The sequence below is a fragment of the Mycobacterium simiae genome (genome assembly GCF_010727605.1).
In the GTDB taxonomy this organism is placed as follows: Bacteria; Actinomycetota; Actinomycetes; order Mycobacteriales; family Mycobacteriaceae; genus Mycobacterium; species Mycobacterium simiae.
This window is the reverse complement of record NZ_AP022568.1, coordinates 685263-742079: the sequence shown is the minus strand read 5'-3', so window position 1 is coordinate 742079 and position 56817 is coordinate 685263. Positions and strand designations below refer to the sequence as shown.

60 protein-coding genes (2 of these 60 running past the window's edge) are annotated in these 56817 nt (G+C 67.8%); 30 read left to right on the top strand and 30 right to left on the bottom strand.

Features of this window, described 5'->3' with window-relative positions; translation table 11 throughout:
• Both tsf and G6N33_RS03405 read left to right on the top strand, forming a co-directional pair.
• Nucleotides 1–113, top strand: partial view of a translation elongation factor Ts gene (gene tsf, locus G6N33_RS03410; RefSeq protein ID WP_044510794.1) — the end only. 712 nt of this gene lie to the left of the window's left edge; 113 of the gene's 825 nt are visible here — the last part of the coding sequence; its start codon lies off the left edge, out of view; its stop codon occupies nt 111–113.
• Nucleotides 114–161: 48 nt separating this feature from the next.
• Nucleotides 162–1580 (top strand): amidase, encoded by a 1419-nt coding sequence (locus G6N33_RS03405; protein ID WP_044510795.1) that lies wholly within the window; start codon nt 162–164, stop codon nt 1578–1580.
• Nucleotides 1581–1586: 6 nt separating this feature from the next.
• On the opposite strand, the gene G6N33_RS03400 is transcribed toward G6N33_RS03405, so the two are convergent.
• Entirely contained in the window at nt 1587–2006 is a 420-nt protein-coding gene (locus G6N33_RS03400) for a MarR family winged helix-turn-helix transcriptional regulator (RefSeq protein ID WP_044510797.1), read from the bottom strand.
• Nucleotides 2007–2146: 140 nt separating this feature from the next.
• Here G6N33_RS03400 and G6N33_RS03395 point away from each other — a divergent pair, with 140 nt between their 5' ends.
• Nucleotides 2147–2560: a ChaB family protein gene (locus G6N33_RS03395; RefSeq protein WP_044510798.1), complete on the top strand. Its 414-nt coding sequence runs from the start codon at nt 2147–2149 to the stop codon at nt 2558–2560.
• Between the two features lie 55 nt (nt 2561–2615).
• Here G6N33_RS03395 and G6N33_RS03390 read toward each other — a convergent pair whose 3' ends face one another.
• Nucleotides 2616–3455 carry an SDR family oxidoreductase gene (locus tag G6N33_RS03390; RefSeq protein ID WP_044510800.1) on the bottom strand — a complete coding sequence of 280 codons (840 nt, stop codon included), beginning with the start codon at nt 3453–3455 and terminating at the stop codon, nt 2616–2618.
• Between the two features lie 349 nt (nt 3456–3804).
• Here G6N33_RS03390 and G6N33_RS03385 point away from each other — a divergent pair, with 349 nt between their 5' ends.
• Together G6N33_RS03385 and G6N33_RS03380 are read left to right on the top strand one after the other, a co-directional pair.
• A complete protein-coding gene (locus G6N33_RS03385; protein WP_044510801.1) occupies nt 3805–4407 on the top strand; it encodes an MPT63 family protein in 603 nt (200 codons plus the stop codon).
• 133 nt (nt 4408–4540) lie between these two features.
• A complete protein-coding gene (locus G6N33_RS03380; protein ID WP_044510803.1) occupies nt 4541–5476 on the top strand; it encodes a lysophospholipid acyltransferase family protein in 936 nt (311 codons plus the stop codon).
• 40 nt (nt 5477–5516) lie between these two features.
• On the opposite strand, the gene G6N33_RS03375 is transcribed toward G6N33_RS03380, so the two are convergent.
• Both G6N33_RS03375 and mbp1 read right to left on the bottom strand, forming a co-directional pair.
• On the bottom strand, nt 5517–6242 hold the full coding sequence (locus G6N33_RS03375) for a winged helix-turn-helix domain-containing protein (protein WP_044510804.1): 726 nt from the start codon (nt 6240–6242) through the stop codon (nt 5517–5519).
• Between the two features lie 235 nt (nt 6243–6477).
• Nucleotides 6478–6717 (bottom strand): microaggregate-binding protein 1, encoded by a 240-nt coding sequence (gene mbp1 / locus G6N33_RS03370; protein WP_044510806.1) that lies wholly within the window; start codon nt 6715–6717, stop codon nt 6478–6480.
• A gap of 357 nt (nt 6718–7074) precedes the next feature.
• Here mbp1 and pyrH point away from each other — a divergent pair, with 357 nt between their 5' ends.
• From pyrH to G6N33_RS03340, 6 genes are all read left to right on the top strand, one after another.
• A complete protein-coding gene (pyrH, locus tag G6N33_RS03365) occupies nt 7075–7848 on the top strand; it encodes a UMP kinase (protein WP_044510808.1) in 774 nt (257 codons plus the stop codon).
• Nucleotides 7849–7925: 77 nt separating this feature from the next.
• Complete coding sequence (frr, locus tag G6N33_RS03360; RefSeq protein WP_044510809.1) at nt 7926–8483, top strand: ribosome recycling factor; 558 nt, start codon at nt 7926–7928, stop codon at nt 8481–8483.
• Nucleotides 8484–8505: 22 nt separating this feature from the next.
• The gene (locus G6N33_RS03355; protein ID WP_044510811.1) at nt 8506–9432 is read left to right on the top strand and encodes a phosphatidate cytidylyltransferase; all 927 of its coding nucleotides are present in this window, start codon (nt 8506–8508) and stop codon (nt 9430–9432) included.
• A 37-nt stretch (nt 9433–9469) separates the two neighbouring features.
• Nucleotides 9470–10579, top strand: coding sequence for a 23S rRNA (adenine(2503)-C(2))-methyltransferase RlmN (gene rlmN / locus G6N33_RS03350; RefSeq protein ID WP_044510815.1), 1110 nt, complete (start codon nt 9470–9472; stop codon nt 10577–10579).
• 84 nt (nt 10580–10663) lie between these two features.
• Entirely contained in the window at nt 10664–11164 is a 501-nt protein-coding gene (locus G6N33_RS03345) for a protein disulfide oxidoreductase (protein WP_044510816.1), read from the top strand.
• A gap of 3 nt (nt 11165–11167) precedes the next feature.
• Nucleotides 11168–12034, top strand: a complete 867-nt coding sequence (locus tag G6N33_RS03340) for a cytochrome c biogenesis CcdA family protein (protein ID WP_044510818.1) — start codon at nt 11168–11170, stop codon at nt 12032–12034.
• On the opposite strand, the gene G6N33_RS03335 is transcribed toward G6N33_RS03340, so the two are convergent.
• On the bottom strand, nt 12035–12289 hold the full coding sequence (locus G6N33_RS03335) for a DUF2631 domain-containing protein (RefSeq protein WP_044513148.1): 255 nt from the start codon (nt 12287–12289) through the stop codon (nt 12035–12037). It abuts the gene before it with no gap.
• A 116-nt stretch (nt 12290–12405) separates the two neighbouring features.
• On the opposite strand from G6N33_RS03335, the gene dxr reads away from it, so the two are divergent.
• The 10 genes from dxr to G6N33_RS03285 all read left to right on the top strand — a co-directional run bounded on the left by dxr (nt 12406) and on the right by G6N33_RS03285 (nt 23500).
• On the top strand, nt 12406–13626 hold the full coding sequence (gene dxr / locus G6N33_RS03330; RefSeq protein ID WP_101528320.1) for a 1-deoxy-D-xylulose-5-phosphate reductoisomerase: 1221 nt from the start codon (nt 12406–12408) through the stop codon (nt 13624–13626).
• Between the two features lie 6 nt (nt 13627–13632).
• Nucleotides 13633–14856, top strand: coding sequence for a M50 family metallopeptidase (locus G6N33_RS03325; RefSeq protein ID WP_044510821.1), 1224 nt, complete (start codon nt 13633–13635; stop codon nt 14854–14856).
• A 22-nt stretch (nt 14857–14878) separates the two neighbouring features.
• Complete coding sequence (gene ispG / locus G6N33_RS03320; RefSeq protein ID WP_044510822.1) at nt 14879–16045, top strand: flavodoxin-dependent (E)-4-hydroxy-3-methylbut-2-enyl-diphosphate synthase; 1167 nt, start codon at nt 14879–14881, stop codon at nt 16043–16045.
• Nucleotides 16046–16101: 56 nt separating this feature from the next.
• Nucleotides 16102–16956 (top strand): GNAT family N-acetyltransferase, encoded by an 855-nt coding sequence (locus G6N33_RS03315; protein ID WP_101528319.1) that lies wholly within the window; start codon nt 16102–16104, stop codon nt 16954–16956.
• Nucleotides 16957–17118: 162 nt separating this feature from the next.
• Complete coding sequence (locus G6N33_RS03310; RefSeq protein WP_044510827.1) at nt 17119–18948, top strand: penicillin-binding transpeptidase domain-containing protein; 1830 nt, start codon at nt 17119–17121, stop codon at nt 18946–18948.
• Between the two features lie 43 nt (nt 18949–18991).
• A complete protein-coding gene (locus tag G6N33_RS03305) occupies nt 18992–19576 on the top strand; it encodes a DUF1707 SHOCT-like domain-containing protein (RefSeq protein WP_044510828.1) in 585 nt (194 codons plus the stop codon).
• Nucleotides 19577–19647: 71 nt separating this feature from the next.
• The gene (gene map / locus G6N33_RS03300; RefSeq protein WP_101528318.1) at nt 19648–20505 is read left to right on the top strand and encodes a type I methionyl aminopeptidase; all 858 of its coding nucleotides are present in this window, start codon (nt 19648–19650) and stop codon (nt 20503–20505) included.
• An 8-nt stretch (nt 20506–20513) separates the two neighbouring features.
• A complete protein-coding gene (locus G6N33_RS03295) occupies nt 20514–22016 on the top strand; it encodes a cobyric acid synthase (protein WP_101528317.1) in 1503 nt (500 codons plus the stop codon).
• Between the two features lie 73 nt (nt 22017–22089).
• Nucleotides 22090–22644, top strand: coding sequence for an alpha/beta hydrolase (locus tag G6N33_RS03290; RefSeq protein WP_044510832.1), 555 nt, complete (start codon nt 22090–22092; stop codon nt 22642–22644).
• A gap of 94 nt (nt 22645–22738) precedes the next feature.
• Complete coding sequence (locus G6N33_RS03285) at nt 22739–23500, top strand: gamma-glutamyl-gamma-aminobutyrate hydrolase family protein (RefSeq protein ID WP_044510833.1); 762 nt, start codon at nt 22739–22741, stop codon at nt 23498–23500.
• Here the strand turns inward: G6N33_RS03285 and G6N33_RS03280 are convergent.
• From G6N33_RS03280 to nicT, 22 genes are all read right to left on the bottom strand, one after another.
• Complete coding sequence (locus G6N33_RS03280) at nt 23430–24383, bottom strand: PPE family protein (protein WP_081662414.1); 954 nt, start codon at nt 24381–24383, stop codon at nt 23430–23432. The two genes, G6N33_RS03285 and G6N33_RS03280, sit on opposite strands and share 71 nt — an antisense overlap.
• 155 nt (nt 24384–24538) lie before the next feature.
• The gene (locus G6N33_RS03275) at nt 24539–24991 is read right to left on the bottom strand and encodes a hypothetical protein (protein ID WP_044510835.1); all 453 of its coding nucleotides are present in this window, start codon (nt 24989–24991) and stop codon (nt 24539–24541) included.
• Between the two features lie 170 nt (nt 24992–25161).
• Nucleotides 25162–26304, bottom strand: coding sequence for an alkaline phosphatase family protein (locus tag G6N33_RS03270; RefSeq protein WP_044510837.1), 1143 nt, complete (start codon nt 26302–26304; stop codon nt 25162–25164).
• A 19-nt stretch (nt 26305–26323) separates the two neighbouring features.
• Complete coding sequence (locus tag G6N33_RS03265) at nt 26324–27034, bottom strand: DUF6390 family protein (protein WP_179962697.1); 711 nt, start codon at nt 27032–27034, stop codon at nt 26324–26326.
• Between the two features lie 29 nt (nt 27035–27063).
• The gene (gene hypD / locus G6N33_RS03260; protein ID WP_044510840.1) at nt 27064–28194 is read right to left on the bottom strand and encodes a hydrogenase formation protein HypD; all 1131 of its coding nucleotides are present in this window, start codon (nt 28192–28194) and stop codon (nt 27064–27066) included.
• 11 nt (nt 28195–28205) lie between these two features.
• Nucleotides 28206–28478 (bottom strand): HypC/HybG/HupF family hydrogenase formation chaperone, encoded by a 273-nt coding sequence (locus G6N33_RS03255; protein WP_044510842.1) that lies wholly within the window; start codon nt 28476–28478, stop codon nt 28206–28208.
• A gap of 28 nt (nt 28479–28506) precedes the next feature.
• A complete protein-coding gene (gene hypE / locus G6N33_RS03250) occupies nt 28507–29607 on the bottom strand; it encodes a hydrogenase expression/formation protein HypE (RefSeq protein WP_081662243.1) in 1101 nt (366 codons plus the stop codon).
• Nucleotides 29604–30269 (bottom strand): D-sedoheptulose-7-phosphate isomerase, encoded by a 666-nt coding sequence (locus G6N33_RS03245; RefSeq protein WP_044510844.1) that lies wholly within the window; start codon nt 30267–30269, stop codon nt 29604–29606. Before G6N33_RS03245 ends, hypE begins: the two co-directional genes overlap by 4 nt.
• Nucleotides 30269–30997, bottom strand: coding sequence for a HypC/HybG/HupF family hydrogenase formation chaperone (locus G6N33_RS03240; protein ID WP_044510845.1), 729 nt, complete (start codon nt 30995–30997; stop codon nt 30269–30271). Before G6N33_RS03240 ends, G6N33_RS03245 begins: the two co-directional genes overlap by 1 nt.
• Complete coding sequence (gene hypF, locus G6N33_RS03235) at nt 30994–33381, bottom strand: carbamoyltransferase HypF (protein WP_101528315.1); 2388 nt, start codon at nt 33379–33381, stop codon at nt 30994–30996. Before hypF ends, G6N33_RS03240 begins: the two co-directional genes overlap by 4 nt.
• Nucleotide 33382: 1 nt before the next feature.
• Nucleotides 33383–33637 (bottom strand): HypC/HybG/HupF family hydrogenase formation chaperone, encoded by a 255-nt coding sequence (locus G6N33_RS03230; RefSeq protein WP_044510850.1) that lies wholly within the window; start codon nt 33635–33637, stop codon nt 33383–33385.
• A 1-nt stretch (nt 33638) separates the two neighbouring features.
• A complete protein-coding gene (locus G6N33_RS03225) occupies nt 33639–34133 on the bottom strand; it encodes a hydrogenase maturation protease (protein ID WP_044510851.1) in 495 nt (164 codons plus the stop codon).
• Between the two features lie 17 nt (nt 34134–34150).
• Complete coding sequence (locus G6N33_RS27945; protein WP_372513418.1) at nt 34151–34270, bottom strand: DUF6893 family small protein; 120 nt, start codon at nt 34268–34270, stop codon at nt 34151–34153.
• Nucleotides 34258–35619, bottom strand: coding sequence for a hypothetical protein (locus G6N33_RS03220; protein ID WP_044510853.1), 1362 nt, complete (start codon nt 35617–35619; stop codon nt 34258–34260). Before G6N33_RS03220 ends, G6N33_RS27945 begins: the two co-directional genes overlap by 13 nt.
• Nucleotides 35616–36254 (bottom strand): DUF6084 family protein, encoded by a 639-nt coding sequence (locus G6N33_RS03215; RefSeq protein ID WP_044510854.1) that lies wholly within the window; start codon nt 36252–36254, stop codon nt 35616–35618. Before G6N33_RS03215 ends, G6N33_RS03220 begins: the two co-directional genes overlap by 4 nt.
• Entirely contained in the window at nt 36251–36886 is a 636-nt protein-coding gene (locus G6N33_RS03210; RefSeq protein WP_044510856.1) for a DUF5947 family protein, read from the bottom strand. The genes G6N33_RS03215 and G6N33_RS03210 overlap by 4 nt, the downstream gene beginning before the upstream one ends.
• Entirely contained in the window at nt 36883–37776 is an 894-nt protein-coding gene (locus G6N33_RS03205; protein ID WP_101528314.1) for a NifU family protein, read from the bottom strand. Before G6N33_RS03205 ends, G6N33_RS03210 begins: the two co-directional genes overlap by 4 nt.
• Nucleotides 37777–37782: 6 nt before the next feature.
• Nucleotides 37783–39582, bottom strand: coding sequence for a nickel-dependent hydrogenase large subunit (locus G6N33_RS03200; protein ID WP_044510857.1), 1800 nt, complete (start codon nt 39580–39582; stop codon nt 37783–37785).
• 72 nt (nt 39583–39654) lie between these two features.
• Nucleotides 39655–40710 (bottom strand): NADH-quinone oxidoreductase subunit B family protein, encoded by a 1056-nt coding sequence (locus tag G6N33_RS03195; RefSeq protein WP_044510859.1) that lies wholly within the window; start codon nt 40708–40710, stop codon nt 39655–39657.
• Nucleotides 40711–40793: 83 nt separating this feature from the next.
• The gene (locus G6N33_RS27710; protein WP_269210877.1) at nt 40794–40919 is read right to left on the bottom strand and encodes a hypothetical protein; all 126 of its coding nucleotides are present in this window, start codon (nt 40917–40919) and stop codon (nt 40794–40796) included.
• Between the two features lie 49 nt (nt 40920–40968).
• A complete protein-coding gene (locus G6N33_RS03190) occupies nt 40969–41304 on the bottom strand; it encodes a hydrogenase maturation nickel metallochaperone HypA (protein WP_044510861.1) in 336 nt (111 codons plus the stop codon).
• An 89-nt stretch (nt 41305–41393) separates the two neighbouring features.
• Entirely contained in the window at nt 41394–42512 is a 1119-nt protein-coding gene (gene nicT / locus G6N33_RS03185) for a Nickel transporter NicT (RefSeq protein ID WP_044510863.1), read from the bottom strand.
• Nucleotides 42513–42676: 164 nt separating this feature from the next.
• Between nicT and G6N33_RS03180 the strand changes: the two genes are divergently transcribed.
• Nucleotides 42677–43159: a Fur family transcriptional regulator gene (locus tag G6N33_RS03180; RefSeq protein WP_044510864.1), complete on the top strand. Its 483-nt coding sequence runs from the start codon at nt 42677–42679 to the stop codon at nt 43157–43159.
• A gap of 4 nt (nt 43160–43163) precedes the next feature.
• On the opposite strand, the gene mtr is transcribed toward G6N33_RS03180, so the two are convergent.
• Nucleotides 43164–44543, bottom strand: a complete 1380-nt coding sequence (gene mtr, locus G6N33_RS03175) for a mycothione reductase (protein WP_101528313.1) — start codon at nt 44541–44543, stop codon at nt 43164–43166.
• A 4-nt stretch (nt 44544–44547) separates the two neighbouring features.
• Nucleotides 44548–45576, bottom strand: coding sequence for an alpha/beta hydrolase (locus G6N33_RS03170; protein ID WP_231382608.1), 1029 nt, complete (start codon nt 45574–45576; stop codon nt 44548–44550).
• Nucleotides 45577–45744: 168 nt separating this feature from the next.
• On the opposite strand from G6N33_RS03170, the gene mqo reads away from it, so the two are divergent.
• The 8 genes from mqo (at nt 45745) to G6N33_RS03130 (ending at nt 56462) form a co-directional block, all read left to right on the top strand.
• Nucleotides 45745–47172, top strand: a complete 1428-nt coding sequence (mqo, locus tag G6N33_RS03165; RefSeq protein WP_044513157.1) for a malate dehydrogenase (quinone) — start codon at nt 45745–45747, stop codon at nt 47170–47172.
• Nucleotides 47173–47274: 102 nt separating this feature from the next.
• Nucleotides 47275–47745, top strand: a complete 471-nt coding sequence (locus G6N33_RS03160; protein WP_044510870.1) for a GNAT family N-acetyltransferase — start codon at nt 47275–47277, stop codon at nt 47743–47745.
• Entirely contained in the window at nt 47742–49580 is a 1839-nt protein-coding gene (locus G6N33_RS03155; RefSeq protein WP_044510872.1) for a magnesium chelatase subunit D family protein, read from the top strand. The genes G6N33_RS03160 and G6N33_RS03155 overlap by 4 nt, the downstream gene beginning before the upstream one ends.
• Nucleotides 49581–49612: 32 nt before the next feature.
• Complete coding sequence (gene cobO, locus G6N33_RS03150; RefSeq protein WP_044510874.1) at nt 49613–50227, top strand: cob(I)yrinic acid a,c-diamide adenosyltransferase; 615 nt, start codon at nt 49613–49615, stop codon at nt 50225–50227.
• Entirely contained in the window at nt 50224–51633 is a 1410-nt protein-coding gene (locus tag G6N33_RS03145; RefSeq protein WP_101528739.1) for a cobyrinate a,c-diamide synthase, read from the top strand. The genes cobO and G6N33_RS03145 overlap by 4 nt, the downstream gene beginning before the upstream one ends.
• A 103-nt stretch (nt 51634–51736) precedes the next feature.
• The gene (gene cobA, locus G6N33_RS03140; RefSeq protein ID WP_044510877.1) at nt 51737–52954 is read left to right on the top strand and encodes a uroporphyrinogen-III C-methyltransferase; all 1218 of its coding nucleotides are present in this window, start codon (nt 51737–51739) and stop codon (nt 52952–52954) included.
• Nucleotides 52955–52976: 22 nt separating this feature from the next.
• Complete coding sequence (locus tag G6N33_RS03135; protein ID WP_044510878.1) at nt 52977–54581, top strand: MFS transporter; 1605 nt, start codon at nt 52977–52979, stop codon at nt 54579–54581.
• 132 nt (nt 54582–54713) lie between these two features.
• A complete protein-coding gene (locus G6N33_RS03130; RefSeq protein WP_044510880.1) occupies nt 54714–56462 on the top strand; it encodes a proline--tRNA ligase in 1749 nt (582 codons plus the stop codon).
• On the opposite strand, the gene G6N33_RS03125 is transcribed toward G6N33_RS03130, so the two are convergent.
• A protein-coding gene (locus G6N33_RS03125) for a ferritin-like domain-containing protein (RefSeq protein WP_044510881.1) crosses the window boundary here: on the bottom strand, nt 56463–56817 show its 3' portion. 92 nt of this gene lie beyond the right edge of the window; only the last 355 of its 447 coding nucleotides appear in the window; its start codon lies off the right edge, out of view; it ends in the stop codon at nt 56463–56465.

Here is a 56817-nt window from a genome sequence, read left to right as displayed (position 1 = left end):
TGCTGCTCGAGCAGCCGTCGGTGTCCGACAACAAGAAGACGGTCAAGGCCCTGCTCGACGAGGCCGGTGTCACGGTGACCCGGTTCGTCCGCTTCGAGGTCGGCCAGGCCTAGCCTGGGGCGTTCGCCGCGCGCATGACGGCAACGGCTAGCGTCGACGTCATGCGACGCGTGCACGCTTTCGGCGACGATGCCCTCGGCGATCTCGATGCGACCGGCCTCAGCGAGGCCATCCGAGCGGGTTGGGTATCCAGATCCGAGGTCGTCGAGGCCGCGATCGCCCGGGCCGAGGCCGTCAACCCCATGCTGAATGGCTTGGCGTACAAGGCATTCGAGCAGGCGCGCGCGGCCGCGGCGGCCAAGCCGGCGAGCGGGGCCGCCCGGTTCTTCGAGGGCGTACCGACGTTCGTCAAGGACAACGTCGACGTCGCCGGCCAGCCCACCATGCGGGGTGCCGACGCCTGGGCGCCGAGCAACGCCATCAGTGACGGCGAGTTCACCCGGCTGTACCTGGCCACCGGTCCGATTTCGCTGGGCAAGACCCAGATGTCGGAGTTCGGCTTCAGCGCGGCCGCCGAGCATCCCCGGCTGGGCCCGGTGCGCAACCCGTGGAACACGGATTACACCGCCGGCGCGTCGTCGTCGGGTTCGGGTGCGTTCGTCGCCGCCGGAGTGGTGCCCATCGCCCACGCCAACGATGGCGGCGGCTCGATCCGAATTCCGGCCGCCTGCAACGGCATCGTCGGCCTCAAGCCGTCGCGCGGCAGGCTGCCGTTGGACGCGGAGCTGCGTCGGATGCCGGTGGGCATAGTCGCCAATGGTGTGCTGACCCGCTCGGTGCGCGACACCGCGGCCTTCTACCGTGAGGCCGAACGGCTTTGGCGGAACCCCAAACTCGCGCCCGTCGGCGACGTCACCGGGCCGGGCCGGCAGCGGCTGCGCATCGCCGTCGCGACGAGTTCGCTCCGCCGCGATTGCGCGCCGGAATTGCGGGAGCTGACCCTCAAGACCGCCGGGGTGCTCGAGGAGTTGGGACACCGCGTCGAACACCTCGAACAACACCCGGTGCCGGACAGCTTCGTCGACGACTTCGTCCTGTATTGGGGATTTCTGGCGCTGATGCAGGTGCGCGCGGGGCGGCGGCTGTTCGGCAACACATTCGACCGCACCCGTCTGGACGCGCTCACCCTGGGCTTGGAACACCACACCGGCCGCAACCTGCACCGGTTACCGGGCGTGATCGTGCGGCTGCGCAAAATGCGCAAGCGCAGCGCCGAGTTCTACCGCAGCTACGACGCCCTACTCACCCCGACCCTCGCCGACCCGACCGTGCGGGTCGGTCACCTAGCGCCGACCGACTACCAGCAGGTCATGGACCGACTGATCGATTGGGTGGCGTTCACGCCGCTGCAGAACGTCACCGGCGATCCGGCGATCTCGTTGCCGCTTGCCCAATCCGCCGACGGGATGCCCGTCGGCATGATGCTCGCCGCCGACTTGGGCCAAGAAGCCCTGCTGCTGGAATTGGCCTACGAACTCGAAGAAGCCAGGCCGTGGGCCAAGATCCAGGCGGCCGGGTAACCGCGGTCAGTCGCTGCCCAGCTTTTCCAGCATTCGCTTGAACTCGCGCTGCTGCGTCGCGGTGAGCTTGCTCAGTATGCGCGAATCCGCGTCCCGCACAGCGGTTTCCGCGCGTTTCAACAGTGTGCGGCCCTGGCTGGTCAGGGTGGCCGGCAGCGCACGCCCCGACGACACCGATGTCGGCCGTTCCACCGCCCCCACCTCTTCCAGCCGGCGCAGTACGGTGTTCATCGCCTGCGGTGTCACGTTGGTGCTGCGTGACAACTCGGCGCTCGACAGCCCCGGCGACATCGAAAGCAAGCGTAGGCAAACGAATTCGGGCAGGGTCAGGCCGAGTCGACCCAACACGGCGGAGACCTCGGGCCGTAGCACGGCGCCCACCCGGTAGAGCAGATAGCCAAGCGGAGCATCGTCGGTGTGACCCATGTCAATGATATTGACATATCGGCGCGGCGCGCGGACGGCACACCGGGCGCGTCGGCCTGATTAAACGCGGCGATGCCGGGTAGTCGACCTCGCAGGTCGACAGCAATGAGGTCGCAGGTCGACAGCAATGAGGAGGTGTGATGCCGAAGACGACAAAAAGCGGTGCCGCCAAGAAAGACGAACTTCCCAGCACGCTGCGGCGTTCGAGCCCCAAGGCGCAGCGGACGTTTGCCAAGGCCCACGATTCGGCGGCGCAGGAGTACGGAAGCGAGGAACGGGCCCATCGGGTCGCCTACGCCGCCGTCAAGCACAGCTTCGAAAAGGTGGGCGATCACTGGGAGGCCAAGGCGCAGCGCGGGCCCTCCGACCAACGCGCCGAACGCGGCGGCCCGCGCAACACCGCGCCGTCCGCCGAGGGCGTCGACGCCAATGCCAGCAAGAAGCATCTGCTGGACGTCGCGCGCCGGCTCGACGTGCGCGGCCGCTCCACGATGAACAAAGCGGAGCTGGTCGACGCCATCAAAAAGGCGAACCGCCGGATCCGCGGCCGCTGAGGGCCGCGCCGGCCACAGAAGCCGGCCACAGAAGCCCCGGCTACAGAAGCCCCGGCTACAGAATCGGCCGGCCCCCGGTGACAGCGACTCGGGCGCCCGAAACGTAGCTCGCCTCGTCCGAGGCCAACAGCACATAGACCGGCGCCAACTCGGCCGGTTGCCCCGCCCGCCCGAGCGGGGTGTTGTCCCCGAAGGATGCCACGCTGTCGGCAGGCATCGTCGACGGGATCAGCGGGGTCCAGATCGGACCGGGTGCCACGCTGTTGACTCGAATCCCCTTGTCGCCGAGCAACTGTGCGAGGCTCGCGGACAGGTTCGCGATCGCGGCCTTGGTGGCGGCGTACGGCGCCAGGGTGGGGTTGGGCGAATCCGAATTCACCGACGAACTGCCGATGATCGACGAGCCGGGGCCCAGGTGTGGCAGGGCGGCCTTGACCAGATAAAAGTAAGCGCCGACGTTCAACCGGAACGTGTAGTCCCATTCCTCGTCGCTGATGTCTTCCAGGTTCTGGCGCATCATCTGGTAGGCGGCGTTGTTGACCAGAATGTCGATCCCGCCGAACTCCTGAACCGCCCGGTCGATGACCGCGCGGCAGTGCGCGGGCTCGGAGAGGTCGCCAGGCACCAGCACGCAGGTACGGCCGGCCTCTTCGACGTAGCGGGCGACGTCCTTCGCGTCGTCGTGCTCGTTGAGGTAGGAGATCAGGACGTCGGCGCCCTCGCGCGCGAAGGCGATGGCGACCGCGCGTCCGATGCCGCTGTCGCCGCCGGTGATGACGGCCCGCTTGCCGGTCAGTCTGCCCGAACCGCGGTAGCTGGTCTCACCGCAATCGGGGACGGGGTCCATCTGTGCCTGCACGCCGGGCGGTTCCTGGTGTTGCGGTGCGAAGCTCATCGGCATCCTTCCTGTCGGGTCTCCGGCTGCCCGGGGTGGTCTGTGCGCTACCGCTAGGCGCTACCCGCGCGGCCGGCGGCTAATCAGGTCGCTCGCGCTGCGCTGTTTACCGCGGACGCCGATTTGTGAAGAAAAAGAGTTCGCAAAACCTTCGATGGGGGGCTGTGGCATTTGAGGTCCATGCGAATCCTGGGGCGAAATGGATTTGCGTAGAAATGGATATCCCGCAGTTATACCCGGCCGGTGTTTGAACCCATTGATCAATGGCTATGTGGCCAAGGTGCCGTGATAACCCAGGCCGGGGGTCAATGTTCGCGGCGAAACAATCATCGGACGGAGAGGATTTAGCATGAAGGTCACTTCTAATGCTATGAAATCGGCGATCGGAGCCGCGGCTATTGCTGCGGCCGGTCTTTTCACCGCGGCGACCGCCACCGCGGCGCCCAACATTCAGGGCTTCGGCACCAGCCAGCAACTCGTGCAGGGGCCGCTGGTCACCAGCTACACGGTGAGCAATTTGCAGCCCAGCAACGCGTCGATCCCGGGCTACACACCCAAGGGCACGCTGTACCAGGCGGACGTCACCGTGCGGTCCGAGGGCGGCCTGGTGACCCCGATGGTCAACGACTTCATCGCCCGCGGGCCCAACGGTCAGAACTACCGGGTGATCGACCATGTGCAGGCTCCCGGCAGCCTGAACCCGGCACCCATCCCGCAGGGCAGCGAATCGACCGGCACGCTGTACTTCGACGTGACCGGCGCACCGCCGAACGGCGTGGTCTACAACGAAGGCACCCAGGACATCCTGATCTGGACGTCGAACATTCCGGGCGGGACTGAGCCCGGCGCGGCGCCCGGCTTAGCTCCTGGTGCTGCCCCTGGCGCGGCCCCGAACTCGAGCCCGGCCCCGGCGCCCGGTACGCCGCCGGGACCTGCGCCCGCGCACACCTAAGCCGCTGGGCCCGCACGGGCCGAGGGCTGCAAACTCCCCGCGTCGCAGCCGTGGCGCGGGGAGTTCTGCGTCCCAAGGATTTTGGCGGCAAAACGTGCGAATTGGATGCGACCGGCCTGGGTACCCGACAGGAATGAGTTACGCGGATCACAGACCCTCGGACGTGCGAGACCAGGCACAGCGGCAGGCCGAAGAGGCCCGCGACACGATGGCCGAACGCCGTCGCGAGCAGGACGGTGGCATCAGCGGCTGGGTGGCCGAGCGCGCCGGGCAGTGGGATTTACGCGGCCAGGACGAGACCACCCTGCAGCGGCAGAAATTCTTTTGGAACCTGTTGGTCGACTACTGGTTTCGCATGGAGATCGACGGGTGGGAGCACATCCCGAGTCCGCCGACCCTGTTGGTCGGCATCCACTCGGGCGCACCGTTCGTGTGGGACGCGTGGACCGTGGGGTTGCAATGGTGGCGGCGCTTCGGTCCGGAACGCACCCTGCACGGCACCGCCCACGACGCCTTGATGGCCATTCCGCTTTTCGGCCGCTATTTCCGTGCTATGGGTGTGCTGCCCGCCGCGCCCGACGCCATTGCCACGGCGCTGGCCGAAGGGCGCGACGTCGCGTTGTGGCCCGGCGGAGAAGTGGATTCGTTGCGCCCCTGGGTGGAACGGGACCGCGCCAACCTTGCCGGCCGCACCGGATTCGTGAAGATGGCGATTCGGGCGGGGGTGCCGATCGTGCCGATCGCGACGGTCGGCGGTGCGGATGCCATGCCGGTGCTGTTTCGCGGTGATCGCCTGTCCAAGGCGTTACGACTCGATCGAGTGTTACGGCTCAAGGTTTTTCCGCTGGCCGTATCGTTGCCGTGGGGCATCGCGCCCGCGGCTCTTCCGCAGCTGCCGCTGCCGGCCAAGATCAGGACCCGCTTCATGCCCGCCGTCGAGCTGGATCACGACCCCGCGCGCGCGGAGGACGACGACTACGTGGACCGCAAGTATCGGGAAGTGCAGGACAGCATCCAGCGCGGAATGGATGCCCTGGCCCGCAAGCGGGCACTGCCGCTTTTCGCTTGACCCGGTGAAAAGCCAAGGGGGACAGGTTGTTACCGGTGCGTCAGCGATGTGCGGCGCCGTTGTGCTGGGCGGCGCTACCCGGCTCGTCGAAGATCCACTCCGGGTGCGGCGGCGTCACCGCCATGTAGCCCACTCCGCGCACCGTGTCCACCATCGATTCGTGCTCGCGGCCGAGCTTCGCGCGGAGCCGTCGCACGTGTACATCGACGGTGCGCACGCGCCCGTTGGAGTCATACCCCCACACTTCGTGCATCAGCCGGGTCCGGCTGAAAGCCCGGCCGGCATGTTGGACAAGGAAACTCAGCAACTTGAATTCGGTCACCGTGAGGTTGAGATCTTTGCCGCACAGTGACGCGGCGAAACTCGACGGGTGCAGGACCAGGTCGCCGAACTTCAGCGACCCCTCCACGGCGTTGCGGCGGCGCTTGATCGCAAGACGTAACCGCGCCTCGAGCTCGGCCGCACCGGCGGCGGGCAACATCACGTCGTCCAGCCGCCAGTCGATGTCGACCGACGGGAAGTTCGCCGCGGCGACGACCGCGACCACCGCTAGGGTCGGGGCGCTGGCGGTCAGGCCGCGGGAGGCGCTGCGGGCTGCTGCCAGGTCGCTGCGGGCATCGATGATCGCCACGTCGGCGCCGGCGCATTGACCGTCGAGATTTTCCGAAAGCGGAACGCGCCGAATTGTGCGCGTCAGCGACTGCAGAGTCGGCAGCGCGGCGGCGAAGTCGTCCGCATTGGAAAGCAGTAGAACGTCCAAATACATCTCCAAACCTCATGGGGGTCAGCGCCGCCTGCGGCCGCTCGGCCACCTCACCGGAGGGGGCTGTTAGCGCAGCGCTGGATACCCATTAGGGCTACAACTATGCCAAGTTTGTAGCCCGGATTCGGCAGAATGCGCACCTGACGGGACGGTATATGGAGATGGTTTTGCCTGGCTGACGCCTAAAAGTCGACGGGTCCGGCCCGTTGATCCGGGCCGGACCCATCCTTCCATCAAGTTATTGGTTGGCCTTCTGGCGCTCCTCAGCCGCCTTCGCGCTGCCGCGCGCGGCTTCGGCTTCGGCCTCTTTCTTCGCGGCGTCGCGCTGAGCTTCCGCCTTGTCCTGCTGGGCCTGTCCCTCGCGGGTCAGGTCGTCGCGACCGGCCAGCGCGCCGGCGGCCTCCTTGGCCTTGCCCTTGACGTCCTCGACGACGCCCTTGACGGCTTCCGCGGGTCCGGAGTTTTCGTTGTCCGCCATGATCTGATCCCCTCCGTGGCGTACGTAGTGGGAGCGAATGGATGCTCCTGTCGATCGGTTCGCGATCGAATTCGGTATCGGGCAGGTAATGGCCCTTCTTCTCAAGGCCATGCTGTACCGCCGTGCTGGTGCTAATTCCCAAGCGATCGAATGCTCAAACATTTGACGCCGGAGCCGAACTGGTGGCCGGGGCGGCGTCGCGGGTCGGTGGCGACAGCGCGGCCGGCGCGGCGCCTGGCTGGCCAACCGGTCGGATAATGCACCCCGCCGACCCTAGATTGTGCTGCGATGGGGCAGGATATGAACTGCCGTTCCGGGCGGACTCGCTCGGGATGGCACTGTCATGCGAGGAGTCTGATGACGCAGCCCGAGCCCACCAGCGCTAACGGCGTGCCGGCATCGTCGACCGACCGCCAACAGCGGCCGACCACGTATTCGAGGGTCTTACTCAAGTTGGGTGGCGAGATGTTCGGCGGCGGCCAGGTCGGCCTGGATCCCGACGTCGTGGCGCAGGTAGCCCGCCAGATCGCCGAAGTGGTCCGCGACGGTGTACAGGTCGCGGTGGTGATCGGTGGCGGCAATTTCTTCCGCGGTGCGCAACTGCAGCAGCGCGGGATGGAGCGCACCCGGTCGGACTACATGGGCATGCTCGGCACCGTGATGAACAGCCTTGCGCTGCAGGACTTCCTGCAAAAGGAAGGCATCGACACCCGAGTCCAGACCGCGATCACCATGGGTCAGGTTGCCGAGCCCTACATCCCGTTGCGGGCCGTCCGCCACCTGGAGAAGGGGCGCGTCGTCATCTTCGGCGCCGGCATGGGGCTGCCGTATTTCTCCACCGACACCACCGCTGCGCAGCGTGCCCTGGAAATCGGCGCCGACGTGGTCCTGATGGCCAAGGCGGTCGACGGCGTGTTCACCGCGGATCCCCGACAGGATCCCGATGCGCAGCTGCTCACCGTAATCAGCCATCGCGAAGTCATCGACCGGGGGCTGCGGGTGGCCGATGCCACCGCATTCAGCCTCTGTATGGACAATGGCATGCCGATCTTGGTGTTCAACCTCCTGACTGACGGCAATATCGCTCGAGCGGTCGCTGGTGAGAAGATCGGAACGCTGGTTACCACTTGATGAAAAGACACGAATGATCGGCGCTGGCCCAAACCGGTCACCGGATGCGGAGCGTGCTATGAGAAGGAGCGGCGCACATGATTGACGAGGCTCTCTTCGACGCCGAAGAGAAAATGGAGAAGGCCGTGGCGGTGGCCCGTGACGACCTGTCGACCATCCGGACCGGCCGCGCCAACCCGGGCATGTTCTCCCGGATCGTCATCGACTACTACGGGACGAACACCCCGATCACCCAGTTGGCCAGCATCAACGTGCCGGAGGCCCGGCTTGTCGTGATCAAACCGTACGAGGCCGGCCAACTGCACGCCATCGAGACGGCGATTCGCAACTCCGATCTGGGTGTGAACCCGACCAACGACGGCACCCTGATCCGGGTGGCCGTCCCCCAGCTGACCGAGGAGCGCCGCCGAGAACTGGTCAAACAGGCCAAGGGCAAAGGGGAAGACGCCAAGGTCTCGGTGCGCAACATCCGCCGCAAGGCGATGGAGGAGCTGCACCGCATTCGGAAGGACGGGGAGGCCGGTGAGGATGAGGTCGGCCGCGCCGAAAAGGACCTGGACAAAACCACCCAGCAGTACGTCAACCAGATCGACGAGTTGGTCAAGCACAAAGAAGGCGAGCTGCTGGAGGTCTAGGGGCCGCTCAGCAACCAAGTCTGTGGCAACCTCTGACGCCGGCCCAGGCACCCCGCCGGACGAGTCGGCGCGGGGCGCCGGTAAAACCCCGAACCCACCCGCCCGGAAAGCTTCCCGGGCCGGCCGCGACCTGCCCGCCGCGATCGCGGTCGGCGCGGCGATCGGGGGGCTGCTGATCGCGACGCTGGTGTTCGCTCCGCGGTTCTGGGTTTTGATCGTCGCCATCGCGATATTCGTCGCCAGCCATGAAGTGGTGCGCCGGCTGCGCGAGGCAGGGTATGTCATTCCGGTCATCCCGCTGCTGGCCGGAGGCCAGCTCACCATCTGGCTGACCTGGCCCTACCGCGCGGCCGGGGCGCTGGCCGGTTTCGGTGCGATGGTGGTGCTCTGCATGATCTGGCGGTTGTTCATGACGGACCCCGGTCGGCGGGCCTCGGGCGCCGGATCGGCGTCGAACTATCTGCGCGACGCGTCGGCCACCATTTTCCTGGCGGCCTGGGTGCCGCTGTTCGCCTCCTTCGGCGCCATGCTCGTCTACGCGCACGACGGCGCGGGACGGGTGTTCTGCCTGATGATTGCCGTCGTCGCCTCCGATGTCGCCGGCTACACGGTCGGGGTGTTGTGGGGCAAGCACCCGATGGTCCCGGCGATCAGCCCGAAGAAGTCCTGGGAGGGCTTCGTGGGCTCGCTGGTTTTCGGCGTCACCGCGACCACCGTGACCGCGACGTTTCTGGCCGGTAAGGCGCCCTGGGTGGGCGCGCTGCTGGGTGTGGTGCTGGTGCTCACCTGCACGCTCGGCGACCTGGTGGAGTCGCAGGTGAAGCGGGATCTCGGCATCAAGGACATGGGCCGCCTGCTGCCCGGCCACGGCGGCCTGATGGACCGGCTGGACGGCGTGCTGCCCGCGGCGGTGGCGGCGTGGATCGTGCTGACGCTGCTGCCCGGTTAGGCCGCCCAGTCAAGTCGAGGCCGATACTGGATAGATCATGGCCCAACAACTGGTGTTCGAAGCGCCGCGTGCGAAACGGCCGCCGCGGCATCTCGCCGACCTGGACGCGCAGGCCGCTGCCGCGGCCGTCGCCGAGCTGGGTCTGCCGGCGTTTCGGGCCAAGCAGCTCGCCGCGCAGTATTACGGTCGGCTGATCGCCGACCCGCGCGCGATGACCGACCTGCCGGCGGCCGTGCGCGAGGTGATCGCCGACGCCCTGTTCCCGGATCTGCTCACCGTCGCCAAGGATATCAGCTGCGACGCAGGTCAGACGCGAAAGACGTTGTGGCGGGCCGTCAACGACCCGGGCACCACCTTCGAATCGGTGTTGATGCGCTACCCACAGCGCAACACCGTCTGCATCTCGTCGCAGGCCGGCTGCGGCATGGCGTGTCCGTTCTGCGCGACCGGGCAGGGCGGGTTGACGCGCAATTTGTCGACCGCCGAAATCCTGGAACAGGTGCGGGCCGGTGCCGTCGCACTCCGCGACGAGTTCGGTCCCACCCAGCATCGGCTGTCCAACGTCGTGTTCATGGGCATGGGGGAGCCGCTGGCAAACTACGCCCGGGTGCTGGCCGCGGTGCGGCGGATCACCGCGGCGCCGCCACACGGGTTCGGCATCTCGGCCCGCTCGGTGACGGTGTCGACGGTCGGTCTGGCTCCGGCCATTCGCAGGCTGGCCGACGAACGACTGGGTGTCACGCTGGCGTTGTCGCTGCACGCGCCGGACGACGAGCTACGCGACACGCTTGTTCCGGTGAACAACCGGTGGCAGATCAGTGAGGTGCTCGACGCCGCGCGGGACTACGGCGACCGCACCGGACGGCGGGTGTCCATCGAGTATGCGCTGATTCGCGACGTCAACGACCAGCCGTGGCGTGCCGATCTGCTCGGCAAGCGGCTGCATGGTGCGCTCGGCCCGCTGGCCCACGTCAACCTGATCCCGCTCAACCCCACTCCCGGCAGTGATTGGGACGCCAGCCCCAAGGACGCCGAGCGCGAGTTCGTCCGGCGGGTGCGGGCCAAGGGGGTGTCGTGCACGGTGCGCGACACCCGGGGCCGCGAGATCAACGCCGCATGCGGACAGCTGGCCGCCGAAAACGTCTAGCGGGCGGGTCTGCTCGGGGTTGCTGAACCCGTTGCCTGGTTACTCCGTCTTTCGAGATAGAGGTCCAGTACAAGGGAGTCGGGAATGATCGTTCGTCTGCTGTCGCTCGCGAAGCTGTTTGCCGTGGCCTGTGTGGCGGTGGTGGTGATGTCGGTTGCCGCGCCATCCGCGGTGGCCGCCGACGATCGGCTGCAATTCAGCGGGACGACGCTGAGCGGCGCGCCGTTCAACGGCGCGAGTCTGCAGGGCAAGCCGGCGGTGCTGTGGTTCTGGGCGCCGTTCTGTCCGTTCTGTAACGCCGAAGCACCCGGCGTGGCTCAGGTGGCGGCCGCCAATCCCGGGGTGAGCTTCGTCGGCATTGCCGGACACTCCGACGTCGGGGCGGAGCAGGCGTTCGTGTCGAAGTATGGCCTGAACTTCACCAACCTCAACGACGCCGACGGCTCGATCTGGGCCCGCTATAACGTGCCTTGGCAGCCGGCCTACGTGTTCTACCGGGCGGACGGCAGCTCGACGTTCGTCAACAACCCGACCGCGGCGATGTCCCAGCAGGAACTCGCTGGCCGGGTCGCCGCGCTGCACTAGGCCGTGGACCAAGGTCTGGTCGGGCTGGCCTTCGCCGCGGGGCTGGTGGCGGCCTTGAACCCGTGCGGCTTCGCGATGCTGCCGGCCTACCTGCTGCTGGTGGTGGGCGGCCAGGACGACGAACGTTCCCATTCGCCGGCCGGGGTGGGCCGCGCGCTGGCCGCCACCGCGGGAATGGCGCTGGGCTTCTCGACGGTGTTCGGGCTGTTCGGCGTTCTCACCGTGTCGGCGGCCACGACGGTGCAGCGGTATGTGCCGTACGCGACGGTGGTGATCGGCATCGTGCTTGCGGCACTGGGGATTTGGTTGCTGTCCGGGCGGGAGCTGACGGCCCTGACACCAAGGCCGCTGGGGCCTCGTTGGGCGCCGAGGGCGCAGGGGCCGCGGATGCTCGGCATGTATGGCTACGGGATCAGCTACGCGATCGCCTCGCTGTCGTGCACCGTCGGACCGTTTCTGGCGGTCACCGGCGCCGGATTGCGCGGCGGGTCGGTGGTCACCGGCGTGTCGATTTATCTCGCCTACGTCGCGGGCCTGACCCTAGTCGTCGGGGTGCTCGCGGTCGCTGCCGCGACCGCGAGTTCGGCGCTGGCCGATCGATTGCGGCGGGTGCTGCCGTTCGTCAACCGGATCGGCGGCGCGCTGCTGGTGCTGGTCGGGCTCTACGTGGGCTACTACGGCCTCTACGAGGTACGGCTGCTGAGCGCGACGGGCGATCCTCGCGACGCGGTGGTTGCCGCGGCGGGCCGGCTACAAGGGGTGCTGGCGGGCTGGGTGCACCAGCACGGCATGTGGCCCTGGATCGCGGCGCTGGTGACGCTGCTGGCCGCGGCGGCGCTGCTGCGCGCCCGGCATCGACGCGCGCGCTAGCTACCGGATCCAGCCGCGCCGGCGACCCCACCAGTCGCGGACCAGGACGAACAGCGCCAGGACGGCGAACCCGACCAGGAAGTTGTCCTCGACGTGACCGACATGGTTGCCGTGCAGCATTGCCAGCAAAAACAGGATCGCGAACACGCCGACGGCGTGCCAGGTGCGGACGTTGATCTTGCTCCATCCCCAGGCGGCGGAGGGCACTTCCGCGGGGTCGACGCCGTTGTACTGCTCCACCTCGGTACTGGCCACGGCGATTCCCTTTCGCATCGGATCGGCTGCTGCCCCCAGATTCTGGCACACGCCGAAACCGGCCGGCACGGCTCGGGCCATGGCCCGCACCGGCAACCGAGCGGCACAATGAGGGAGTGACCGACCCAACCACCACGCAGGCCGAACGCCCCCTTCGCGTGCTCGTGTTGGGCAGCACCGGCTCCATCGGCACCCAGGCTTTGGAGGTCATCGCCGCAAACCCGGATCGGTTCGAGGTGGTCGGGCTGGCCGCCGGCGGGTCGAACCCGGACACCTTGCGGCGTCAGCGCACCGCAACCGGGGTGCGCAACATCGCCGTCACCGATGAGCAAGCGGCCGCCGCTCTCGGTGACGTCCCCTTCTGCGGGCCTGACGCGGCGACCCGGCTGGTCGAGGAGACCGAGGCCGACGTCGTACTCAATGCCCTGGTCGGAGCGCTGGGCCTGCGGCCGACGCTGGCAGCATTGCAGTCCGGTGCCCGGCTGGCCCTGGCCAACAAGGAATCGCTGATCGCGGGCGGTCCGCTGGTGCTCGAGGCGGCGCGGCCCGGGCAGATCGTGCCGGTCGACTCGGAGCACTCGGCGCTGGCCCAATGTCTGCGCGGTGGCGACCCCGACGAAGTCGCCAAGCTGGTGCTCACCGCCTCGGGTGGGCCGTTCCGCGGCTGGGCCGCCGCCGACCTGGAGGCCGTCACGCCGGAGCAGGCCGGCGCCCATCCGACCTGGTCGATGGGCCCGATGAACACGCTGAACTCGGCGTCGCTGGTCAACAAGGGGCTGGAACTCATCGAGACCCACCTGCTGTTCGGCATCCCCTACGACCGCATCGAGGTCGTGGTGCACCCCCAATCCATCGTTCACTCGATGGTCACCTTCATCGACGGCTCGACGATCGCCCAGGCCAGCCCGCCCGACATGAAACTGCCCATTTCGCTGGCGCTGGGCTGGCCGCGCCGGGTGGGCGGTGCCGCGTCCGCCTGCGACTTCACCACCGCCTCTAGCTGGGAATTCGAGCCGCTGGACGGCACCGTTTTCCCCGCCGTCGAGCTTGCCAGGCAGGCCGGAGAGACGGGCGGCTGCCTGACCGCGGTGTACAACGCCGCCAACGAGGAGGCCGCCGCGGCCTTCCTGGCCGGCCGTATCAGCTTTCCGACCATTGTCAGAACAATCGCCGACGTGCTGAGCGCCGCCGACCAGTGGGCCGTTTCACCCGCTAACGTGGATGAGGTACTGGACGCGCAGCGCTGGGCGCGGGAACGAGCGCAGCGCGCGGTGGCAGCCGCAGCCCCGCGGGAGTCCCCTGACAGGGTCTCGGGAATGGTCTTAGAAAGGTCCTAGCGCCTGATGATGTTCGCAATCGGCATTGTGCTGTTCGCGCTGGCCATCCTGATCTCGGTGGCGCTGCACGAATGCGGCCACATGTGGGTCGCGCGCGCCACCGGCATGAAGGTGCGCCGCTACTTCGTCGGCTTCGGCCCCACGCTGTGGTCCACCCGCCGCGGGGAGACCGAATACGGCGTCAAGGCCGTGCCGTTGGGCGGCTTCTGCGATATCGCCGGCATGACCCCGGTCGAGGACTTGACGCCCGATGAAACCGAGCGAGCGATGTACAAGCAGAAGACCTGGAAGCGGGTCGCGGTGCTGTTCGCCGGTCCGGGCATGAACTTCGTCATCTGCGTGGCCCTGATCTACGTGATCGCACTGATCTGGGGCCTGCCCAACTTGCATCCGCCCACCCAGGCGATCGTCGGCGAAACCGCTTGCATCGCCCCGGAAGTGGCGCCGGGCAAGGTGGGCGACTGCACCGGTCCCGGTCCGGCCGCGCTGGCCGGCATCCGCGCCGGTGACGTCGTGGTCAAGGTCGGCAACACGCCGGTGAACACGTTTGACGAGATGGCCGCCGCGGTTCGTAAGCTGCACGGTACGGTGCCGATCGTCGTCGAGCGCAACGGTAAGCCGATCACCACCTACGTGGACATCACCCAGACCCAGCGCTTCGTGAACGCCGGCGGTAACGGCCAGGACGGCAAGCCGGTCGCGTCGACCGTCGGGGCCATGGGCGTCGGGGCGGTCAAGGTGGAACCGACGCGATACGGCGTCTTGGCCGCCATCCCCGCCACGTTCGCTTTCACCGGTGACCTCACGGTCGAGGTCGGCCGGGCGCTGATCACCATCCCGACCAAGGTGGGCGCCCTGGTGCACGCCATCGGCGGCGGGCAGCGCGACCCGGAGACACCGATGAGCGTGGTGGGAGCCAGCATCATCGGCGGCGATACCGTCGACCACGGGTTGTGGGTGGCGTTCTGGTTCTTCCTGGCCCAGCTGAACCTGATCCTGGGCGCGATCAACCTGCTGCCGTTGCTGCCGTTCGACGGCGGTCACATCGCGGTCGCGGTGTTCGAAAAGATCCGCAACCTGGTCCGCTCGGCCCGGGGCATGGTCGCGGCCGCGCCGGTGAACTACCTGAAACTGATGCCGGCGACCTATGTGGTGCTGGTGTTCGTGGTCGGCTACATGCTGCTGACGGTGACCGCCGACCTGGTCAACCCGATCCGGCTTTTCCAGTGACAATCCAGCGAGAGGGGGAACGGTGACGATTGGTTTGGGCATGCCGGAGGCTCCGGCGCCCACGCTGGCCCCCCGGCGCAGCACGCGACAGTTGATGGTCCGCGACGTCGGGGTCGGCAGTGACTATCCGATCTCGGTGCAGTCGATGTGCACCACCAAAACCCATGACGTCAACTCGACGTTGCAGCAGATCGCCGAGCTGACCGCCGCGGGTTGTGACATCGTGCGGGTGGCCTGCCCGCGTCAGGAGGATGCCGACGCGCTGGCCGAAATCGCCCGTCACAGTCAGATTCCGGTGATCGCCGACATCCACTTCCAGCCGAAGTACATTTTCGCGGCGATCGACGCCGGATGTGCTGCGGTACGGGTAAATCCGGGCAACATCAAGGAGTTCGACGGCCGCGTCGGTGAGGTCGCGAAGGCGGCGGCCGCCGCCGGCATCCCGATCCGCATCGGCGTCAACGCCGGCTCGCTGGACAAGCGGTTCATGGAGAAGTACGGCAAGGCCACTCCCGAAGCGCTGGTCGAGTCGGCGCTGTGGGAGGCGTCGCTGTTCGAGGAGCACGGCTTCGGCAACATCAAGATCAGCGTCAAGCACAACGACCCGGTGGTGATGGTCGCCGCCTACGAGCAACTCGCCGCGCAGTGTGACTACCCGCTGCACCTCGGTGTCACCGAGGCCGGTCCCGCGTTCCAGGGCACGATCAAGTCGGCGGTCGCCTTCGGCGCACTGCTGTCGCGGGGGATCGGGGACACCATCCGGGTGTCGCTGTCGGCGCCGCCGGTCGAGGAGGTCAAGGTCGGCATCCAGATCCTCGAGTCGCTGAACCTGCGGCCGCGCGGGCTGGAGATCGTGTCGTGCCCGTCGTGCGGTCGGGCGCAGGTCGACGTCTACACGTTGGCCAACGCGGTGTCGGCCGGCCTGGATGGGTTGGACGTGCCGCTGCGGGTCGCCGTGATGGGCTGCGTGGTCAACGGGCCGGGGGAGGCGCGGGAGGCCGATCTGGGCGTCGCATCCGGAAATGGCAAGGGCCAGATATTCGTTCGCGGCGAGGTCATCAAGACCGTCCCCGAGGCGCAAATAGTGGAGACCCTGATCGAAGAGGCCATGCGGTTGGCGTCGGATAGGGAAACTGATAACGGTCCTAGCTCAACAGCAAGCGGTACGCCGATTGTGACCGTAAGCTGAGAAGGACCTCTTTCACTTTTACTGACCGTCGGTTCGCACCACAGAGAGTTCGCCAGATGTCGGCTCCGCCGCTTTTCCGCCTGGTCGGCGATAGACGGGTGTCCGTGGTGCGCGACGCCGCCGCGGTGTGGCGGGTATTGGACGAAGACCCGATCGGGTCCTGCATGGTGGCTTCTCGCGTCGCGGACTACGGGATCGACCCGGGCGCGATCGGCGGCGAGCTGTGGACCCGTCGCGGCGCCGACGAGTCGCTGTGCTTCGCCGGGGCCAATCTGATTCCGCTGCGCGGGCTGCCCGCGGACCTCAATGCGTTTGCCGACGAGGCGATGAGCGGCACCCGACGTTGCTCGTCCCTGGTCGGCCGAGCCAGCCTGGTCCTGCCGATGTGGGAGCGCTTGGAAACCGCGTGGGGGCCGGCGCGCGACGTCCGTGAACGCCAGCCGCTGATGGCGCTGGACAAGCACCCGATGTGTGAGCTCGACCCCGAGGTGCGCCAGGTGCGACCCGAGGAGCTGGACGCCTATCTGGTGGCCGCGGTGGACATGTTCATCGGCGAGGTCGGCATCGACCCGCGACTCGGCGACGGCGGCCGCGGCTATCGCCGCCGGGTGGCCAGCCTGATCGCCGCTGGGCGGGCCTGGGCCCGTTTCGAGCAGGGCCGGGTCGTCTTCAAGGCCGAGGTGGGTTCGCAATCGCCCGGCGTCGGACAGATCCAGGGCGTGTGGGTGCATCCGGAGTGGCGCGGCATGGGCTTGGGCGCCCGTGGGACCGCGATGCTGGCCGCGGTGATCATCGGCAGCGGGCGCATCGCCAGCCTGTACGTGAACGACTTCAACACCGTGGCCCGTGCCGCTTACGCGCGGGTGGGTTTCGCCGAGGTCGGGACGTTCGCCACGGTGCTGCTCGACTAACTGCCCGTCTCCGGTGCCAGTGCCCGCCTCGCCGGGCACTCACCGGCCGGCGCCCGGCGGGCCGGGCAATGCGGTCACAACTGGTGTCGGACGCGTTACATCACGGTTCGGTCTCGGTGTGTCGGCGCCGCGGCGTACGCCTCGGTTCTAACATCAGCACCGATGGTCACAAAAACCTCAGCAGCATCAGCTGCATCGGTTGTCGTCGGAGTGCTGCTCGTCGCCTCGGTCGCGTTGTCCGGCTGCACGCCGCGGCCCGACGGCCCCGGTCCGGCCGCGGAGAAGTTCTTCCGCGCGCTGGGCGTCGGCGATACCGCGACGGCCGCCCAGCTCAGCGACAGCCCCAACGAGGCGCGCGAGGCGCTCAATGCGGCGTGGGCCGGGTTGCAGGCCACGCATCTGGACGCCCAGGTCCTCAGCTCCAAATACGCCGAGGACACCGGCATGATCAGCTACCGCTTCACCTGGCACCTGCCGAAGAACCGCACCTGGAGCTATGACGGCCAGCTGCGAATGGCCCGCGACGAGGGGCGCTGGGAGGTCCGTTGGGCGCCCAACGACCTGCATCCCCGGCTCGGCGAGCATCAGACATTCGCGCTGCGGGCCGACCGCCCGCGGCGGGCCTCGGTGAATGAGCTCGGCGGCAGCGACGTGCTGACGCCCGGCTTCCGTTACCACTACACGCTCGACGCCAGCAAGGCCGGACCGCCGCAGTCGCTGAGCTTCACCACCCACTCGATCGTCGACGTATTGCGGCCGTTCAACGACGCGCTGACCGACCCGCAGCTGCTGGCCGAGGAAGCTAGCTCGACACCGCACCAAGTGGATCTGGGCGTCACCCTGCTGCCGGCGGACAACGACAAGGTCTTCCCGGTGATCGGGCGGCTGCCCGGGATCGTCGTCACACCGCAAGCCGACATGTTGGCCACCGACCCGCGTTTCGCGCCGGCCGTGGTCAACGAGGTCAAGAAGGCCGTGATCGACGAACTCGACGGCCAGGCGGGCTGGCGGGTGGTCAGCGTCAATCAGAACAACGTCGACGTCGCGGTGCTGCACGAGGTCGAGGGATCGCCGGCACCTTCGGTGACGATCACGCTGGACCGGGTGGTGCAGAACGCTGCCCAACGCGCGGTGGACAACAAGGGCGGCAAGGCGATGATCGTCGCGATCAAGCCGTCGACGGGGCAGATCCTGGCCGTCGCCCAGAACGGTGCGGCCGACGCGGACGGCCTGCCCGCGACCAACGGCCTGTTCCCGCCCGGGTCGACGTTCAAGATGATCACCGCCGGGGCGGCCGTCGACCGGGACATGGCCACCCCCAACTCGATGGTCGGCTGCCCGGGCCACCTCGACATCGGGCACCGCACCATTCCCAACTACGGCGGATTCGACCTCGGCGTGGTGTCCATGTCGCGCGCGTTCGCCAGCTCATGCAACACCACGTTCGCCGAGCTGAGCAGCAAGATGCCGCCGCGCGGCCTGACCCAGACGGCCTCCCAGTACGGCATCGGGCTGGACTACACGGTGGACGGAATCACCACGGTCACCGGATCCGTTCCGCCGACGGTCGACCTCGCCGAACGCACCGAGGACGGCTTCGGCCAGGGCCGCGTGCTGGCCAGCCCGTTCGGCATGGCCCTGGTGGCCGCCACCGTCGCCGCCGGGAAAACCCCGGTGCCGCAATTGATTGCGGGCCGGCCGACCTCGGTCGAGGGGGACACCACCCCGGTGAGTCCGAAGGTCATCGACGCGCTGCGGCCGATGATGCGGCTGGTGGTGACGAACGGGACGGCCAAGGAGATCAATGGCTGCGGCGAGATCTACGGGAAAACCGGTGAGGCCGAGTTCCCGGGCGGATCGCACTCGTGGTTCGCCGGCTACCGCGGCGACCTGGCCTTCGCGGCGCTGATCGTCGGGGGCGGCAGCTCGGAATGGGCGGTCCGGATGACCAAATTCATGTTCGAGTCGATGCCGCCCGGCTACCTGACCTGAAACGCCCGATCGCGGTGTCCGCAACAGCGGTAAATTTGCGAACATGACGGATTCCGGCGGCGACATGGTGACATTGCGCGTCTCCGATGCGGACCGTAACGGCACGATGCGGCGACTGCACAATGCGGTTGCGCTCGGGCTGATCGATATCGACGAGTTCGAACAGCGATCCTCGCAAGTGTCCTACGCGCGCACCCAAGGCGAGCTGGCCGGTCTGGTCGGCGACCTGCCCGGGCCGGGCGCGATCGTCACCTCGGCGGCCGACCGGGTCGAGTTGCGGGGCTGGGCCGGCTCGTTGCGGCGGCACGGCGAATGGACGGTACCGACCCGGTTGGCGCTGGTCCGCCGGCTGGGATCGGTCAAACTCGAGCTCACCAAGGCCCGTTTCGCCGGGCCGGTGGTGGTGGTGGAACTCGACGTGCGCTTCGGTTCGGTCGACATCTGGCTGCCCGACGGCGCCAGTGCCTCGATCGACGACGTCGAGGTGTATGGCGGCAGCGCCCGCGATCGCCGCAAGGATGCGCCCGGCGAAGGCAGGCCGCACGTCGTGCTGACTGGGCGGGTGATCTGCGGCTCGGTGACCATCCGGGGCCCGCGGCGCTCGATTCTGCCCCGCCGCGGCGCCTGATCCGGTCCGGCTTGGCTGGGTCGCCGGCCCGAGCGTGTTCAGGGCCGAGCTGCGGCGATTAAGCTGGCGCCATGCCTGTTCGCACCGCGCTATCGCCCGGGGTGGTGTCGCCGACTCTGCCGGTGCCCAGCCGCATCCCACGTCCGGAGTATGTCGGCAAGCCGACTGCCAAGGAAGGCACCGAGCCGTGGGTGCAGACGCCGGAGGTCATCGAGAAGATGCGCATTGCCGGCCGGATCGCGGCCGGTGCGTTGCACGAGGCGGGCAAGGCGGTCGCGCCGGGCGTGACCACCGACGAGCTCGACCGGATCGCGCACGAGTACATGATCGATCACGGCGCCTACCCGTCGACGCTGGGCTACAAGGGGTATCCGAAGTCCTGCTGCACATCGCTGAACGAGGTCATCTGCCACGGTATCCCCGACTCGACGGTGATCGAGAACGGCGACATCGTCAACATCGACGTCACCGCCTACATCGACGGGGTGCACGGCGACACCAACGCGACCTTCTTGGCCGGCGACGTCTCCGAAGAACATCGCCTGCTGGTGGAGCGCACCCGCGAAGCCACCATGCGGGCGATCAACGCCGTCAAACCCGGCCGCGCCCTGTCGGTCGTCGGCCGCGTCATCGAGGCATACGCAAACCGGTTCGGGTACAACGTAGTTCGTGATTTCACCGGCCACGGCATCGGCACCACGTTCCACAACGGGCTGGTGGTGCTGCACTACGACCAGCCGTCGGTCACCACCGAGATTCAGCCCGGCATGACGTTCACCATCGAGCCGATGATCAACCTCGGCGGCCTGGACTACGAAATCTGGGACGACGGCTGGACGGTGGTCACCAAGGATCGCAAGTGGACCGCCCAGTTCGAGCACACCCTGCTGGTCACCGACACCGGCGTCGAGATCCTCACCTCCATCTAAGTGAACCGTTGACCGGGGCGCTGCTGGTCGCGGGCACCAGCTCCGACGCCGGCAAATCCATGGTGGTCGCGGGGCTATGTCGGTTGTTGGCGCACAAGGGTATTCGGGTAGCGCCGTTCAAAGCGCAGAACATGTCGAACAATTCCGCGGTCACCGTCGAGGGTGGCGAAATCGGCCGGGCTCAGGCAATTCAGGCCAGGGCGGCGGGCCTCGAGCCCAGTATCCGGTTCAACCCGATCCTGCTCAAACCCGGCAGTGACCGCACCTCGCAGCTGGTCGTCCGGGGGCGCGTCGCCAATTCCGTGAGCGCGACAAGCTATTTCGAGCATCGTGATCGGCTGGCCAATATCGTCGCGGACGATTTAGCGGCGCTGCGTACAGAATTCGACGTGGTGATCTGTGAAGGGGCCGGCTCTCCGGCCGAAATCAACCTGCGGGCAACCGATCTAGCCAACATGGGTCTGGCCAGGCCGGCAAACCTGCCGGTGATCCTGGTGGGCGACATCGATCGCGGCGGCCTGTTGGCCCACCTGTTCGGGACGGTCGCGGTGCTCGAACCCGACGACCAGGCGCTGATCGCGGGTTTTGTCGTCAACAAGTTCCGCGGCGACCCCGCGCTGCTGGAGCCGGGCCTGCGGCAGCTCGCCGATTTGACCGGCCGACCCACCTACGGGGTGCTGCCCTATGCCGACGACCTGTGGTTGGACGCCGAGGACTCGCTGTCGGTGGTCGCCCACCGCGTGGTGGGACGGCCGGCGCCGCCGCGGGGCAGCGAGTGGCTCACGGTGGCCGCCATCCGGCTACCGCGAATCTCCAACTCAACCGACATCGAGGCGCTGGCATGCGAGCCGGGCGTGCTGGTGCGCTGGATCACCGACCCGGCCGACCTGCATGACAGCGACCTGGTCGTGCTCCCGGGCAGCAAGGCGACCGTCGCCGATCTGCACTGGTTGCGCGAGCGCGGCCTGGCCAATGCGATCGCCGACCACGCCCGGGCGGGCAAGCCGGTGCTCGGGATTTGCGGAGGCTTGCAGATGCTGTGCCGGCGCATCGAGGACACGGTGGAATCCAGGTGCGGGGAAGTGGATGGCCTGGGGCTGCTGGACGCCGACGTCGCGTTTTCCGAGCAGAAAACCGTGCGGCGCTGGCAGCAGCCGCTGAGCGGATACGAGATCCACCACGGTCGGCTGATCCGCTGCGACGAGGCGGCCTGGTTCGCGGTTGAGGGCCAACCGCACGGCATCGAGCGGGACGCGGTCTTCGGCACGCACTGGCATGGCCTGCTGGACAACGACGCCTTCCGCCGCGGCTGGCTCGGCGTCGTCGCCGCGGCGGCCGGACGGCCGGGATTCGTTGTGGCCGAGGACATCGACGTCGCGGCGCGACGGGACGCTCAGCTGGATCTGGTGGCCGAGCTGCTGGCGGCTCACCTCGACCTCGACGGCGTGCTCGGGCTGCTCGACGGGCCGCCGCCCCCGCGACCGTGTATCGCGAGCCGGCTGCGGCCCTGACCGCTTCGGCGGTAAAGAGCCAGGAGACCTCGCGCGGTCTCAGTATTGGCTGTAGCGTGCGTAAGTGCCCTCGATGATGACCACGCTCGACGGGTTTCCCGTCCCCGTCGGCGTGTCCGGTCCCGAGAACGGCGTCGTCGTCGTCATTCTCGGAGACGAGCGGCGGGAGCTATCGGCATACGACGCGGTGTGCGAGCGGCTGCACACCGCGTCCATTCGCACCGTCGTCATCGGCCTCGACCCCCGGCTGACCCCCAAATCTGTGATCGGCATTCTCGACGGCCTCGGCATCGGCTGGGCGGTGGTGGTGGGTGACCGGGCGGGCGGCGACCTCGCCTGGGAGCTGGCAGCGACCAAGTTGGGCCGGTTCGTCGGGCTGGTGGTCATCGATCGCGGACATCCGCGAGTGGCCGACATTCACGGCGAGGTCCGCGACGATCACTGCCCACCCGTGGAGATCGGCACCACCGTGCTGGTCAGCAGCGCGAATGGACGCGACGTGGCCAGCAACAGCCAGCGGTTCGTGTATGCGGACTACCGCACGGTGGACCTGCTCGGGCGGCGCAACCCGCAGGAGTCGACCGCGCAGCTGGCAGCCGAAATAGTCTTGCGTACCAGCACCTGGTGACAACCGGGTCAACCAACATCAACGGTCGCGGCGCAATCGCGACGAGCGTTGGGCGACAACGTGGTCGCGCGGTCAAGGAAAGGATGCGTGCGGCGTGAACGCGTCGGGGATCGGTCGGCCCGTCATCGGTCTGACCAGTTATCTGGAGCAGATTCAGTCCGACGGCTGGGACATCCCAGCCGGATATCTGGGCGCGAACTATTTCGAGGGCGTGATCAAGTCCGGTGGCGTCGCGGTGCTGCTGCCGCCCCAACCGGTGGATGACGACATCGTCGAGAGCCTGCTCGACAGCCTGGACGGGCTGGTGATCACGGGCGGCTACGACCTGGACCCCGCGACCTACGGCCAGCAGCCGCATCCCAAGACCGACGCACCGCGCACCGTGCGCGACACGTTCGAGCTCGCACTGTTGCGCGGCGCGCTGGATCGCGGCCTACCGGTCCTGGGTATCTGCCGCGGCACTCAGCTGCTCAATGTCGCGTTCGGCGGGACGCTGCACCAGCATCTGCCCGATGTGCTCGGCCACCGCGGTCACCACGCAGGCTACGGCCGGTTCACCAAGCTGCCGGTCCGCACGGTCCCCGGCACCCGGCTGGCCGCGCTGCTGGGCGAATCCGCCGACGCGTGGTGTTACCACCACCAAGCCGTCGACAAGGTCGGCGCCGGCTTGATCGTCAGCGCCCAGGACGCCGACGGTGTCGTTGAGGGCCTGGAGGTACCGGGTGCCCACTTCGCCGTCGCCGTACAGTGGCATCCCGAACAGTTCCTCGACGACTTGCGCCTGTTCACGGCGATTGTCGACGCCGCGAACTCGTACGCCGCGAACTCGCGAATCGGTAGCACATCTCGGTGTTGACGGCACTCGGCCACTGCGCGGTGGCCGTTTCTGGCGTCCTGGCCATCCAGGCGCGCGGCACCGACAGGATGCCGACGGACGTCGCGCGTCTCAGGCCCGTCGCCGCATTCGCGACCCGTATGCGCTGCGGCAGCTGCGTGAGCAAGGCTGCCGCGTTGTCCAGCGTCGCGTGCTTGTTCAGATGACTGAGGCGGTTGATTGCGAAATCCGAATGGCCGCACACGGAAGCCAACTTGGACAGCGGCACGGTCACTGGTGCGAGGGAAGTTTCGAACGCGGTTGGCGGCGACGTGGACAGCGCATGCAGGGTGTCGCAGATCGCCGAAAGCACCTGGCCGCCGGTCGCGACCACCTCCGGTGCGGACGTCAACGCCCAGCTGCCTGGTGTGTCGTCCGGTGTGATACCCGACCCCGGCGGCGGCGGGAAGGGGTCGTCGGTCACCACCTCGGCGGAGAACGCGGCGTAGGCATACATGGTGGCGGCGTCCTGGGCCCACATCTGGTCGTAGTCGGCCTCGGCGTCGGCGATCGCCGGGCTCGCTTGAGCCAGATGATTCGTCTGCGCCAGCCATGTTCGCAGGCTGCGGTTGGCGGCGACGGCCGAGGGATGCACCGTCGCGGCCAGGGCGAGCTCGTAGGCCGAGGCGGCCGACCTGGCCCGGTCTGCGGTCTGTTCGGCATGCTCGGCAAGAACCTGTAGCCAACGGGCGTAGGCCGCCGCGGCGTGGGTCGGCACCATCACCGCGCGGTATTGCGCTGCTGCCCGGCGCAGCCGGCCGGACAGTCCCTCCCAGGCGATCGCGGCGTCCATCAACGATCTCGCGCCGGGGCCGGTGTACATGCGTGCGGAATTGGTCTCCGGTGGCAGCGTTGCGAACTCCACTGCTACCTCGCTCTTTTGCTGGCGGAATGACACGAAAACATGAATTTCCCTTCAAAGCATCGATGCTGAGAACGACCACTGCCTTGGTGCTGACCGGCACGGCCTCACCCGCCGCGTGGGGCAAAGGGACGTGCCGACCGGCTGGTGGCGTGGGATCAGCGACGAGCGATACAGCTCAGGGCAAGAATGTCCTGGTCGCGATGCTGGGTCTGGGGCGGGCCGACACCACCCCCGCCTGGGTGAAAAGTGTTGTTAGCAAAGGAAACAGGGAGTGCCGGCCACAGTAGCGCGGTTTGCATGCGCGGCCAGGTATCCGGCCGGCTGTGTGTCATCCAGGTGCTGTGGAACGGCTTCTTGTGCGGGGGAGACGCTCCCCACGACGCATGTTGCACGTGCGCCGCCGCGTTGCCATCGGGTGCGTGCTGCGCGGCGTGGCCCTCGGTGCCCGGGGTGGCGTGTAACCAGGCCGCAGGTTCGGGGAGGGAGGCCGCGGAAAACTGGGATCGCAACGCATCACCCGCGACGAGACTGAGGAACAGGCTCAATGCCGCCACAATCGCGATGGCGGGCTGCCACCGCCGAAAGTTCTTGCCACCGTGCCCGTTCACAGTGGTCAGACTGTAGCCGACGAACCTTGCTCGTCAGCTGACCGAAGCTGTGAGAAAGGTCGGAGTCCGTTGTGGGTTCCGGCGAGCGAAACATTGAGCACGGGTGCCGTGATTCGCGTTGTGCGACCGCGATGCCGAGCTTGTGTCGTGCCTAACCGGCACGTCGCCTGCTATTCGAACACGATGAGCGGTATGTCCATTTCGACGGGCGCGGCACCGCCGTGAAAACCAATGAGGCGGGCCGCTTCCGGGGGCTCGTGCTCAGTCGCCAGGACCGCCGTGTCGCCGGTGCAGATGACGACGATGTCACCGATTCGCGCCAGATGCCGCGGATCGACCGGCCCGAACATGCCGCTGGCGACCGCCTGTTCGCGGGTGTAGACCACAGCCCGGCCGTCGAGCACCTCGCTCCAAGCCGCGCGCACATCGGCGGCGGCACCCGGTTCGGTGTGCAGGTAGCGCACCCGCGGTTCCCCCGCGACCACCCGGATTCCCGCGCTCAGCCGTGGGTCGGTGTCCAGGTCGACGCGGGCCTGCGGCGGCACGTTCAGCCCGCCGTGGTCGGCGGTGACCAGCAGTGTGGTGTTCGCGGGTAATGCGTCGACCAGGCGGGTCAGCAGCGTGTCGACGCGTGCGGCCGCCTGATGCCAGTGCGGCGATCCAATGCCGAACACGTGTGCGGCGGTGTCCAGGTCGGCGATGTAGCCGTAGACCAGCCCCGGCCCGGCGTGCAGTTCGTCGATCATCAGTTGGGCATAGTCGTCGGTCGGGCTCGCCGGGCGCACGGTGGCGCCGCGATACGCCGCGTCGGTCAGCCCGCTGCCCACAAACAGCTGCGGCAGCACCGCCCGGGTGGCCACCCCGGACCGCTCGAGGCGCTCGAACCAGGTCGGCACCGGCTGCCATTGGGCGTGCGGCGGGGCCCCGGGTGAGTCCGAGCGCCAATAGATGTGGGTCAGCACCCGATCGGTGCCCGGCACGTTGACGGTGAAGCCGAGGATGCCGTGCGCGCCCGGTGGCGCGCCGGTGCCCAGCGACACCAGGCTGCTCGGCGTGGTGGACGGGAAGGTGCACTCGAGCCGGGTCAGCCGTCCGGTGCCGCCGCCCAGCACGCAGGCAAGCAGCGGCGCGCTGGGCGCTAGCTGTGGCAATAGGTGCCAGCCGAGGCCGTCGACCAGCAGCACCGCGACCCGATCCACCTGCGCGGCAACCGATTCCGTCACGCCTAACCGGTCGGCGCTGCCCGCAATCCCAAGCAGTGCGGCGCTCGCGGGCAGCACATCGCACAGGGAACCGGGCGCTGGACCAGACATGGGCCCAGTCTGGCAGGGCCTAGACTCGGGCCAGCCGCCGGCTGGTCACCCGCAATTGGCGGTGGGTGCTGTCGGCGAGTCTGCGTGCCTGCTCGGCGTCCAACCGGCCGCACAACCGGTCCCAGTGCACTGCGACCTCGTCGCCGAGGGCCACCTCGGGCAGCGCGCTGTGCCCGTCGGCCCAGACGTCCACGGCGCGCACCGCCGGTTCGCCCAGCGCGAGACCGTCACCGTCGCAGACCAACCGCCGGCACCGTAATTCGACCGTGTCGCCGGTGCGGGAAATCACGGTGCCCCAAGCTATTCGGCAATTGTCCAGCACGTCCAGCGGATGCTGGTCGGCGCCCCGACCGAGAAATCGCGTCCACGGATAGACGCCGAAGACGTGGAAGCAGTGATTGCCGGCGGCCTCGCGGGCCAGGTCCGGCGTGAGGTGCGACCAGTAGTGCCCGGCCTGCGGGCCGATGATCGCCAGCAACGCCTCGAGGAACTGGGCCGGGTCCAGCGCTGCACCGATCCCGCCGCCCAGCCAATACGATTCGACGACCCGGTAGTCCAGCGGGTCGTCGATCCCGCTCAGGCTGGCCAGCACCCGCAGGTACGGCCAGGCTCCGGAGAACTTTGCCGCCGCAGCGCGTATCTCGGCGACCGAGCCGGCGCGCAATGTCGCTCCCAGTGGTGGCCCGCAGTAGCCCAGCGCGTTGGGCGCATGCGCGTAGCGGGCGAACATGTCCGCGCCGCGCCGGATCATCGTGTCGCTCAAGTGCGCCCCACAAGTTTGACGGCGTCTCGATGCATCCGGCCGAAGTTGTAGTAGGCCGCGCATGCGCCCTCAGGGGACACCATGCAGGTGCCGATCGGGGTCTCCGGCGTGCAGGCGGTGCCGAAAACCTTGCATTCCCAAGGCTTGAGCACACCCTTGAGGACCTCGCCGCACTGACAGGCCTTGGGGTCGGCGACCCGCACGCCCGGCATCGCGAAGCGCAGCTCTGCGTCGTATTCCGCGAAATCGTCGTGCAGCCGTAGCGCGCTCTGGGAGATGAAGCCCAGGCCGCGCCATTCGAAGTGCGGCCGCAGCGCGAACACCTTGCCCATCAGGGCCAGGGCGGCGGGGTTGCCGTGCTCGGGCACCACCCGCTGGTATTGATTCTCCACCTCGCAGCGGCCTTCACGAATCTGACGGAGTAGCATCGCGACCGACGCCAGGATGTCAAGTGGCTCGAACCCGGTCACTACCAACGGCTTTCGATATACCTCAGGAACGAACCGGTAGGGGCGATTGCCCACCACCGTCGACACGTGGCCGGGCCCGATGAAGCCCGACAGCCGCAGATCCGGTGATTCCAGGATCGCCTTGATCGGCGGGACGATCGTGACGTGGTTGCAGAACACGGTGAAGTTGGCCAGCCCCAGATCGCGCGCCCGCACCAGCGTGACCGCGGTCGACGGGGCGGTGGTCTCGAACCCGATTGCGAAGAACACGACGTGTTTGTCTGGGTTGTCGATCGCAACCTTCAGCGCGTCCAGCGGCGAGTACACGAAGCGCACATCGGCGCCGCGGGCTCTGGCGTCCAACAGACTTCCGTTCGATCCGGGCACCCGCATCATGTCGCCGAAGCAGGTGAAGATCACGCCCGGCTGCGCGGCCAGCCACATCGCGTCGTCGATGCGGCCCATCGGAATCACGCAGACTGGGCATCCCGGGCCGTGCACCAGTTCGACGGTGTCGGGCAACAGGTGCTCGATGCCGTGCCGGTAGATGGTGTGCGTATGCCCGCCGCACACTTCCATGAACTTGAAGTGTTCGCCGTCGGTCCCGGCCAGGTGCTCGATGGCCACGAGTAGCTTTCGCGCCGCGGCGGGATCTCGGAATTCGTCAACAAATTTCACGTCGATCCTCCTTAGCCGATCGCCGACGAGTCGAAGGCCGCCATCTCGGTGGCGTAGGCGTCGCCGAGCTTCTGGATCGCGGCCAAGGTGCGCATCGCCTCGGTCTCGTCGATCTTGGCCATCGCGAAGCCCACGTGGACCAGCACCCACTCGTCGGGGTCCGGCATGTCGTTTTCCAGCAGCCGCACGCTGATTGTCCGTTGCACGCCGCTGACGTCGACCTTCGCCAGATAGTTGGCGGGGTCGGTGATTTCGACGATTCGTCCTGGAATGCCAAGACACATGTGGCTGCACCTCCTTGCGGTCTGCGGCTCAGCAAATTCTCGGCAACGGGTCACCGACCAGCATGTCGACGATCCGGGTGCCGCCGAAACCGGTTCGCAGCACCACGCTTTCGACTGGTTCGGCGACGATTTCCCCTACTTCGGCGGCCTCGGCGCCCAACGGGTGCGACCGCAGCGCCCGCAGGCCGGCCTCGGCCTCCTCGGCCGCGACGACGGCGACGAACTTGCCTTCGTTGGCCACGTAGAGCGGGTCGATGCCGAGCAGCTCGCACGCGCCGGTCACGGTGGGTTGTACGGGAAGCCGTCGCTCGTCGAGCAGCACCCCGAAGCCGCACGCCTGGGCCAGCTCGTTGCACACGGTGCCGACCCCGCCGCGGGTGGCATCGCGCATCCAACGGGTTGACGGGGCCGCGGCCATCAGCAATTCCACCAGCGGGCCCAGCGAGGCGGTGTCGGAGCGGATGTCGGCGTCGATGGCCAGATCGCCGCGGGCCAGCATGACCGCCATGCCATGATCGCCCATCGTCCCGGAGAGCAGCAGTTTGTCGCCGACACGAATCGAATCGGCCGACAGCGTCCGCCCGGACGGAATCACGCCGGCTCCGGTGGTGGTGACGAACAGGCCGTCGGCGGCACCTGTCGGGACCACCTTGGTGTCGCCGGTGACGATCTGCACGCCGGAATTAGCCGCGGCCGTCGCCATATCGGCGACGATCTCTTTCAACTCGGCGATGGGGAAGCCCTCTTCGAGCACGAATGCCGCCGAGATCCAAGCGGGCACCGCGCCGGTCATCGCCAGGTCGTTGCAGGTGCCGTGCACGGCGAGGGCACCCACGGAGCCGCCGGGAAAACGCCTGGGCTGCACGACAAACGAATCCGTGGACATGGCCAGTCGCTGGCCACCGGGCAAGGTGAGCACCGCGCCGTCACCCAGTGACTCCAGCGCCGGGTTGCGGAACGCTTGCACAAACACGGCGTCCAGCAATGCCGCCGACGCTTTGCCGCCGGCGCCGTGCGCTAGTGTCACGTGATCGTCGAGCAACCGCGGCCGGCGCCGCCGGAATGACTCGATCCGCTCGATCACCTCGCCTTCGGCGAAGCGCGGTCCCGATGCCAGGTACTTGTTCACGCGGCCCCCACACCATGGTTGTCGAGCCGGTGGTGGACCGTCAGCCACAGCTGGTAACCGAGCAGCGCTTGCGATTCCTGGATCCGGTGCACACTTTGCGAATGAACGACGAAGCAGGCGTTCACGTTCGGGTTGTCCACGAAGGCGCCGCCGTCATAGCCGGCGAAACCGATTGTGTAGAGGCCACGTTGGTGCGCCTCGGCCAGCGCGGCGAGCAGGTTCGGCGAGTTGCCGCTGGTGGACATCGCGATCGCGACGTCGCCGGCCTTCGCGCGGGCGATCAGCTGGCGGGCGAACACCAGCTCGAATCCGACGTCGTTGCCCAAAGCGGTCACGATGGCCTGGTCGGCGGTCAGCGACCAGGCCGGCAGCGATCCGCCGGTCGGCGGCCGGGCGAACAAGCTCGCCAGGGTGGTGGCATCCGTACAGCTGCCGCCGTTTCCGAAGGTGAACATTCGCCCGCCGGCGGCGAAGCGGCGCGCCGTCTCGGCGCCCGCCTGCTCCAGCAGTTTCGCATTGGCCTGCAGGGTCGAGCGCCGCAACGCCAGGCTCTCGGCCGCCTTGGCCTGTGCTGATGCGGCCAGGTCGGCGAGCAGCGAGGGCGGGTCGCTCTCTTCGGCGTCGATGAAGGGGTAGAGGAAGTTGGTGGGTTCGTCGCTCATCACAGACCCTCCTGGATCTTGCTGATTGCCGTGCCCGCGTGCACCAGCACCAGGTCGCCGGCGGCGACCGGCTCGATCAAAGTCGTGATCACGTTCTGCACCCCGCGGGCCGTGCGGACCGCGGCCTGCCCATCGGTCGAGGGGCCCACGACCTCCCCCAGCCGGCCTTCGTCGCTGCAGGTGAGGCAAATGTCGTCGGCGCATTCGGGTTTGAGCAGCCCAGAGTGCTCGAAACAGACATGGGTGAGCTCCCACAGCAGGTGGTAAAACAGCACGAATCCGCCGGTTGCCGGCACCCGCGGATCGGGATCGTCGAGCCAGAGCACGTGATCGGCGGCACCGGCCGGCGGCCGGGTGCCGCTGCCGATCCAGATCGTGGTGGCTCCCCATGCCGGGGCCCGGCGCAGCACCGAACGTGCCTGCGCGTCATCGGCACCGGCAACGGCGATCACGACGTCGCCGGGCCGCACCGACACTCGCGCCAGGTCCACCAGATCCGGTCCGGTGAGCGCGACCGCCGGCAACGCCCGTTTGCCCATGATCACCGGGTGGACGAATTCGACCGCGATGTGCAGGGCATGCGGTTCCCAGGACGGGGCGATCGACCACATGGTGGCACCCGCGGCGAATCGCTTAGCCATGGTGAAGGCCGTGGCGGCCAGGTCGTCGGCTAGCTCGGCGGCCAGCCCGGCGCTCAGTCCGCGGTCGATCGCGGCGACGGGTGTCATGTCTTTGCCTCCTCGAGTGCGGTCAGCATCGAGATCACCGCCTGTCCCAACGCCAGTCCGCCGTCGTTGGGTGGCACCACGTGGTGGCTCAGCACCTCAAAGCCGTTGTTTCGCAGCAATTCCCGACATAGGCGTAGCAGCAGTACGTTCTGGAACACGCCGCCGGTGAGGCCGACCAGTCGGGTGGGCCCGGCCACCAGCGAGACTGCCTTCGCGACCGCGGCCGCGATCGCCCGGTGGAACGCGGCGGCGAGCCGCGCGGGTGGGGTACCGGCGTACAGCGCCGAGACCATCGTTTGGATCAGGGTGGTTGGGTCGATCATCCCGTTCGGACGGACCGGCAGCGGTAGCGAGGGAACGGGGCCGTCGGCGCGTTCGGCGAGTGCCTCGAGTTCGATGGCGGCCTGGCCTTCGTAGTCGACGCGGTGCCGCACCCCGAGCAGCGACGCGACCGCGTCGAACAGCCGCCCCACGCTGGAACACGGGACACATCCCGCACCGGTTTCCAATTGCGAGCGGATGAGCCGTAATTCATCCGGGGTGGCCGCGGCGACCGGTGCGAGATCGCCGCCGAAGTCGATGCCGGCGATCCATAACTGGGACAGTGCCGCCCGCCATGGATTGCGGATCGCCGCGTCGCCGCCGGGCAGTGGCGCCGGACGCAGGTGGGCCGCCCGCGCGAAGCGGTGGCTGTCCGGACCGAGGGTGAGAATCTCCCCGCCCCAGATGGTGTGATCGGGACCGTAGCCGGTGCCGTCGAAGGCCACGCCCACGACGGGTTCGCCGATGCGCCCGTGTTCGGCCAACAGCGACACGACATGCGCGTGGTGGTGTTGGATCAGATCCAGCGGCCTGCCGCCGCCGTGGCGCTCGGCCCAATTGCGAGTGTGATACCCCGGATGCAGGTCGGCCGCGAATCGTGTTGGGGTGCCGCGGATCTCGCTGAGTTGACCAATCGCCCGCTCGAATGCACGAACGGTCTCCCAGGTAGCCATGTCCCCGATATGACCGGACAGGTAGGCGAGCGCACCGTCGGTGAGACAGAAGGTGTTTTTCAGTTCCCCGCCCACCGCCAGGACGCTGGGGGCCCGGCGCCCGTCGATGCGCCCATCGAGGTTCAGATCGATCGGCAGCGGTGCGTAGCCGCGGGACCGGCGCAGCGGGAGTTCGCTGACTTCGTCGTCTTCCCTCACGACACGCACCACGGAGTCGTCACAGGGCACGTGAATGGGCCGATCGTGGTCGAGGAGCGCATCGCAGAGTTCCGGCAGCCTGGTCTCGACGTCGTCGTCGGTGAAGCAAATCGGTTCACCGCTGCGGTTGGCGCTGGTGAGCACTAACGCTTCCGGTGCCGCTTCGGCGCCGGGGCCCTCAGGAACTTCCGTCAACAGGAGGTGGTGGAGGGGGGAGTACGGCAGCATCAAGCCGAGCAGCGGGTGGCCCGGTGCAACGGCTTCGGCGACGGGTGCGTCCCGGCGGCGCCGCAACAACACGATCGGGCGAGCGGGGCTCGTCAGTACCGTCGCCTCGGTCGCGTCGAGATGGGCGTAGCGGCGTGCCGCATCGAGGTCGCGGACCAGCATGGCGAACGGCTTGGCGCCGCGCGCCTTTCGGGCGCGCAACGTGCCGACGGTTGTCTCGTCCTGCACGGCGCACGCCAGGTGATAGCCGCCGATTCCCTTGATGGCGACCACCGCTCCGGTCGCCAATGCCCGTTGTGCGGCCGCCAATGCCGGATCGGAGCCGGTCACCCGTCGGGTCCCGGCCGAGAACCACAGCGCGGGACCGCATTCGGGGCAGGCGATGGGTTGGGCGTGGAATCGGCGGTCGGCGGGATCGTGGTATTCGGCGGCGCACCGGTCACACATCGGGAACCCAGCCATCGTGGTGGCCGGGCGGTCGTAGGGTAGCTCGCGGATGATGGTGAATCGGGGCCCGCAGTTGGTGCAGGTGACGAACGGGTGCCGGTAACGGCGGTTACCCGGGTCGAACAGCTCGGCGACACACTCGTCGCACACCGCGATGTCGGAGGAGATGGGCGTCTTACCAATGCCGGTCGATGTACTGGCCACGATCCGAAATTGGCCGCCGCATGCCGGGTCGGTCATCAGGTCGGTCGACGTGACCGCGGTGAGGCGGGCCAGCGGCGGCGTATCGGCGGCGAGCCGGCGCACGAATTCCGCCACCTGGGGCCGTTCGCCCTGTATTTCGATAAACACTGCGCCGCAATCGTTTCCGACGAAACCGGCCAGGCCCAGCTCGTTGGCAAGCCGGTGCACGAACGGGCGGAAGCCGACCCCCTGGACAACACCGGTGACGGTGAGGCGCTGCCGGACGTGGCCCGTGGCGAGATCGGGCCGTAGCAGCAGGGGCGCGCCGGTCATCTCAGCCGCCCGCCGAGGGTGCGATTCCCCGACCCATCAACTCGAGACCCTCCATCGCCTGGTCGGCACCGGCGCGATCGGTCTTTTCGACCACGAAGCCCATGTGGATGATCACCCAGTCGCCGGGCGCGAACGTCTCCTCCGGCAGCATGCCGACATTGACCTTGCGCTGCTCGCCCGCGACGTCGACCAACGCGAGCTGGCCTTCGTAGCCGTCCAGCATCTCGATCACCTGACCCGGAATTCCCAGGCACATGTCAACACCCCTCGACGCTCGGGGTGGTAGACCGCAACGCGGCGACGATCTCCCCGACGGCCTGCGCGGCCCGTGGCACAGCCATGGCGACGGGCTCGGTGAGGCCGATGCCCTCCTCGACGCTGCCCGCCTCGCACCCCACGACCACGGTGTAGGGCGGTGTGCCGCCCAGCGCCCGCAGACTGGCGAACACCGCGGCGGGATTCATGCTGTGTCCGTCGAGACCGGCTGCCGCGCAACGGGAATCGTCGTGGTCCGCCTGGAACACGTGTAAGGTGCCCGGGTTGCCGCGATTGGGCACCGCGTCGACGAGCACCAAGCCGTCCCAGTCGTCGAGCAGGTCGTAGGCCAGGTGCATGCCGGAGATGCCGTAGTCGGTGACGCGGACACTGGGATCGTCGCGCGGCAACGCGGCGTTGCGGACCACTTCGGAGCCGAACCCGTCGTCGCCCAGAAAGATGTTGCCGATGCCAGCCACCAGGATTCGCGCTGTCATGACCGCCCCCGGTGCGGCTACATGCGCCTCAATTTCAGATAGCGGCGGGCATCTGGCAGCGATACCACCCCCAGCGCCAACGCGATCCCGACCGCCAGGGCGATCAGGGCGACGAATACCCAACCTACGATTTCCATGTCGAACTCCTTTCCGGGGCTGTGATGTCGTGCGCTGCTGCCAGCGGCTCGATCTCTTCGGGGGAGAAGTACAAATAGCGGCCGTACCAGTCGTGCAGGTCGGCGGCGGGGTCGTCGTCGACCACAACCCCGATGTGTTTGTTGCCCTCGACGTCCTCGTGCACCGACGTGACGCGTGCGGTCCGGCCGGCGACGAAGATGTCCTGTGCGTCAGCGTTGCGGCGTGGCCGCAGCCGAACCAGGCTGCCCCGGGCCACCCGGGTCCCGTGCACCAGGACGGCGTCCAGCTCGGGACGAACAGCGTTGTCGGCCAGCGGATCCCACCAATCGACGCTGTCGGGCACCGCGGGAATCAGGCCCGCGGCTGGGTCGCCGCGGTGCGGGTCGCGCAGCACGCCGTGCAGGCGTGCCATCGTCTCGGCTGACATCGCGTTGCACTGGTCGATGATCCGCGCAGCCCGTGGGTCGGTGGCCCGCGCCTGCGCCTTCTCGTCGTCGGTCATCGTCAGCACGCGCAGGGTCAGGATTTCGTCGATCTCGGTGCAGTCGTAGAGCGCGGTGTTACTCTGCTCGGCGACTTCGGGGTGGTCGTACAGAATGATCGGCGAGATCAGCAGCGTGTCCTGGCTGTCGGGCGGGCCGGCCAGGACGGGGAAGCAGCGGTGTTGGCGGCATCGGGACACCGCGTCGGCGGCCGCTGCCGGCGGCTCGAGCATCGAGACGAACCGGCCCCCGGTAACCACGGCGATCAGGTGGGTGCCGATCATCGACCGGGCGATCGCGTCGTCCTTGTCGAGTGCTGCGGGGCCGGAGTTGGTCAACCGCACCGATATCCTGCGCAAGGCGCCGTCGGCTTCGCTGGAGAGGGTGAGCTCGCCGCGAATCTGTTTGCGTTCGCGCACTAGGCGGCCGCCGCCGAGTGCTTCGATGTCGACCGCCGCGCCCGCCACAACCGGCGCAGTGCACGGCAGATCACCTAATGCGATTGGCCCGAACGAGCTCTCGCATTCGACGGCCTCATCCCAGGTCAGCCAGGACCCGGCCGGCGTGGTCAATTGCGCGACGGGTGTGAACCGCCCATCGGCTTCCTCGCGCTCGGCCCGCCGGTGTTGCAACTGCAAAAAACGCACCACCAGGGCGATCGCCTCGGCGTCCTCGACCAGGAACTGCGCCGCCAGGGCGTCGTCTTCGCCAAGGCCTGCCTCGCCCGCTCCAGGTGGCCCTAAAACGCCGAATTGCCAACGCGATTGATTCTTGGCGGACGTACCACGGTATGGGTACAGCAGGTAGCCCTCGTAGAGCACCGCGTCGGCGACGGCGCGGGCCCGGTCCCAGGTCGGCGTGGTCATACCCCGGTCCGTTCGGAGTCCAACAGCGAGGTGACCGCGCCGTCCAGGTCGAGCAAGCCTTGTGCGGACTTGTAGGCGATCAGTGCGGCGATGGTCTCGTGACCCAACCGCACCCAGCCCGAGTTGGGGAAGTGCTGTGCCATCAGCGCGCGCCAGACGTCGACCGGCATGTCGTAGCGGCACTCGCGGTCCCACGGCACCTGCCGGACCGAGAAGCCACGCCCTGACTTGACGAATATGGTTCCGCTGAACAGGAATTGCAGCGGTATCTTGCCGTCGCGCAGCGCGTGCAGATACTTGGCGGCCGCGACTTCGAAGTCGTAGGTGCATTCCAGCGCCAGGTCCACCGTGCTGTGGCCGGTGAACCCGGGCACCATAGCGGTGCAGTGCTGCCAAAGGAAGCCGTGCTGGGTGCTCGTCCAGCGCTCGCGCGGGCCGAACAGGTCGGTCAGTCCGGCCGCTTCCCCGTCGGTGTACGGGCGGCGCGCCGGCTCGATGCGCACCTGGCAGCGCAGCGCGATGGCGTGCACCGGGTCGTCGCCGTCGGCGGTCACGCCGACGCGGGCGGTGAGCACCGGGGTGACGGCATAGGGTTCGGGTGCGACGTCGAGCACCGTGAAGTTCACCTCGGTCATGGTGGTGTCCCGGGTGTTTCCGAAGCGCGGGCGTCGATCGCGGCGAAGAAGCCGTCGATGAAGTCACGCGCCTGTTGGCCGCCGTCGAACCCGCGCCACAGCAGCCGCAATCGACCGACGAACTCATAGCAGGCATCGATGGGGACGAGATACGTTTGCGGAGAACCTGATTCGGGTGCCCGCACCAGCAGCGCTTCGACGTCGTCGGTCAGCAGGTGCACCCGGGCGTCGGCGCTGCTGATGGCGTTCCAGGCGGCGAGGTCCAATTCGGACTCGCACGCCCCGGCCGGACCCGGGTAGAACGCGACGGTGCGCCGCAGCGCGGAGTTTCTGAAAAAGAATGCCACCCCGACGGGGATCTGCAGGGCGTCCCAGGTCTGCCGGTCCAGCGCGAAGTCCGGGAAGGCCAGATACCGGTCCGGCACCGCGCGATAACGCAGTTCGGCATCGACGTCGGTGAACAGCAGATAGCAGGCTCGGCACACGCACATTAGTTGGCGGCCGGCGACATTCACCACATGCTGATGCTCGTCCGCGATCAGCTCGGAGCACATTTCGCAGTGCTCGCCGGCCGGCTCGGGAACCGACCGCACCGCGGTGATGCGGGCCAAAACGTCGTAGGGACTGGTCATCTGCCCGCCCCCAGCGGTTCGGGCAGCGCGACCGAGGGCACTCCGTCGCGCACAAGCAGGGGGAGCGGGTCGAGGTGGGAACCGTTGGGCCCCGCACCCGCGTGCACCACGTCGAACTGCGTGCCGCAGCGTGGGCAGCCCAGCGTCGTATCGCGTAGCTGTGCCCCCGCCAGCGAGTCGTCGCACACCGGGCAGTAGTCGCGGTAGGCCAGCGGCAGGTCACCGAGCCTGCACACCAGCAGCGTGCTGCCCGAAACAAGGAACCCGGCCACGTCGCCGGGTTCGAGCCCGGCGACCTCGGGCACCGGATGCCAGCTCGTGGCGGTGGAATGGCGGTGGCCGTTGGAGCGTAGTGGGGCCAACAGCGTGTCGGCGGGGATAACGGTGGGGCGGGCCGCGGCTTCGGCGCCCACCACCTCGATCGTGGCAATCTCCGGCGCCGCGGCACGGATCGCGTCCTCGACGGCGAGCTCCAGCGTGGCCGCCGACGACGGGCAACTCTTGCAGCTTCCCCGGAACGCCAGCCGCACAACGCCGTCCGCGGTGACGTCGATCAACTCGACGTCACCGCCGTGTGAACCGAGGTAGGGGCGGACCCGGTCCAGGGCGTCCGACACCCGGCGGTCCACATTGTGCGGATGCAGGCCGTGGACAAGGAGCAGGCTGGCCACCAGGTCGTCGGTGGCCAGCCGCTCGGCTAGCTGTGGGCCGCCCAGCCGCAGGATCCGTTCCAGCCCGGCGCCGTAGAGCGCGACCACCTCACGAACCAGCTGTCGCGCGCGTTCGTGCGCGCCCGTGCCGGCCGCGGCGATCGAATCCAGGAGTGTCTGGATTCGATCGCCCGCCGTGCGCCACTGTGTTTCGCTGTCCGGGATCTCCGGGCGATCCACCTTCGCTCACTCCCCGGCAGGTGACTGCGTCGGCGTGTGCAGTCTCTCCAGGGTTCTGCCCTTCCCCAGATACATGTGCACACCGCACGGCAGGCAGGGGTCGAAGCTGCGCACCGTGCGCATGATGTCGATGCCCTTGAAGTTCTCCCGGCCGTTCTCCTCGAAGATCGGCTGGCCCTGCACCGCGTCCTCGTAGGGCCCGGGTGTGCCAAAGCTGTCGCGTGGGTTGGCATTCCACGGCGTGGGCGGGTAAGGGTGATAATTCGCGATCTTGCCGTCCCGGATCACCAGGTGGTGGCTCAGCACGCCTCGCACCGCCTCGGTGAAGCCGCAGCCGATCGCCTCGTCGGGCACCTCGAATTTCTCCCAGGTCTTGGTGCGCCCGGCGCGGATCTCCTCGAGCGCCTTCTCGGCGAAGTGCAGCGCACAGGCCGCGGCGTAGGCCTGGAAGTAGGTGCGCGCCCGGTCGCGTTCGATCGTGTTGCTGCCGTGCTGTGGGATCTTCCACTCCAGCTCGACCGGTCCCAACAGGGCGGTCTTGGGCAAGTTGATCTGCACGCTGCTGCCGGTCGCTTTGACGTAACCGATGTCGACCAGGCCGGCCAGGGCGGTCGCCCACAGCCGGGCCAGCGGACCGCCGCCGGTATCCAATGCCAGATGATCCTTGCCGTCGAACCAGCGCGGCGACATCACCCAGCTGTACTTGCCGCCATCCATGTCGCGCTTCTGCGGATGGGGGTTGGTGTGCTGGTTCCACGGGTGGCGCCGGTCCACGGCGTTGCCCAGCGGATCGGTCTTGACGAACGTTTCCTGATCCGTCCAGTCGTCGTAATATGAACTGCCCAAAAGGATTCGGATGCCGAGGTTGATGTCGACCAGCGAGTGGGTGACCAGCTTGCCGTCGACCACCACACCCGGGGTGACGAACATCGCGTTGCCCCAGCGTTCCATGTCCTGGTACTTGAAGTTGCATACCTCGGGGTCCTGGAAGGAACCCCAGCAGCCGAGTAACGTGCGGCGCAATCCGACGTTCTGGTAGCCGGGCAGCGCTTCGTAGAAGAAGTCGAACAGGTCGTCGTGCATGGGCACGACCTTCTTCATGAACTCCACGTAGCGCATCAGCCGGGTCAGGTAGTCGGTCATCAGCTGGATGGTCGCCACGGTGCCGACCCCGCCCGGGTACAGCGTGGAGGGGTGCACGTGGCGACCCTCCATCAGGCAGAACATTTCCCGGGTCCACCGGCTGACCTGTAACGCCTCGCGGTAGAACTCGCCGCTGAACGGGTTGAGTGAGCGCATGATGTCGGCGATGGTCCGGTAGCCGTGGGCGCCGGCCTGTGGGGCGGGGGTCTTCTCGGCCAACGAGAGCACGCTGGGGTTGGTTTCGGCGACCATCTTCTCGCAGAAGTCCACTCCGACCAGGTTTTCCTGGAAGATGTTGTGGTCGAACATGTATTCCGCGGCCTCGCCGAGGTTGACGATCCACTCGCCCAGGTGTGGCGGCTTGACGCCGTAGGCCATGTTCTGGGCGTAGCAGGAGCAGGTGGCGTGGTTGTCGCCGCAGATGCCGCAGATGCGGCTGGTGATGAAGTGGGCGTCGCGCGGGTCCTTGCCCTTCATGAAGATCGAGTAACCGCGGAAAATCGACGAGGTGCTGTGGCATTCGACGACTTGGCGGTTCTCGAAGTCGATCTTGGTGTAGATGCCTAGGCTGCCCACGATCCGGGTGATCGGGTCCCACGACATGTCGACGAGTTGACCCGGCTGCTGCTTGTCTTGCGTGGGCTTGGGAATGATGGTTGTCATCGCATTACTACTCTCTGCCCCAACGGCATGTGGCGTGAAGATCGCTGGAAAACTTGACGCACGCGCCGGCACCTACCAGGTGCGGCGTGCCCCGGTGGTGAGTTCAGTGCCCTTGTGGCGCCAGCGCGGTTCCTTGTCGACGGTGCGGGCCGTGATACCCCTCAAGCTGCGAATCACGGAGCCGTACAACCCGGACGCGGTGCTGGAGAGCTTGCCCCCCGGTGGCTCGTCCATGAACGGCATGAACTTGTCGGGGAATCCCGGCATCGTGCATCCGATGCAGATGCCGCCGACGTTCGGGCAACCACCGATTCCGTTGATCCAACCTCGTTTGGGCACATTGCACTTCACCACGGGGCCCCAACAGCCAAGCTTGACAATGCATTTCGGTGACCCGTACTCGGTGGCGAAATCGCCCTGCTCGTAATAGCCGGCCCGGTCGCAGCCTTCGTGGACGGTGTTGCCGAACAACCACTTCGGGCGCAGCGCATCGTCGAGCGGAATCATCGGCGCCTGACCTGTCGCCATGTAGAGCAGATAGGTCAGCGTTTCCGACAGGTTGTCCGGATGGATCGGGCAGCCCGGTACGCACACGATCGGAATGCCGGCCTTGCTCTGCCAGCCCCAGCCCAGATAATCGGGCACCCCCATCGCTCCGGTCGGATTGCCCGCCATGGCGTGGATCCCGCCGTAGGTTGCACAGGTGCCGACGGCGACGATCGCGGTGGCCTTGGGGGCAAGCCGGTCCAGCCACTCGCTGGTGGTCATCGGCTGGCCGGTCGCGGGGTCGTTGCCGAACCCGCACCAGTAACCCTCCTGCTTGATGTTCTCGTTCGGAATGGACCCTTCGACCACGAGGACGAACGGCTCCAGTTCGCCGCGGTCGGCCTTGAAGAACCATTGCAGGAAGTCGTCGGCGCCTCCGGTGGGGCCGCATTCGAAATCGATCAGGGGCCAGTGCACGGCGACTTTGGGGAGACCGGGAAGAGCTCCGAGGGCGATCTCCTCGACACTGGGCTGGGTGGCGGCAGTCAACGCCACCGAATCACCATCACAACTGAGGCCCGCATTGATCCAAAGGACGTGGATCAATGTTTCTTCCGCTTTGACTGCTGCTTCCGTTGGCATGCTGCAGCTTTCCGGGGCCGGGCTGGGCTCCTGGCGCTGCCGGAGTCGACCGTCGGCCCACTTGCGCAGCGTTGTTTCTGGGTCTACTCCCGCCCCTTGGAGTTGTCAACGGTCACCCCCGCCGCGATCGATCCCTGGCGCCCGTGGGCAAGGTAGGTGTCCACCTCGGCATCCAGTGGCGGCGTGCGGTCGATCTTGTTGAGCAACACCAGATCTCCATGCTCGCCGACGTCGAACTCGGCTGGGCGGCAAGCCCTTTCAGGAGACGTCCAGCGATGTCACCAGGAACTCGTCGCCGTGCAGCACCTGCACGTCGGAGCTGTCGCACTGCGGGCACCAAATCGACCACGTCGACGTGATCTCGGATTGCCGACCGCAGGAACGGCAACGCACCTCGGCGCCGACACACTCGAGTTCGAGCTCGGCGTCGGGCAGGCTCTGCGCGTCGCGGACCAGGGTCCAGCAAAACAACAACGACTCGGGGACCACTTGACGCAGCGCGCCGATCCGGACGCGGACCACATCGACGTGCCGCCCGTCCGCGTGGACCTTCACCACACCGGCGATCGCCTCGCACAGCGAGAGCTCATGCATCGCCGGCCGCCGGCGTCGGGGGCGGCCCCATACCGTTGTTTCTACTCCGCGCCAGCCGCGACGAATACCCGCAGCTTGCGCAGGGACAGCTACACCGTGCGCTCGGTGGCCGGCGCCCACTTCTCTTCGATGCGGCCGTAGCGCCAGATGAGCAGCGCCGCCACCCAGGTGAGCGCGAAGAGGCCGACGATGACGAAGCCGACGGTGTTCAGGTCGAGGCTTGCCACCCAGTCCCAAAACGGGCCGCGCCAGCCGAGCTGCTCGGCGAACAGGTCGATCAGTTCGATGCTGCCGATCAGCAGGGCGACCACCACCGAGAGTCCGGTGATGGTGATGTTGTAGTAGATCTTGCGCACCGGACTGGCGAACGCCCACCCGTAGGCGAAGTTCATGAACGAGCCGTCGATGGTGTCGAGCAGACACATGCCGGCCGCGAACAGCACCGGCAAACACAGAATGGCATACCACGGCAGCCCGGCTGCCGCGCTGGTACCGGCCAATACCAGCAGGGCGATCTCGGTCGCGGTATCGAAGCCCAGGCCGAACAGCAATCCGATCGGATACATGTGCCACGACTTGGTGATCGAGCGGGTGAAGCGGCCGAAGAACCGGTTGAGGAAGCCGCGGCTCGCTAACTGCTGCTCGAGTTCGGCCTCGTCGTAATGGCCGCGACGCAAGCGCAGAAACGTCCGCAGAATCCCGGCCAGCACCACCAGGTTCAGGGCGGCGATCAGGTACAGGAACACGCCCGAGATGCTGGTGCCGATCAGCCCGGTGTAGTGGTGCAGCGTGGACGAATCGTTCTCGACGGGCCCGACGACGGTCGTGGTGCCGATGGCCAGCAGCACCGCCAGCGTGAACACCACGGTGGAGTGCCCCAACGAGAAGAAGAACCCGACGCCAAGGGGGCGTTGCCCGTCGCCCATCAGCTTGCGGGTGGTGTTGTCGATCGCGGCGATGTGGTCGGCGTCGAAGGCGTGCCGCAGGCCCAAGGCATACGCGGTCACCCCGACGCCGATGCCGAATGCCTTGCCGCCCACGCTGAGCCGCGCCGGATCGACCAGCAGCAGCAGGGTCGCCCAGCCGACCAGGTGCAGCGCGACGATCAGGGTCAGCATCATTGCGACACGCCCCCACTCCGCGGCGCTCAGCGAGCCCTGCAGCTTGGCCAACCTGGTCTGCGGCGGGGCGAGGTCCGTGGTGGACATTCGGTCCTTGTGTGTTCAGGTGCGGTGCGGTTGCGGTGCGTCCTGCGGACGACGCCCATGACCTTAGGTTCGGGGACGAGATCGATGCAAGCGAGTTGCAGGAGCTTTGGCCTCTGAGGCTCCGAATACTGGCAATCCTGCGTAACCGGCGCGACACTGAACGGGTGACGTCCAACTCGTCGGCACTCGATCCCGTGGTTACCGAACGTATCGGCGAATTCCTGCGCGCCCGTGGGCTGCGGCGGATGGCATCGCGTATTCAGGTATTGGCCGTGCTCGAACCGGTCAATGGGCATCTGTCCGTCGCGGAGATTCACCAGCGGGTGCAGCAGTGCCTGCCCGCCGGCACCCAGCCCCCCGACCTGGCCACCATCTACCGAACGGTGACCACTCTGGTCGAGCAGTCGGTGTTACACGCGCTGACGCTGGACGGCGGCACCACAACCTATGGGCTGGCGACGGCCCCGCACCACCACGCGGTGTGCACCGAGTGCGACTCGATGATCGAGGTGCCCGCCCGGCAGCTGAGTTCGGCGCTCGAACACGCGATGGCCGGCAGCGCGTTCGCCTTGTCGGAGCGGGCGGGCCTGACGTTGCACGGCCTGTGCCCGGAGTGCCAGGACGTCGAGTCGGCGGGGCGGCGCTGAGCGCTCAGCGCAGCCCGAGCAGTGCGTTCTCCACTACTTCCGGTAGCGCCGGATGGATCCAGTACTGCCCGCGGGCCATCTCTGGTGCGCTGAGTCCGAAGCTCATGGCCTGGATCAACGGCTGGATGATCGACGAGGCCTGATAGCCCATGATGTGTGCCCCCAGCAACCGCCCGGTGCCGCGCTCGGCGATGAGTTTCACGATCCCGGTGGTGTCCTCCATCGCCCAGCCGTAGGCGACGTCGCCGTAGTCCTGAATCTTGGTCGAAATCTTGAAACCCTGTGCGATGGCTTCATTTTCGGTCAATCCCACGGAGGCGATCTGAGGGTCGGTGAACACGGCGGACGGCACGTAGCGGTGGTCGGCGACGGCCATCGCCGTGGTGTCGTCCCAATCGCACAGTAGGTTGTGCTGCACTACCCGCGCCTCATGGTTGGCGACGTGCTTGAGCTGGTAGTGCGAAGAGACATCGCCGAGCGCGAAAACCCCACGCGCCGTGGTGCGCTGGTGTTCGTCGACGACCACCAAACCGTCCTCGACGGTGACGCCGGCCTGCTCGAGGTTGAGTTGATCGGCGTTGGAGACCCGGCCGGTCGCCACCAGCATCGCGTCGGCGTGCACGGTGTGCCCGTCGTCGAGGTGCACCGCGACGCCGGACCCGTGATTCTCGGCGCCCACGACGTTGCGGTGGGTGTGCAGTTCCCATTTGCTCGACGCGATGCGGGTGAAGCGCTTGCACAGGACGTCGTCGCAATGGCGCAGCAAGGCGGAGCCGCGGACGATCAGGGTGACCCGCGCGCCAAGCGAGGAGAAGATGTGGGCGAACTCGGCCGCCACGAAACCGCCTCCGACGATCACCAGATGCGCCGGCAATTCGGCGATTCGCATGATGGTGTCGCTGGTGTAGTAGCGGGCACCGCACTCGAGAATCGCCGGGGGGATGACCGGCCGCGCCCCGGCGGCGATCACCACCTGGTCGGCGGCGAACTCCTCGCCGGCGTCGGTATGCAGCAGGTAGCGCCCGTCGTCCTGAACTGGTCCGAAGCGGGTGTGTTGTTTGTACACATCGATGTTGGGCGCGGAACTGCGATAGTCCTCGCCGCCGACCGAGATGGGATCGATGCGCCCGAAAATCCGGGAGACGATGTCGTCCCAGCGCACCCGCTCGATGCTGGCGTCAATGCCGTAGCGCGCCGCGTCGCGGATCGTCTGGGCGACCTCGGCCGCGTACACGAACATCTTGGTCGGGATGCATCCGACGTTGAGGCAGGTTCCGCCGAAGGTGCCCTGCTCGCACATCGCCACCCGCTTGTCGGCGAAGCGGTCATCGAGAATGCTGTTGCCCGAACCGGTTCCAATGATCGCGATGTCGTAGGTCTGCACGCCCTCACCCCTTTCCGAATGACGCGGGGACGTCGGCATCGTGGCCGCGCAGGTGGCCGGCCAGCCAGCCGTCCAGTTCCCGATAGGCGGCCTCGCGCGGCTGCGCCAACGACAGGAACACGTCGTGTTTGGCGTCGGCCACCGGGATGATGCTGCTACGGTTCCCGATGCAGCCCGCCCACCTGGCGATCTGGGTGACGTCGAGCACCGCGTCGCCGTGTTGCATGGCCGCGGCGTCCGCGCTTTCGGGCACGCTGTGGTCCGACCGCAGGATGAGGTTGGGCACCCCGACGTCGAGTCCACGGTGTAACCGGGCTTGGCCGCGACGCACGGCGTTGAGCCATCCCACGGTTATGGGAAAGCCGCCCAACGGTTTCCATTGCAGGTCGTATTCGAACTCGCCGTCGTAGTCGCGGTGCAGGGTAGTACCGTAACCGCCCTTGCTCGACGGCCGGACCACGCTCTTGGCGCGCAGCCGCGACAGCCCCGCGATCATGGCCGAGGTGAAACCCAGCCGCAGGATCGCGGGGCCGTGCAGATCCAGGAAGGGGCTGTTGAGGACCAGCCCGGCGATGAGGGCGTGCGCCTTCGGGTTTCGTTGTCGCAACCGGTCGAGCCACAGCGACACGATCAGGCCACCGGCCGAGTGGCCGTAGATCAGAACCTTCGGGTCGTTGCCGGCCTGCGCGGTGATGAGAGACAGGGCGCGTTCGAGTTCGGTGTCGTAATGCGCGAGATCGGTGATGAAATGCGGGGTCTGGCCGTCGCGGCGCGACCGGCCGCACTTCTGCAGGTCTAGCGCATAGAAGGCGAAGCCGCGGTCGGCGAAATGATCGGCCAGCGCGGTGTTGAAGAAGTAGTCGGTGTAACCGTGAACCGCGAGCACCGCATGCCCGACGCCGCCGGCAGCGCCGGGTTGGGGCCCGCGTCGAATCAGGGTTGCGACGATGTCGCCCTCGCCGGCGGGATCGGCTCCCAGCGCAATGGTGTTCTGCCAGTAGCCAGGTAGGACGTCGGGCACCCAGCCAGTCACCAGGTCAGCTTAGCCTGGCGGTCGCTTTTGCTGATCCGGGCCGGTGCAGGTCGTTTCCGACCGCGTGCCCGGGATAACCTGAGGGACGGCACGGCTCAGGGAAGGATCAACGTTCGGGTGTCAGAGTCAACGGCGCGCACCGACGTCGCGCTGGTCGGTGCCGGCATCATGAGCGCCACCCTGGCCGCGTTGCTCAGGCTGCTGGAGCCGCAGTGGTCGATCACCCTGGTCGAACGGCTTGACGCCGTCGCCGCCGAAAGCAGCAGTCCCTGGAACAACGCCGGCACCGGCCATGCCGGACTGTGCGAGATGAACTACACACCCGAGCGTGGCGGTTCGATAGACATCACCAAGGCGGTGTTGATCAACGAGCAATTCCAGGTGACCCGTCAGTTCTGGGCTTATGCGGTGGAAAACGGCGTCCTCACCGATCCCAGCTTTCTCAACGCCGTGCCGCACGTCAGTTTCGTGCGGGGCGCCGACGGGGTGGACTATCTGCGACGGCGTCGGCAGGCGCTGGCCCACAACCCGTTGTTCGCCGAGACCGAGTTGATCGTTGATGCCGACGAGTTTGCCCGCCGGCTCCCGTTGATGGCCGCCCAACGCGACTTCTCCGAGCCGATTGCGCTGAACTGGGCGCCCGAGGGCACCGACGTCGACTTCGGTTCGCTGGCCAAGCAGCTCGTCGGCTTCTGCGTGCGGGGCGGCGCCACCACGCTATTCGGTCACGAGGTCCGCAACCTGACCCGAAACGGCGATGGCAGCTGGACCCTGCAGATGCTCGACCGGCGCACCGGCGAAAAGCGCAAGCTGGACGCGAAGTTCGTGTTCATCGGTGCGGGCGGCGACGCGTTGCCCCTGCTGCAGAAGTCCGGCATCAACGAGGTCAGGGGGTTCGCCGGCTTCCCGATCGGCGGGCGGTTCCTGCGCACCGACAACCCGGCGCTGACCGCCGAGCACCGGGCCAAGGTGTACGGCGTCCCCGCACCCGGTGCGCCGCCGCTGGGGGCGCTGCATCTTGACCTGCGATTCGTTAACGGCAAGTCGTGGCTGGTCTTCGGGCCCTACGCGGGCTGGTCGCCGAAATTTTTGAAGCACGGCCACGCCAGCGATTTGCCCCGATCGGTGCGCTGGGACAACGTGGTGTCGATGCTCGGTGCCGGCATGACCCAGACGACGCTGATCGCCTACCTGCTCCGCCAGCTGCGACTGACCCGCGCCGACCGACTGCGGGCACTACGCGAATTCGCTCCCGGCGCGGCCGATCCGGATTGGGAACTGACGGTCGCCGGTCAGCGGGTGCAGGTGATCAGGCCGGCCGAAAAGAAGGGCGGAGCGCTGGAATTCGGCACCACTGTGGTGGGTTCGGCCGACGGCAGCATCGCCGGCCTGCTCGGCGGCTCGCCGGGGGCCTCGACCGCCGTGCCGATCATGCTCGACGTGCTCCGGGGGTATTTTGCCAATCGCTATCAGGCCTGGCTGCCCAGGCTCAAAGAAATGGTCCCCTCGCTGGGGACACAGCTGTCCCAGGAGCCCAGGCTCTATGACGAGGTGCGGTCGTGGAGCGCCCAGGCACTACAGTTGAATGCCTTATGACACGCGGCGTCGACGATGCAGAGCGCAGCGATGCGCAGGAGAGACGCTGATGACGCGCGGCGTCGACGATGCAGAGCGCAGCGATGCGCAGGAGAGACGCTCATGACAGAAGCGCTCCGCCGCATCTGGGCCAAAGACCTTGACGCACAAACGCTTTACGAGCTGCTCAAACTGCGGGTCGAGGTGTTCGTGGTCGAACAGGCCATTCCGTATCCGGAGCTGGATGGGCGCGACCTACTCGCCGAAACCCGGCACTTCTGGCTGGAAACGCCCGACGGCGAGGTGATCTGCACGTTGCGGCTGACGGAGGAGCATGCCGGCGGTGAAAAAGTGTTCCGGATCGGGAGGTTGTGCACCAAACGCAGCATGCGCGGACGGGGACATACCACCCGGCTGCTGCAAGCGGCCCTGGCCGAGGTCGGGGACTACCCGTGCCGGATCAACGCGCAGAGCTACCTGGCCGACATGTATGCCCGGCACGGGTTTGTCCGCGACGGCGACGATTTCCTCGATGACGGTGTGCCGCACACTCCGATGCTGCGGCCCGGTTCCGGGGTGGCGGACCAGCCATGAGGCCCTATCCGTTTAGCGCGATCGTCGGCCAGGACCAGCTGCGGCTGGCACTGCTGCTGTGTGCGGTGCGACCCGAGATCGGCGGTGCGCTGATCCGCGGCGAAAAGGGCACCGCCAAATCGACGGCGGTGCGCGGGCTTGCCGCGCTGTTGTCCGCGGCGACGGGCAACGGCACCGGCGGGGGACTGGTCGAAATGCCGCTCGGCGCAACCGAGGACCGGGTGATCGGGTCGCTGGATCTGCAGAAGGTGCTGCGCGACGGCGAGCATGCGTTCGCACCGGGGTTATTGGCGCGGGCCCACGGCGGCGTGCTCTACGTCGACGAGGTCAACCTGCTGCACGACCACCTCGTCGACGTCCTGCTCGACGCCGCGGCGATGGGCCGGGTGCACATCGAACGCGACGGCATATCTCACACTCACGAGGCCCGCTTTGTGCTGATCGGCACGATGAATCCGGAGGAGGGCGAGCTGCGTCCGCAGCTGCTCGACCGATTCGGGCTCACAGTCGATGTTCAGGCGTCGCGTGACGTCGACGTACGGGTGGAGGTGATCCGGCAACGGATGGCCTACGAGGCCGACCCGGACGGGTTCGCCACCCGTTACGCCGCCGACGAAGCCGAACTGGCCCAGCGGATCGCGGCGGCGCGTGCACTCGTCGAAGACGTGGTGTTGCCGGACAACGAATTACGCCGCATCGCGACGTTGTGCGCCGCGTTCGACGTGGACGGGATGCGTGCCGATCTGGTGGTGGCCCGTACCGCCACCGCGCACGCCGCGTGGCGGGCAGCGACGCGCGTCCAGGAACAGGACATCCGGGTGGCGGCCGAATTGGCGCTGCCACACCGACGCCGCCGTGACCCGTTCGACGATCCGGGCATCGATCCCGACCAGCTCAGCGAGGCGCTGCAGCGGGCGGGCGAAGAACCCGAGCCTGACCCCGAGCCACCCGGCGGCGGACACCCAGCCGGTGACCGTGCAGCACAACAGAATTCGCAACCAGCTGCGCCTAAGGCGCAGGTGCCGAAGACGCGGCCCAGCGCCCCGCCGTCCAAGACGTTCCGGACCCGGGCGCTGACGGTTCCCGGCGTGGGTGAAGGAGCGCCCGGACGAAGGTCGCGCGCCCGCAATCGATCCGGAAGCGTGGTGGCCGCGGCGGACGGCACCGACGCCGACGCGCACGGGTTGCATCCGTTCGCCACGGTGCTGTCGGCCGCCGAGCACGCCGGGGGCGGTCCGCTGCGCATCCGCGCCGATGACGTGCGGCGGGCGATTCGGGAAGGGCGCGAAGGCAACCTGGTGATTTTCGTGGTCGACGCGTCGGGGTCGATGGCTGCCCGGGATCGGATGGCGGCGGTCAGTGGCGCCACCCTGTCGCTGCTGCGCGACGCCTACCAACGCCGGGACAAGGTCGCCGTGATCACGTTCCGCCAAGACCAGGCGCGGGTGCTGCTGCCGCCAACGTCGTCGGCGCACATCGCCGCGCGCCGGCTGGCCCGCTTCGACACTGGCGGGCGGACACCGCTGGCCGAGGGACTGCTCGCGGCGCGGGAGCTGATCGTGCGGGAGCGGGCGCGCGACCGGGTACGCCGCCCGTTGCTGGTGGTGCTCACCGACGGCCGCGCCACGGCGGGCCCAGATCCGTTGCACCGCAGCAGAATAGCTGCCTCTCGACTGGTTTGCGAAGGCGCGGCAGCGGTGGTCGTGGACTGCGAAACATCATATGTCCGGTTGGGTTTGGCCAGCCAGCTCGCCCGTCATCTCGGTGCGCCGACTGTCCGATTGGAGCAGTTGCACGCCGACCAGCTGACGCAAGCGATACGCGACGTCGCCTAGCCGGCGGGCAACGACAACGGAGGTGCGCCGCCATGCCACAGGGAACCCCACTGCAGGTGCCCGACGACGGGCTGAGCACCCGGGCCAGGCGCAACCAGCAGGTGCTGGCGGTGCACACCGGTGACGGCAAGGGGAAATCGACGGCGGCGTTCGGAATGGCGTTGCGCGCGTGGAACGCTGGCCTGGACGTCGCGGTGTTTCAATTCGTCAAGAGTGCCAAATGGAAGGTGGGGGAGGAGGCCGGGCTCACCCGGCTCGGTCGGTTGCACGACGAGCACGGCTTCGGCGGAGCCGTCGAATGGCACAAGATGGGCGCCGGGTGGTCGTGGAGCCGTAAATCCGGCAGCGAGGAGGACCACGCGGCGGCCGCCGCGGACGGCTGGGCCGAGATCTCGCGTCGGCTGACCGAGCAGCGCCACGATTTCTACGTACTCGACGAGTTCACCTATCCGCTGAAGTGGGGTTGGGTCGATGTCGACGAGGTGGTGGACGCGCTGGTCGCCCGGCCCGGCCATCAGCATGTGGTGATCACCGGACGCGCCGCCCCGCCCCGGCTGATCGAGGCCGCCGACCTCGTCACCGAGATGGTCAAGGTCAAGCATCCGATGGATGCGGGCCGCAAGGGTCAGAAGGGCATCGAGTGGTGAGTGCCCCCGCGGTCGTCATTGCCGCACCCGCCTCCGGCAGTGGAAAGACCACCGTCGCAACGGGTTTGATCGGGGCGTTGCGGCAGGCTGGGCACATCGTCGCGCCGTTCAAGGTGGGCCCGGACTTCATCGACCCCGGTTACCACACGGTGGCCGCCGGACGGCCCGGACGCAACCTCGACCCGGTCATGGTAGGGGAGCAGCTCATTGGGCCGCTTTATACCCACGGTGCTGCCGGCGCCGACATCGCGGTGATCGAAGGCGTGATGGGGCTGTTCGACGGCCGGATCGGGGCGGGCGCCGCCACCGCGCCCGCGGGTTCGACGGCCCACGTCGCCGCCCTGGTCGGCGCACCGGTGATCCTGGTGGTCGACGCGCGTGGTCAAAGCCACAGCATTGCCGCACTGTTGCACGGATTTTCGACGTTCGATACCGGGATCCGGATCGCGGGGGTCATCCTCAACCGGGTGGGATCGTTGCGCCACGAGCAGGTGTTACGACAGGCGTGTGAGCACACCGGTGTCCCGGTGCTGGGCGCGATTGGGCGCAATGCCGAATTAGAGTTGCCGACCAGGTATCTGGGTCTGGTGACCGCCGTCGAATACGGCCGACGGGCGCGGCTCGCGGTCGACGCGATGACCGCGCTGGTCGCGCGCCACGTCGACCTGGGCGCGGTGATGGCGGTCGCACGTAGCCAGAGTCCCAGCGCGCCTTGGGATCCGGTTACCGCGGTGGGTGAGGCCGACGGCCGTCGGCACGCCAGGATGGCCCGGGTCGCGATGGCCGCCGGAAAGGCCTTCAGCTTCGGCTATGCCGAACACGCCGAGTTGCTGCGCGCGGCAGGCGCCGACGTTGTCGACTTCGATCCGCTCGTCGACACGCTGCCGGAGGGCGCCGACGCCGTCGTGCTGCCCGGCGGCTTCCCCGAACAGTTCGCAGCCGAGCTGTCGGCCAATGATGTTGTCCGGCAACAGATCAAGCGACTGGCCGGGTCCGGTGCGCCGGTGCATGCCGAATGCGCCGGCCTGATCTATCTGACCTCCGAACTCGACGGCTATCCGATGTGCGGGGCGCTGAGTGCCACGGCGCGGTTCACGCCGAATCTGACGTTGGCGTATCGCGACGCGGTTGCGGTGGCGGAGTCGGCGCTGTATCCGGTCGGGGCGCGGGTGGTGGGCCACGAGTTCCACCGGACTGCGATCACATTCACCGAGAGCTATCAGCCGGCGTGGAGGTACCCGGCAGCCACGGCCGAGGAGTCCACCGCGGCGATGGGCGACGGCCGCGACGGCCGCGACGGTGTTGTGCATGCCGGCGTGCACGCGTCTTATCTGCACACGCACCCCGCCGCCGTGCCGGATGCGGTGGCGCGCTTCGTGGCCCGTGCCGCAAGCTTGCGAGCCTAACGAGACTGCGACAAATCGAGCGCACGGTCGCGGTGCGGTCAGATTCGCGGCGCACTAACGGCCGTGGTCAGTACAGCTAGCGCACGCCACTAGGCTTTGCCGGGTGACCGAAAGCCCCTACCTCGCCGGACTGCGGTTGACCGGAAAGAAGGTCGTCGTCGTCGGCGGAGGCACGGTTGCGCAACGCCGCCTCCCGCTGCTCATCGCCAGCGGAGCCGACGTGCACGTCATCTCGCGCAGCGCCACCCGCTCGGTCGAGGCGATGACGGGAATCACCCTCACGCTGCGGGAGTACCGCGACGGCGATCTCGACGGGGCCTGGTATGCGATCGCGGCCACCAATGATCCGGCGGTGAATGCCGCCGTCGTCGCGGCGGCCGACGCCCGGCGGATCTTCTGTGTACGCGCCGACATCGCCGTCGAGGGCAGCGCGGTGACGCCGGCGTCCTTCGAGTACGCCGGGCTGTCGGTCGGGGTGCTGGCCGGCGGTGAGCACCGTAGGTCGGCGGCGATCCGGTCGGCCATCCGCGAGGCGCTGCAGCGGGGTCTGATCGCCCCGGAAAGCCCGGATGCCGCGCGCGGTGGGGTGGCCCTGATCGGCGGCGGCCCCGGCGACCCGGAACTGATCACCGTCCGCGGCCGTCGGCTGCTCGCCCAGGCCGACGTCGTCGTTGCCGACCGCCTCGCGCCGCCTGAACTGCTCGCCGAGCTGCCGCCGCACGTCGAGGTCATCGACGCCGCCAAGATCCCGTACGGGCGCGCCATGGCGCAGGACGCGATCAACGACGTGATGATCGAACGGGCGCGCGCCGGAAGCTTCGTCGTTCGGCTCAAGGGCGGTGATCCCTTCGTGTTCGCCCGCGGCTACGAAGAGGTCCTCGCATGCGCCGACGCGGGCATTCCGGTCACCGTCGTCCCGGGTGTGACAAGTGCCATAGCGGTGCCCGCGCTGGCGGGCGTTCCCGTCACGCATCGCGCCGTCAATCACGAGTTTGTGGTGGTCAGCGGGCATCTGGCGCCCGGGCATCCCGAATCGTTAGTGAATTGGAATGCGTTGGCCGCGCTGTCCGGCACCATCGTGTTGCTGATGGCCGTCGAGCGCATCGAACTCTTCGTCGACGTACTGCTGAAAGGCGGCCGACCTGCGGATACACCGGTGCTGGTGGTTCAGCACGGGACGACACCCGCCCAACACACGCTGCGGGCCACGCTGGCCGACACGCCGCAAAAGGTCCGCGCCGAGGGGATTCGACCTCCGGCGATCATCGTGATCGGCCCCGTGGTCGGCCTGAGCGATGCTCGGGGTTTAAACGATTCTTAAGATTACTGTAAGGTAATCCGTTATGACGGCCCTCAACGACACAGAGCGCGCGGCCCGGAATTGGTCTGCTGCACGCCCCGATCGTCCGGCCCCGGGACGCACCGAACGCCCGGCTGAGACTTCATCTGCTGCCGCTCCGACCCGTACCAGCAGGTATTACCCGGCCTGGCTGCCTTCGCGGCGGTTCATCGCGGCGGTGATCGCCATCGGCGGCATGCAGCTGCTGGCGACGATGGACAGCACGGTCGCGATCGTCGCGCTTCCTAAGATTCAGAACGAGCTGAGCCTGTCCGACGCCGGCCGTAGCTGGGTGATCACCGCGTATGTGCTCACCTTCGGCGGCCTGATGCTGTTGGGCGGTCGCCTCGGCGACACCATCGGCCGTAAACGCACGTTCATCGTCGGCGTCGCGTTGTTCACCATCTCCTCGGTGCTGTGCGCGGTCGCCTGGGACGAGGCCACCATGGTCATCGCCCGGCTGCTGCAGGGCATCGGGTCGGCCATCGCCTCCCCCACCGGGTTGGCATTGGTGGCGACGACGTTCTCCAAGGGGCCCGCCCGCAACGCCGCCACCGCGGTGTTCGCCGCCATGACCGCCGTCGGCTCGGTGATGGGCCTGGTGGTCGGCGGTGCGCTGACCGAGGTGTCGTGGCGGCTGGCGTTCCTGGTCAACGTGCCGATCGGCCTGGTGATGATCTACCTGGCCCGGACCGCGCTGCGCGAGACCAACCGCGAGCGGATGAAGCTGGACGCCGCCGGGGCCATGCTGGCCACCTTGGCCTGCACCGCCGCGGTGTTCGCCTTCTCGATGGGCCCGGAAAAGGGCTGGGTCTCGTTCACCACGATCGGTTCGGGGGTGGTGGCAGCGGCCGCAGGCATCGCGTTCGCGATCGTCGAGCGCACCGCCGAAAACCCCGTCGTGCCGTTCAAGTTGTTCCGCGACCGCAACCGGCTGGTCACGTTCACCGCGATCCTGCTGGCCGGCGGCGTGATGTTCAGCCTCACCGTCTGCATCGGCCTGTACGTCCAGGACATCCTCGGCTACAGCGCGCTGCGGGCCGGCGTCGGCTTCATCCCGTTCGTCATCGCGATGGGCATCGGGCTGGGCATCTCCTCGCAACTGGTGTCCCGGTTCTCGCCGCGGGTGTTGACCATCGGCGGCGGCTGGCTGCTGCTGGTCGCGATGATCTACGGCTGGGCCTTCATGCACCGCGGCGTGCCCTACTTCCCGAACTTGGTGCTGCCGATCGTGGTCGGCGGCATCGGCATCGGTATGGTGGTGGTCCCGCTGACGCTCGCGGCGATCGCGGGTGTGGGTTTCGACCAGATCGGGCCGGTATCGGCGATCGCGCTGATGTTGCAGAGCCTGGGCGGGCCGCTGGTGCTGGCCGTCATCCAGGCCGTGATCACCTCGCGCACGCTGTACCTGGGCGGCACCACCGGTCCGGTGAAATTCATGAACGACGTTCAGCTGCGGGCGCTCGATCACGGCTACACCTACGGCCTGCTGTGGGTGGCCGGCGCGGCCGTCATCGTCGGATGTGCGGCCCTGTTCATCGGATACACCCCGGAGCAGGTGGCGCACGCGCAGGAGGTCAAGGAAGCGATCGACGCCGGCGAGCTGTAGCCCGCCCGTCCCGCCTGTACTCCGGTCGCCCCACCCCGACCGCCCCGACCCGTTCCAATGTGGCTGGTGTGACGCACGTGGTCGCCGACCCTGTGGTGCGGCTTGAGCGCCCGCCATTTAGGCTGGCCCGCTGTGATCACCCGGATGTCCGAGCTGTTCCTGCGCACCCTGCGCGATGCACCCGCCGACGCCGAAGTGCCCAGCCACAAGCTGCTGGCCCGGGCCGGATACGTGCGACCCGTCGCCCCGGGGCTCTACAGCTGGCTGCCGCTCGGATTGCGGGTGCTGCGCAATATCGAACGCATCGTCCGCGAGGAGATGAATGCGATCGGCGGCCAGGAGATCCTGTTCCCGGCGCTGCTGCCGCGCGCCCCGTACGAGACGACGAACCGGTGGACGGAATACGGCGACAACCTGTTTCGGCTGCAGGACCGCCGCGACAACGACTACCTGCTTGCCCCGACGCACGAGGAGTTGTTCACCCTGACCGTTAAGGGCGAGTACAGCTCCTACAAGGATTTCCCGCTGACTCTCTACCAAATCCAGACCAAGTACCGCGACGAGGCGCGGCCGCGGGCCGGGATCCTCCGGGCCCGGGAATTCGTGATGAAGGACTCCTACTCGTTCGACGTGGACAACGCCGGCCTCAAGGCTGCCTACCACGCGCATCGGGAGGCCTACCAACGCATCTTCGACCGGCTGCAGGTCCGCTACGTCATCGTGTCCGCGGTGTCGGGGGCGATGGGCGGCAGCGCGTCCGAGGAGTTCCTGGCCGAAAGCCCGATCGGTGAGGACACCTTCGTCCGGTGCCTGGAGTCGGGTTACGCGGCCAACGTCGAGGCGGTCATCACCGCCCGCCCCGAGGCGCGGCCGGTCGAGGGACTGCCCGAGGCGGTGGTGTACGACACCGGCGATACGCCGACCATCGCGAGCCTGGTGGCATGGGCGAACGAGGCCGGCCTGGGCCGCACCGTCACGGCAGCCGACACGCTGAAAAACGTTCTGGTCAAGGTCCGCCAGCCAGGCGGGGATTGGGAGCTGCTCGGAATCGGCCTACCGGGTGACCGCGAGGTCGACGACAAACGCCTGGGCGCCGCGCTGGAGCCGGCCGAGTACGCGCTGCTCGATGACGCCGACTTCGCCAAGTACCCGTTCCTGGTGAAGGGTTACATCGGACCGAAAGCATTGCGAGACAATGGTGTTCGCTACCTCGTCGACCCGCGCGTGGTGGACGGCAGCAGCTGGATCACCGGCGCCGACGAGCCGGGTCGCCACGTCGTGGGGCTAGTCGCCGGCCGTGATTTCACCGACGACGGCACCATCGAGGCTGCCCAGGTGCGCGAGGGCGATCCGTCGCCCGACGGGGCCGGGCCGCTGGTCATGGCGCGCGGCATCGAGATCGGGCACATCTTTCAGCTGGGCCGCAAATACACCGACGCCTTCGCCGTCGACGTGCTCGGCGAGGACGGCAAGCCGGTGCGGTTGACGATGGGCTCCTACGGAGTGGGGGTGTCGCGGTTGGTGGCCGTGGTCGCCGAACAGCAGCATGACGAGCTGGGCCTACGCTGGCCCCCCTCGATCGCGCCGTTCGACGTGCACCTGGTGGTCGCGAACAAGGACCCGGAGGCACGTGCGGGCGCCACCGCGCTGGCCGCTGACCTGGACCGGCTGGGCCTCGAAGTGCTGCTGGACGACCGCCAGGCCTCACCCGGGGTCAAATTCAAAGATGCCGAGCTGCTCGGGATGCCCTGGATCGTCGTGGTCGGACGCGGCTGGGCGGACGGCGTGGTGGAGCTGCGCGACCGCTTCAGCGGCCAGACGCGCGAGCTGGCCGCGGGCGTCTCGTTGGCCACCGACATCGTGACGGCCATCGCCGGATAGCTACTCGTTGCCGCCCGGGAAACTGGTCGTGATCGGCCACGCGCCGAGGATGCGGCTCCAGCGGGCGGCCATCACGGCGCTCTGTGTCAGGGCGGTCGCGGCGAACGCGCGGTCCTCGGCGGTTTCGGCGCGCTCGACGACCACCCGCCACGCCGTGGCCCCGTCGTTCTCCATCCGCGTCGCCAGCCGGGCCGCGTCGGCCGGGCTGGCCACCAGTAGGGGCAACTGATAGCCCGCGGCGGCGGGCGGGGCGGTGACCTGACGCGCGGCCAGCATCGCGATCACGTCGTCGCGGCGCTTGCGGTGCTGCAGCAGCGCTTCCAGCACCAGGTCGTTGACGCTGGGCGGTGACATC

Coding starts and splice junctions, on each gene's coding strand:
- G6N33_RS03405 (WP_044510795.1), top strand. CDS start 162: ATGCGACGCGTGCACGCTTTCGGCGACGATGCCCTCGGCGATCTCGAT.
- G6N33_RS03400 (WP_044510797.1), bottom strand. CDS start 2,006: ATGGGTCACACCGACGATGCTCCGCTTGGCTATCTGCTCTACCGGGTG.
- G6N33_RS03395 (WP_044510798.1), top strand. CDS start 2,147: ATGCCGAAGACGACAAAAAGCGGTGCCGCCAAGAAAGACGAACTTCCC.
- G6N33_RS03390 (WP_044510800.1), bottom strand. CDS start 3,455: ATGAGCTTCGCACCGCAACACCAGGAACCGCCCGGCGTGCAGGCACAG.
- G6N33_RS03385 (WP_044510801.1), top strand. CDS start 3,805: ATGAAGGTCACTTCTAATGCTATGAAATCGGCGATCGGAGCCGCGGCT.
- G6N33_RS03380 (WP_044510803.1), top strand. CDS start 4,541: ATGAGTTACGCGGATCACAGACCCTCGGACGTGCGAGACCAGGCACAG.
- G6N33_RS03375 (WP_044510804.1), bottom strand. CDS start 6,242: ATGTATTTGGACGTTCTACTGCTTTCCAATGCGGACGACTTCGCCGCC.
- mbp1 (WP_044510806.1), bottom strand. CDS start 6,717: ATGGCGGACAACGAAAACTCCGGACCCGCGGAAGCCGTCAAGGGCGTC.
- pyrH (WP_044510808.1), top strand. CDS start 7,075: ATGACGCAGCCCGAGCCCACCAGCGCTAACGGCGTGCCGGCATCGTCG.
- frr (WP_044510809.1), top strand. CDS start 7,926: ATGATTGACGAGGCTCTCTTCGACGCCGAAGAGAAAATGGAGAAGGCC.
- rlmN (WP_044510815.1), top strand. CDS start 9,470: ATGGCCCAACAACTGGTGTTCGAAGCGCCGCGTGCGAAACGGCCGCCG.
- G6N33_RS03345 (WP_044510816.1), top strand. CDS start 10,664: ATGATCGTTCGTCTGCTGTCGCTCGCGAAGCTGTTTGCCGTGGCCTGT.
- G6N33_RS03325 (WP_044510821.1), top strand. CDS start 13,633: ATGATGTTCGCAATCGGCATTGTGCTGTTCGCGCTGGCCATCCTGATC.
- G6N33_RS03315 (WP_101528319.1), top strand. CDS start 16,102: ATGTCGGCTCCGCCGCTTTTCCGCCTGGTCGGCGATAGACGGGTGTCC.
- G6N33_RS03310 (WP_044510827.1), top strand. CDS start 17,119: ATGGTCACAAAAACCTCAGCAGCATCAGCTGCATCGGTTGTCGTCGGA.
- G6N33_RS03305 (WP_044510828.1), top strand. CDS start 18,992: ATGACGGATTCCGGCGGCGACATGGTGACATTGCGCGTCTCCGATGCG.
- map (WP_101528318.1), top strand. CDS start 19,648: ATGCCTGTTCGCACCGCGCTATCGCCCGGGGTGGTGTCGCCGACTCTG.
- G6N33_RS03290 (WP_044510832.1), top strand. CDS start 22,090: ATGATGACCACGCTCGACGGGTTTCCCGTCCCCGTCGGCGTGTCCGGT.
- G6N33_RS03270 (WP_044510837.1), bottom strand. CDS start 26,304: ATGTCTGGTCCAGCGCCCGGTTCCCTGTGCGATGTGCTGCCCGCGAGC.
- G6N33_RS03265 (WP_179962697.1), bottom strand. CDS start 27,034: ATGTTCGCCCGCTACGCGCATGCGCCCAACGCGCTGGGCTACTGCGGG.
- G6N33_RS03255 (WP_044510842.1), bottom strand. CDS start 28,478: ATGTGTCTTGGCATTCCAGGACGAATCGTCGAAATCACCGACCCCGCC.
- G6N33_RS03245 (WP_044510844.1), bottom strand. CDS start 30,269: ATGAGCGACGAACCCACCAACTTCCTCTACCCCTTCATCGACGCCGAA.
- G6N33_RS03240 (WP_044510845.1), bottom strand. CDS start 30,997: ATGACACCCGTCGCCGCGATCGACCGCGGACTGAGCGCCGGGCTGGCC.
- hypF (WP_101528315.1), bottom strand. CDS start 33,381: ATGACCGGCGCGCCCCTGCTGCTACGGCCCGATCTCGCCACGGGCCAC.
- G6N33_RS03230 (WP_044510850.1), bottom strand. CDS start 33,637: ATGTGCCTGGGAATTCCGGGTCAGGTGATCGAGATGCTGGACGGCTAC.
- G6N33_RS03225 (WP_044510851.1), bottom strand. CDS start 34,133: ATGACAGCGCGAATCCTGGTGGCTGGCATCGGCAACATCTTTCTGGGC.
- G6N33_RS27945 (WP_372513418.1), bottom strand. CDS start 34,270: ATGGAAATCGTAGGTTGGGTATTCGTCGCCCTGATCGCCCTGGCGGTC.
- G6N33_RS03220 (WP_044510853.1), bottom strand. CDS start 35,619: ATGACCACGCCGACCTGGGACCGGGCCCGCGCCGTCGCCGACGCGGTG.
- G6N33_RS03215 (WP_044510854.1), bottom strand. CDS start 36,254: ATGACCGAGGTGAACTTCACGGTGCTCGACGTCGCACCCGAACCCTAT.
- G6N33_RS03210 (WP_044510856.1), bottom strand. CDS start 36,886: ATGACCAGTCCCTACGACGTTTTGGCCCGCATCACCGCGGTGCGGTCG.
- G6N33_RS03200 (WP_044510857.1), bottom strand. CDS start 39,582: ATGACAACCATCATTCCCAAGCCCACGCAAGACAAGCAGCAGCCGGGT.
- G6N33_RS03195 (WP_044510859.1), bottom strand. CDS start 40,710: ATGCCAACGGAAGCAGCAGTCAAAGCGGAAGAAACATTGATCCACGTC.
- G6N33_RS03190 (WP_044510861.1), bottom strand. CDS start 41,304: ATGCATGAGCTCTCGCTGTGCGAGGCGATCGCCGGTGTGGTGAAGGTC.
- nicT (WP_044510863.1), bottom strand. CDS start 42,512: ATGTCCACCACGGACCTCGCCCCGCCGCAGACCAGGTTGGCCAAGCTG.
- mqo (WP_044513157.1), top strand. CDS start 45,745: ATGAGCGCCACCCTGGCCGCGTTGCTCAGGCTGCTGGAGCCGCAGTGG.
- G6N33_RS03160 (WP_044510870.1), top strand. CDS start 47,275: ATGACAGAAGCGCTCCGCCGCATCTGGGCCAAAGACCTTGACGCACAA.
- G6N33_RS03155 (WP_044510872.1), top strand. CDS start 47,742: ATGAGGCCCTATCCGTTTAGCGCGATCGTCGGCCAGGACCAGCTGCGG.
- cobO (WP_044510874.1), top strand. CDS start 49,613: ATGCCACAGGGAACCCCACTGCAGGTGCCCGACGACGGGCTGAGCACC.
- G6N33_RS03135 (WP_044510878.1), top strand. CDS start 52,977: ATGACGGCCCTCAACGACACAGAGCGCGCGGCCCGGAATTGGTCTGCT.